The sequence below is a fragment of the Nitrospira sp. genome (assembly GCA_024998565.1).
Classification (GTDB): domain Bacteria; phylum Nitrospirota; class Nitrospiria; order Nitrospirales; family Nitrospiraceae; genus Nitrospira_A.
Genome location: JACOEM010000011.1, coordinates 1 through 57,671 on the forward strand (window position 1 = coordinate 1; position 57,671 = coordinate 57,671).

Below are 57,671 nucleotides of genomic sequence, written 5' to 3' on the forward strand. Positions count from 1 at the left end.
AAGGGTCGCGACCACCGAAGCCGCCGCCAGCTCTCCCCAAGGCATGGTGAATTCTCCCTGGAAGAGCGCGATGCCCACGGGCAATGTCTGTTGCTCCGGTTGAGTGAGAATGAGCAGCGCAAAGAAAAATTCATTCCAGGCATAGATCAGGATCAGAATCGCGGCGGTGAAGATCCCCGGCGTCGCTAGCGGCAACGTGATCCGGAACAAAGTACCCCAAGGACCACATCCGTCAACGCGTGCGGCATCTTCGAGCTCGGGCGGCAATTCTTTGAAGAAGCTGGCGAGAATCCAGATCGCCAACGGCAGGGTGAGGGCCACATAGGGCAACACGACGCCCCACCGGTGGTTGAGACCGCCGATTGTGTCGAGCAGTCGCCAGACGGGCCCGGCGATGGCCATTTGGGGAAACATCGACACGCAGAGCAACAGGGCCAGAATCCCTTGTTTCCCGGGGATGGTCAGCCGGGCCAGCGCGTAGGCTGCCGGGATGGCGAGCAAAAGGGCGAGCAGCGTGGTGGACCCGGCCACGACGACGCTATTCAGCACGTAGTCGAAGAGATGATGGTCGAAGATGGCAGCGCGATAGAATCCCAGGTTGCCTGATGGCCACCAGGCGGGAGGCGCAGCTTCGATCTCACCTTGCGACTTGAACGATGTGAGGACAAACCAGAGGAACGGTAGCAGACTCAGTCCCACCGTAGCGATGATGCCCAGCGCGAGGAGGAGACGTCGATTCATGGTTGCCTGCGCTCCAGGAGACTCGACCCGATGGCGCGCAGGTACGTCAACGACAGCGCCAGGATCATCAGGAACACGGCCACGGAGACGGCAGAGCCATATCCGATCCGGCCTTCCGTGAACAGGGTTTGGTAACCATAGAACTGGAGCACCTGCGTGGCGTCGCCCGGCCCGCCTTGTGTCATCACGAACACGAGATCGAAGACACGAAACGCATCCATGGTGCGAAACAGTAGCGCGAGCAACAGCGCGGGTTTTAGCAGCGGAAGGGTGATGTGCCAAAACCGTTGCCAGGCGGTAGCGCCGTCGACACGGGCGGCGTCGTAGAGATCGTCTGGAATCACCTGGAGGCCGGCCAGGATCAGCAACGCGGCGAAAGAGGATGTCTTCCAGACGTCCGCCAGTACGACGATGCCGAACGCCATGCCCGGATAGGCCAGCCAGGGGATATAGTCGGTGACCTGTTCGCCGAACAACAGTAAGTTGGCGAACCCGTATTGGTCATTGAAGATATAGCGCCACAGTTGCGACGCGACGACCGTCGGAATGGCCCAGGGAATCAGGATCGCGGCCCGCACGAGACCACGCCCGCGAAACCGCTCATGAATCACCAGCGCAATGATCAGTCCGCAGGCCAACTCGAGTATCGTGGAGAGGCCCACAAAGGCAAGGGTGACGACTAGTGCCTGTTGCGCCACCGGATCACGAAGCAGCGCCACATAATTGTCCAGCCCGACGAACGGACTGCCGAGCTGCGGCAGCCCGATGAAAATATTGTGCAGGCTGAGCCAGAGCGAATCCAACACGGGGTACAGTGCGAAGACCATTGTTACGAGCAGCGCCGGTGCCACCATCGTCCAGGCCGCCAGGCTGTCGCGATTTCGCAGGATTGAGGCGGTGCGGATCATGGCGCAGCCCTCGTGAGGGCGAGTAGCCGATCGATGTGAGCGTCGGTCACGGCCGCTTCCTGAGCAAGGTCGAGGTCGTCGATGGCAAGGGCACGGCTGAAATAACGCTGTAGTAAATGCGAGATCGCGGGGTACAGGGGGGAACGCGGGCGAGCCGTCGCGGAGCGGAGGACGGTGAAGTGGTTCCGGAGTTGCGGCGCTGCTGTCAGCAGGTCGGGATCGGCAAACAGCGCCTGACGGGAGGGGGCGATGCCGGCCTCCTGTGCGAACTTCTTTTGTATGGCCTGGCTGGAAAGAAACCCGATGAGCGCCCAGGCTTCGTTCGGATGCTGTGAGTAGGCGCTGATGCCGTAGAGCCAGCCGCCGAGTGCCGCGGCCGTGCGTCCCGGAGTGAATCCGGGAAGAGGCATCACGGCGACCTGTCCGGCGATGGTCGATCGAGTCCGGTTGTTGGCCAGTTCCCAGGCGTAAGGCCAGTTGCGGTGAAAGACTGCATGGCCTTGAAGAAAGACGGAGAGGGATTCCGGTTCTTGATAGGTCAACGCCGCGCGTGATGCAAGCCGGCCGATCACCCGGTCACGAACGAACTGCACGGCGGCCATCGCTTCAGGTTTAGCCAGAGTGGAATGTGTTCCATCCGACGTCAGCAGGCTCCCGCCGTGGCCGTCGATGAACTCCAGCAGGTTACAGACGAGGCCTTCGTACTGTTTGAATTGCGCCGTGTACCCGCGCAGGGTCGGGTTCGTCGATCGTTCCCCGGCGACGATGACGTCCGCCTGTCTGGCAACCTCCTCCCATGTCGCCGGGGGAGCGAAGCCGTACTTGGTCAGCAAGTCCGATCGATAGTAGAGCAGCCCGGCATCGATGCGACTCGGAACGCCGTAAAAATGGTCGGCATATCGGCCGACTTCAATAGTGGCGGGGAGAAATTCCTTGCGCATGGCCGGAGTAAATCGCTCGTCGAGCCGACGGGCCCAACCGGCTTCCCCAAACTCCGGCACCCAGATCACATCCATGAAAAAGACGTCGACCGTGGCGTCGCGATTTTTCAGCTTTTGCGTCAGGAGATCGTGATAGGCGGTCGAGCTGTGCGGGGCCAGTTCGCGCACGACCGAAATATGAGGATGGGTTTTGGTGAACTCGGCGAGGGCCTCGTCCCACACGCGCGGGTGATCGGGTTTCCAGGAGACGAATCGGAGCGTGATGGAGGCCGTCTGTCCCTTGGGCGGCGTGGCAGGTCCGGCGGCGATCGAATCGTTGAGTGGTGGACCGAAGAGAATCAACCAGAGAAGGAGTAGCGCCGCACGGCGTTGACGTTGATGACTGGCACGCAACAGATGGCGTGGTACGGACTGAAGACATGAGTCTGTGAAAAAGGCGCGCACAATGCGACGCATGACAACTCTAGCTTATACACAGTCCATCCGGTCTGTGCAAAGGTGCAGGGCTTCAGCTGTAGTGGCGATGCGGCGGCTTAGCTTTCGCGGGACCTGTCCGGAGGCCGCTCAGCGCCCGGGGCCGAACTGCAGACACAGGACAGGTCGGGTCCGGCCTGGCGTCTTGACTGACTGAAATCTTATCCCTGAGATCACCGGCCGGAACCTGAGCGTCAGGTAGTTGGCCTCCGGCACCTGGTGCACATTCTCTACCCTTCCTGCAGTCTCAACCCTACACCGGCTGCCGAAGCCGCGGTGGAGATACACATAAATTACTATGAGATAGCACGATTTCTTTACGCACGTCTGTTTGGCATGATCACTGCTCTTAATGAGTCCGGCTGGGACGGTGGTTCATGTCACGAGACGCCCGGTGAGCCGCTTTGCGATTGTCGAAAATGGTATTCCCTTAAGTCGCACGTGGGAGGTCATATGAAACGAGGTCTGCGCCAGTGGTGTTCTTTGCCTGTGGGTGTCCTACCTCGAATGCTGGTGACTCTTGCCGTGATGCTGATCGGAAGTGGGATGCTGCTTTCCGAAGCCCAGGCCCTACAAGCCAGTCCGACTAGTTTGACCTTTCAGGCCGTACAGGGTGGTCCCAATCCACCCAGTAAGACGGTGAAGGTCTATAAAAGCAGTAGTCGAAAGGTCAGTTGGAGCGGGAAGGACAATGCCGGTTGGCTGAGTCTTTCACCTACGTCCGGTACTCTGGGAAGTTCCACGCTGCTGACGGTGTCCGTCAATATCAGCGGGCTGGCGGCCGGGACCTATTCCGGAACGGTGACGATCACGACCAGCAGGGGAAGCACCGTGGCGATACCCGTGACGCTCAAGCTCTCAGCTGCGACTTCTTCAACCACCACCGGGACGACGGCCGTTCTGGCGTGGAATGCCAATGCCGAAAGCGACCTAGCCGGATATAAGGTCTATTCCGGGACGTCTTCCGGCCGGTATGGGGCACCGGTTGACGTGGGGAAGTCCACGTCCTATCAGTTTTCGAACCTGAAACTCGGCACCACCTATTACTTTGCCGTGACGGCGTACGATGTGAACGGGAATGAGAGCTTGCGTTCCAGTGAAGTGAGCAAGAGTATTTATTGACGGGAGCATCAGCCGGAGGATGACCCGGCATTTCAGGCCAAGCCTAACGCGGCGTTGCGGTCTTGGCCTTTGCCATCATCTTGCAGTAGGTACAGATTTCCGCGGTGGTCGGTTGGCCGCAAGTCGTGCAGGGATGGAGTGTGCGTTGATCCTTTTCCGCCATGGATTCCGTGGCGGGCCCCGGCTTGGTCTGCTTCTCGAGAAACCCCCAGTAAAATCGTTGTTTCGTGCCGGGTGATTCCGTCTCCAGCCGGTTGAGGACCTCTTTATAGAGGATCATCTTGGATCCCTTGGCCATCGGACATTCTTCGACGATGTAATCGATGCGATTGACGACTGCGTAAGCGGCGATTTCCCGTTCGGAAAGACGGCAAAGCGGTTTGACCTTCTTGGCGAATCCTTCGACCGATGCCGGCAAGGTGGGGCTTTGCTTGTCCAGATATTCATCCTGCCAGTGCAACACGTTGCCTAAGAGGCGAGCAGCCTCGTCATCCAGATTGTGGCCTGTGGCCATCACGTCGTAGTCCTGTTCCACCGCGGCGCGATTGAACTGATACCGCTTGATGGTCCCGCACGTCGAACAGGTCGGGCGATGAAGAATGGTGGCCAATTCACGAATGCCGGCGCCGGCTTCCTGCTCGACGACATGCACGATCAGGTTTGCTCCGTGGGCAGCGGCCACGTTGTCCGCGTAGTGCCGCACTTTCCGATGCGATTCTTCAGAGTAGCTGCCGATGCCGAGATTCACATATAGCGCATCGGCGCGGTAGCCGAGCTTGAGGAGGATGTGCCACAGCGCAAGACTGTCTTTGCCGCCGGAGACGGCCACGAGGATGCGATCCTCGGGCGTGAACATCTTGAACGATTTGATCGCGCGCGCGACCTGCTCGTGCACGAAAGTCGTGAAGCAGCCCTTGCAGAAGGCGGCATTGTGTCGCGGGAGGCTGATGACGGCTTTAGTCTTGCACTTGCCGCAGTTCATAACGGTTCCACAATCGTGAAGGGTGAGAGGAGATTCGCACCGTTCAGCCGCCGGAGATCACCGGACGGATTTCAATCTGGTCGGCGTCGGCAAGCATTTCATCTTCCGTGACGAGTTCATCGCCTCGGATGACGAGGTGCGCCTCAATGACCAAGTTGAGTTCGCGCAGCACCTCTTTGGTGCGTTTGGGCCCTTTGATTTCAACTTGGCGTTGCGGGTGGCTGAGGTGAACAAGCATGCGCGATGATACGGCTGAGTTGTGCGCGATTGCAATGCGTATGGGCCGCCGAGGTTCCGAAGGAGCTGGCGCGGGAGGGCGAGTCCGGATGAAAGGAAGGTCGCGCACCGTAGGAGCCACGGTGGTACCAACCTTCCCGCAGGAGCCGTGATGAGCCGCTGTTGGCTACTTGATGCCCGCGATGATCTGATAAATCAGCAGGCCGACCACGCTGAGGAAGAGGAGGGCGGACCCGATTGCGAGACGCTTATATTTTTGATTCTGGAGATCCAGTTCGCTGAACGTTTCGTCTTTCCATTCGAGGTGTTGCACTTTCACGATACCCTCCTACCTTCTTGGTGGTCGCGGCCTCCCCATCCCGTTACATGTGGATGAATGTCTGAATGTGGTGCGAGTGGGCGTTCGCCTTCCGGCGTTCCCCAATGTCCTGAACCGATTACGTGGATTTTATACTGTGTCGTACCTGCAGATGGCAAGAGAAGGTACTGGACAAAATTCACGTACCGACGGAGATTTGTCCAAGACCTGTTGTACAGCATCGCTGCTTCAGGGAGGGATGAGCCTATGATCGTGCGGGAATGGTGCGCCCGCACGATGGCCGAGGGGGGGAGGACGTGTCGGCGCCCTTAGATCTCGGCGTCTCGCAGCGCCTTCGCCGCTTCTTCCGGAGCAACGGGGTTAATGTAAAACCCGGTGCCCCATTCAAATCCGGCCACCTGGGTGAGTTTCGGGATGATCTCGATGTGCCAGTGATAGAAGTCTCCGGTTTTTTCGTGCAGCGGCGAGCTGTGTAGGATGAAGTTGTAGGCCGGTCGAGCCAGCACGGTATCCATGCGCCGTAGCGCTTCGCCCAGGATAGGCGCCAAGAATTCGAACTGAGCACGTTGGCATTCTTCGAAATATCCGGCGTGACGCTTGGGAAGGATCCACATTTCAAACGGAAAACGGGGCGCGTAGGGGGTCAGGCAGACAAACTCCGGGTTCTCCAGCACCACGCGGGTGCCTTCCGACGATTCCTGCCGCAGGATGTCGCAATAGATGCAGCGTTCCTTCTGCTGGAAATGCTGCCGGCATCCGTCGATTTCTTCGAGGACGCTGGTGGGTACGACCGGCAAGGCGATGAGCTGAGAGTGGCTATGCTCCAACGTGGCGCCTGCCGTGGCGCCCTGATTTTTAAAGATCAGAATATATCGCAGCCTCAGATCCTTCTTGAGGTCGAGAATCCGGTCGCGATAGGCCCAGAGCACATCCTCCACCCGGTTTGCCGGCAGGTCGGAGAGGTGTTCCTTGTGATTGGGGGTTTCGATGATGACTTCATGGGCGCCGATCCCGTTCATGCGGTCGTAGAGGCCGAGGCCTTCGCGTCCCATGTCGCCTTCGACATGCAGCGCGGGAAACTTATTGGGGATGACTCGCACGGTCCAATTCGGGCTGTCCGGTTCCGAGGCATGGGGCCGATAGGCGAGGATCTCTTTCGGCGTCAGACGTTCCTGGCCCGGGCAAAACGGACACATGGACGCAGAGGGAAGCGGCGCCGACGGCATAGACACGTCCTGGGGGCGTCCACCCCGTTCGGTTGAAATGATGACCCAGCGGCCGACGATCGGGTCTCTTCTCAGTTCAGGCATCTCGACTCCTCTAGTTGTCAATGGTCACTGCGCAATGCTCGATGTCCAATGACGGGGCGGATGGTGACGACCTCATTGAGCAGGGAGCCTTGAGCATTGTTGTTCAGACGCGCCACATCGTGGCTTCAAAGTCGTCTCCCGGCCGGTTGAAGGTGGCCGGGCTGTGGTGAGGATACCGCGCGATTTCCATCCCATGTTCCGACACCGTCAGGGTCAACCGTAGTTCTGTGTCGATCTCGATGCCCAGTTCTTTGAACGGTATGCCCAGTTCCAGAATTTTTCGCCGGCAGATCGTGCGGTAGGAGCCCCTGTCGCGATAGAGGCCGGACTCGTCCGCCCGGGAGAGCAGAAAGGTGTCCGCGCCTTCGGCCGTGAGGGCAAACGACAACTTATATTGCTGGATGCCCGAGCCGATGAATAGGTCTGCGGTGCAGTGCTCCTGGCGCGTTTGAGTTCGTTCATCGAGATCCAGCCGGAGGTAGAGATGTTCGCGGTCGAACCCGAAGAAAATGGAGGTGAAGAGTCCTTCGGACTTCCACATGGCTCCCAGCGGGGGCGTCGGATTGATAGTGCCGGCCCCGCGCCATTCGAAAAAATTGGAGACCATGCCGTCGAGGGTCGGGGTGATGAGCGCCAGCGGGAGTTGCACCAGGTCCAGGCCTTGCGGCGTGCGGGCCTCGACCAGGGGCTGATTCAAGATGTCGGGCGGCGTCACCCCGGCATAGGTCCAGACGTTGCGCAGGTGCGTGCGGAACAGGCGGTCGAACTCCTGTTTATAGTCGGTATCGAAGTCGTCGCCGTACCACCAGAACCAGTCGCTGCCTTCGGCGGCATAGAGTTCGTCCCAGGCCGCGCGGGCTTTGTCCGGCGCCAACGAGGGCGTGAGGTCCACGAGACGGGCCCGCGTGTGCTGCAGGAGGTCCCAGCCGCGATTGTCTTCCTGGTGGCCGATCCAGATTTTAAAGTCCTGGTTGATCCAGGAGCCGGAATGTAACTGCTCGAGGCGTTGAGGGGGTGGAACCGACTCCAACGCGTGGCTCACGGTGTTCAATTGCACGCGAATGCCATGGCCGATATGCAGTCCGTCCTGTTCGAAGGCACGAAACAGCAGGGAGAGGAAGCGCTCGCCGCCGTCGTGATAATGCTCCCAGGGATTCTCGCCGTCGAGAATCACGGCCAGGAGCCCGTTCTCCAGCGGAATGTCGTATGCAAGCCCGCGGATTCGCCGGAGTACATCGTCGGCGGCCGACTCCGGGGTCGTCTTGTGATAGACGAAACCGAAGGCATCGGAAATATCCCGGTCGCGGAACACCATGGTGAGTGGCTGCTCCGCGGTGCCGACTGCGTAGGGCTGATAGAGATGATAATGACGATTCCAGGCCTGGTCGGCCATCTGGAGCGACCGGTAGAGGATACCTTCGTCCGTCGCCAGCCAGCGAATCCCGGCTTTGCTCAGGATGGGCAACAACTCAGGACAGACTGATCCTTCGGACGGCCAGAGCCCGGCCGGTGCACGGCCGAACGTGTGCGTATGGTACTCGATCGCCCGTCGCACCTGGGCGTCGGCGTCGGCCGGAGCATGGAATCGAGCGGGCAGCGGCAGGTCCGGCCTGGCGCGGCGAGTGAATTCCGAGTCGATCACAAGCGGAAGAATCGGGTGGAAAAACGGCGTGGTAGTCAACTCGATCTGTCCACGCTCCTGGAGCGCCTTATACATCGGAACAATCTGCCTGATTGCGGTCTGTTGCAGCGCCAGCACTTCCTGCTTGTCTTCTTCCGTGAAGCCCCGATTCTTCGCGCGCAACTCCGCCAGACGTGGAAAGCGCTGCAGGCTGCCGTAGCCGAACCAGGCGAGATTGTGCCAGACCTGAAGGTCCAGAAATTCCTGCGTCGAAAACTGCCTGGCCAGACGATCGAGGTCTTGCCCCTGGACGTCGACACCACGTTTCACCAGCAGTTCCTGATAACGGGGGAAGGGGCGCACCATGGTGGCCCAATTGGCGGAAAAGAAATGGCGGATCAGGAAGGCTTTTTCAGTCGGGGTCAGCTCGGCCGCCTGGCGTTGTGCATATTCCAGAAAGAGATCGCGGACGCGGCCTGTGGAGAACTCCTCCAGTTGCAGCAGCAGCGACGGCGTGAAGTTAAAGGTCGAGCGAGCCTCCGGAAATCGCTCCAGCAGGAAGGCCATGTCGAAGTAGGCCTTGGTGGCGTGCAGACGCACCCAGGGCATACTCGCGGACCCCGTGAGCGGGTCCGTGTAATACGGCTGGTGCATATGCCAGAGGAAACAGAGTTGAATGGTTTTCATCGGGAAGTTTCTTGCAGACTCCGGGGCAGTATGTCATAGGGGTAGGAGTGTTGCAATGAAAGGGCCGGATTGAGGTGGGCCTGTTTTCTTTCCGCCCGGGTGAGTGCGATCATGCGGTATGGGACCGGCGGTGGTGCGAAACGGGGAGCCAGGCAGAATGGAATCGAATCAGATGGTTTCGAGCGAGATACGTACAGCGCCGCTGGTATCGTCTTTTTCGATCCTGCGGTATTGGGGACCGGTCTGTTTGTATGCCGGACTCATTTTCTTCGGGTCTTCTGTTTCCAATCCACCGGAATCCGTTTCGTCGCTAATGGAAAAGATCTCCGACAAGATCTTGCATCTCTGCGAATACGGAGTTTTTGGGGCCTTGGCCTATCGGGCCTGTCGGCACGGAGCGGGTGCTTGGGTGGCCCGACATGCCGGCATCGTAGCGGTGGTCGGTTGTGCGCTCTACGGCCTGAGCGATGAGATCCATCAATTGTTCGTGCCCCTTCGTCAGGGAGATCCGTTGGATCTGGTGGCCGATTCCGTGGGTGCCACGCTCGGGGCCTGGACCTGGCGTCTCACAGAGCGGCGCGCTGTTCAGTCATCCCTGTAGCCTCGGCGCGTTTCGCCCGATCCTCTCCCATCGATTCTTGCCGCGTTGTTTCTCCGATCCTCGCTCCTTTCTCTGCGTGATGACGGTGCAGATGGTCCGCTGAGCCTGCCTTGCGTTTCCAGCTTCTACCAGGCGTAGGCCTCGGGGGCGGCGCCGCCCGGGCCGGGGAAGATTGTGTCCAATGTCTTGAGGTGTTCCGGAGTCAGCGTCAGCTCCAACGCCGCGAGTGCGGATGTCAGCTGTTCCTTGGTGCGAGGCCCGATGATGGGGGCCGTCACGGCCGGTTGATGAAGCAGCCAGGCGAGGGCGACGGCGGCCGGCGTGGCATTCACGGTCCTGCAGAACTGTTCATAGGCTTCCAGTTTTGTGCGATGGGTCTCGATATCTTTCCGGACGTCTTCGTCTGCCCGCCGTCCGGTTGTGTGCGTGCTCAGCGCCCCTCCCAGCAGACCTCGCGCCAGGGGACTCCAGGGAATGATGCCGATCCCATAAGCCTGACAGGCCGGGATGACCTCCAGTTCGACGGTTCGCTCCAGGAGGTTGTAGAGACTTTGTTCCGAGATGAGCCCGAGAAAGTGGCGTGACTTCGCCATCTCTTGCGCCTGCGCGATGTGCCAGCCGGCGAAATTGCTGCTGCCGACGTACAGCACCTTCCCTTCGCGGCAGAGTTGTTCCATCGCCTGCCAGATTTCCTCCCAGGGGCATTCACGATCGATGTGATGCATCTGGTAGAGGTCGAGATGGTCTGTCTGTAGACGCCGGAGACTCTCTTCGCACGCGCGTTTGATATGCAAGGCAGACAGGCGCGACTGGTTGGGCCAGTCGCCCATGCGGCCATAGACCTTCGTGGCCAGCACAATTTTCTCTCGTCGCCCGCCGCCTTGGGCGAGCCAACGGCCGACAATCTGCTCCGTCACCCCTTCGCCGACTTTCCAGCCATAGACGTTGGCGCTGTCGAAAAAGTTGATGCCCCGTTCGAGTGCCTGGTCCATGATCGCAAAACTGTCGGTTTCGGAGGTCTGCGGGCCGAAGTTCATGGTGCCGAGACAGAGGCGGCTGACCCGCAGGCCCGAGCGCCCGAGATGAACGTAGTGCATGTGCGTCTCCTTGGGGTAGAGCAGATAGGATACCGGCTCGTGGTGAGGGCTGGCAACCAATCGGCAGACGAGGGTGTATGCAGCAGGTGACTTTCTGCTGGCAGTTCAGCAAGGTTTGGCTATAATGCCGATCGTATGACAACGACAAATCCAGCCGCTCCCGCGGCACCGCTTGCCCCGCCGGATCCTGCACGAATTGCCAAGACAGTTGCGACCAAGCTGCCGTTTCGCGACGATGTGACGGGGTTGACCCCGCTCGCCGGTGACGCATCGAATCGCCGATACTTCCGGATCGCCTTGAAGGGGACGCCCTCGGCATTGATCCTCATGCAGTTGGCCGATCCGGAGGGTTTCAAAAAGTCTGAAGAAGCCGTCAGCGGCGCGTCCGCTCAGATTGCGGAACTGCCCTTTACCAACGTGCTCACGCATCTGCAGCGCACCGGTGTCACCGTCCCGCAGTTGCACTATTACGATCGCGAGGCCGGCTTCCTGTACTTGGAGGATTTCGGGGATCTGACGCTGGCCGAAGCCTGCCGCGATGCGGATCGTGCCCGCTTGGTTTCGCTCTACCGTCAGGCGATCGATCAATTGGTGCGGCTCCAAGTGAAGGGGACGCAACCGCCCGCCCCCGGCTGTATCGCCTTTCACCGGCAATTCGATGTGCCGCTGTTGATGTGGGAGTTCGACCACTTCCTCGAATATGGGATTGTCGCGCGGTTAGGGCAGCCTATGAAACCGGCCGACGACAAGGCGGTCCGCGCCGAGTTTCAACGTATCGCCGAATTGCTGGCCGGGCAGCCGCAGGTCTTCGTCCATCGCGATTACCATTCACGCAATCTCATGGTCGACGGATCGCGCATCGGGATCATCGATTTTCAGGATGCCCTCATGGGCCCGGCGACCTACGATCTGGCCTCGTTGCTGAAAGATGCGTACATCGAGCTGGAGGATGCGGTGGTGGACGGGTTGGTCGATCATTTCCTCAATGGCCTTGTCGCCCACGGGCAAGGGTGGGCGGATCGCGCGGCGTTTCGCCGCCTGTTCGACTTGACCAGTATCCAACGCAACCTCAAGGCCGCCGGCCGGTTTGTCTACATCGACCGGGTCAAACACAACCCGAAATTTCTCGCCGACATCCCTCGCGTTCTAGGCTACGTGAAACGGAATTTGTCCAAATACCCGGAGTTGGCCACATTACGTCAGCACTTGGCGCCCTACGTTCCTGAACTGCAATAAGCAGTAAAACGAGAAACGACAAACGTGAAACGGGCCGTGAGAGAAGAATTCTGCACGATCATGTCTCTTTCACGTTTTACTTTTCACGGTTCACCTTTCACGCTTCATCTTTCACGGTTCACCTTTCACGTGTGCTGCACATGAACGCCATGATCCTCGCTGCAGGCCTCGGTACTCGCCTGAGGCCCCTCACCGACGTGACGCCGAAACCGCTCCTTCCGGTGGCCGGCACGCCGATGATCGTCTGGAATCTGCTCCTCCTGAAGCGTCATGGCATTCGCGAGGTGGTGATCAATCTCCATCATTTGGGCGCAATGATTCAGCAGGCGCTGGGTGACGGCTCGGCGTTCGGGATGCGACTCCTCTATTCGCATGAGCCGGTGATTCTCGGCACCGGCGGCGGGATCAAGCAGGCGGAGCCGCACTTTCACGGTGAGCCCGTGTTGATTCTCAACGGCGACACGCTGTTCGAGCTGGATCTCGGCGCATTGATCGCGTTTCATGTGGCGCAGCAGGCTGCGGCGACCCTGGTGCTGCGACAGGACCCCGAAGCCGCGCGGTGGGGGTTGGTCGAGGTGACGGACCGGGGTGAAGTGGTGCGGATCACCGGGCGCGGCCGTACGGAGACGCTACCAACGACCGGTCGCATGTTCGCCGGCATCCATATTCTGCATCCGCGTCTTTTGCGTGAGGTACCGGTGGGGAAAGAATCCTCGATCATCGACGCCTATGTGCGCGGCATTCAAGAAGGGGAACGGATCGTCGGGTACGACTTCAGCGGCTATTGGAGCGATGTCGGCACGCCTGAACGGTATGCGCAAGCAGAACGGGATGCGGCAGCCGGGTTGCTGAATCTCACCTCCAGAACGTCCGATGGTGTGTCTCACGGGACACCCGTGAAGCGTGAAAAATAACACGTGAAACGTATTTCGTTGGGGGCGAGAGTGTGTGGACCGCGGCGGTAGGAGGAGATCTGTACGGTAGGCTCCAAGTCCCACAGCTATCGTCTCTATTTTCGGACGCGAGACGAAGGACCGCTTCTTCCGTGTAGCCGGAGGCTCAAAAAGGCCGTTCAGCAAGGCCGCAGCAATGCGAGGAGGCGAGGCGTACCCTTGCGGTACGTTGAGCTTCGGAGGTTCACGACGCGAAAAATAAAGCGCGTCACGTTTGTGAACGCCGCCGAGACGGTGAGGCGGCAGTGTCTTGCGAGAACGAAGCTGACGGTCGTGTTGCCCATCCTGCCTGGTTACTCGTCTGGAGTGGACTTTCGCTGCTTAATCAGTCGCGCAAGGTAGGTTCGCTGCAGGTCTAGAAACTCCGCTGCTTTTGTCTGATTCCCCGCCGCTTTTTCCAATGCCCGCTCAATGATATAGGCACTGTGCGCTTCCATGGACTCATGGTACGTGAGGTTCAGGTAGGGAAGACCGTGCTCTGAACTTCCCTTTCCGGCTGCGTCGTCGGGAGATAGGGCCAGAAATTCAGGTTCGATGACGTCGCTGGGACTGAGCACTACGGCGCGTGAGAGGACGTTATCGAGTTCGCGGATGTTGCCGGGCCAGGGATAATGGGTCAGCGCGGCGCGCGCCGCCGGGCTCAGCGAGACTCCGGGACGTTTGGCTTCATAGGCATGGCGCTTGAGGAAGAACTCGGCCAGCCGCACGATATCTTCGCTCCGTTCCCGTAACGGCGGGAGCGTAAAGCTGACGACGTTGAGCCGGAAAAAGAGATCTTCCCGGAACTGCCCCGCCTTGACGGCCTGCTTGAGATCCTTGTTGGTCGCTGCGACGAAGCGAATGTTGACGGAGACCGAGCGTGTGCCGCCGACCCGTTGAAATTCCTTGTCTTGCAGCACGCGCAGGAGCTTGGCCTGCAGCGGCAACGGCATGTCCCCGATTTCGTCGAGAAACACCGTTCCGCCCTCGGCCATTTCGAGCTTGCCCTTTTGAAGCCGGTCGGCGCCGGTGAAGGCGCCGCGCTCGTGACCGAACAGTTCGTTTTCGAGCAGCGTTTCCGTGAGCGCCACACAATTGATGACGACCATGGGCATGCTCTGGCGCGGACTCCATTGATGGATGGAGCGCGCGAAGAGTTCCTTGCCGGTGCCGCTTTCCCCGAGGAGGAGAATGCTGGCGTCCGAGTTGGCGGCGCGACGCGCGGATTCGATGATGGTCTGGATCTTCGGGCTGTCGCCGACGATGGTGGCATACCGGTTCTGCACGTCCGATTGAAGGGCGGCCACCTGCCGCTTCAGGGAGTCCCGCTCCAGCGCTTTTTGAATCACGATCAGGAGATGGTCTTTTTCGAGCGGCTTCGTCAAGAAGTCGTAGGCCCCATGGCGCATGGCTTCCACGGCGTCGGGAATGGTGCCGGCGGCGGTCATGACGATGACGGGGATGTCCTCGGACTGCTTGTTCTGGGCCATGCGTTTGAGCACGTCCATGCCCTTGAGGCGGGGCAGATAGAGGTCCAGCAGCACCAGGTTCGGGGATTCCTGCTCGATGAGCTCGATGCCGCGCAGGCCGTCGGAGGCCGTCAGCGTCTTATAGCCGCCCGCGTCCAGACGATCCTGCAACATCGTGACGATGTCCTGGTCGTCGTCGACTATGAGAACCTTGGCCTTCATCGGTATCGCGACTTGCTAGCGGCGATCAGCCATTCGCACTTCGCAGTTACCCTTCCATCACATTCATGACCAAACCGGTGAGCGGCTTGGGGAAGAAGTAGGTCGACTTGTGCGGCATCCGCTCGCCCGCCGAGGCTACGGCCTTCACTTCGGCGACCTTGGTCGGGTTCAGCAGTAAGGCGGCGGTGCCGGTCCCCTGGCGCACCCAATTCAGCGCCTCGTGATCGTCTTTCGAATACAGCATCGCTTCCTGCTCCTGCTGGGTGGGACAGAGCGTAGTGACCACATGCTGTTGCAACAGGGACACATCGAGCCGGTCGCGCGGGGAGGCGGAGGCCGACGGGCGTTGGGCTTCTCGCAAGGTCAACAGGTAGTACTGCGGATCGTTCTTCAGCGCCAGCCCGAACATCGGCACGGACTGCCCGCGGCTGCGCAGGGTTTCGATAAATTGCCCCCGCACCTGGGCCTCATTGCCGGCCTGAAAGGGCAGTGTCGTGACTTCGAAGACGGGATCGAGCATGCGCAACAAATCTTTCGGGGCCGGGACGCCGGTTGTGAGCACACGGTGCGTCGGCAACACGGTCAGGCCCTTGTCCTCAAGGCTGGCGAACAGCATGAGGACATTGTCGTAAGGCTGGGGGCCAGACGGGGCATCGGCTTGCTGGCGTCGCGCGCGGCGATAATTGAGCGCCGTTTCATAGCGATGATGGCCGTCGGCGATGAAGAGCTGTTTCGTGTGCATGATCTCGACGACCTTGGCGAGCACCGCCGGATCAGTCACGCTCCACAGCCGCTGGCGGAACCCCACGTCGTCCTGAAAGTCGATGCGTGGTTTGTCGGAGGCGATGGACCGCTCGATCAACGTAAGCACGTCGTTCTGCGGATCCGAATAGAGCGAAATGATCGCACTGAAGTTTGCGCGGCAGGCTTCGAGCAAATTGAGCCGGTCGGTCTTGGCTGCGGCGCGTGTATTCTCGTGCGGGTAGATCTTGCCGGACCCGAACTCTTCCAACTCCACGGTGGAGAGAAAACCTTTGAAGACCTTCGTCGGGGTGCCGGGGGCTGAATAAGGCGGCTGGTATTCGATGGTGTGGTAGTAGATGGCCGGCTTGTCGTCCCGACGCAAGGCGCCGGACTTGAGCCACTCCTTAAGGGCGCCCGCGGCGCGGAGGTACTTGTTGTTGCCGGTAGTATCGCCAGGCTGTTCATAGCCGAGTTCCAGGCGGATGACGTTGTTCGGATGGCGATCATGCAAGGTCTTCTGCAACGATGCGTCGATAATGTCATAGGGAGGTGCCACCACCTGGCGGACGTCGCCGACGGTCGCAGGATTGTAAAGTGTACCGTGAAAGGGAATGACGTGTGCCATGCGGGTTCCTATCCTTTTCTCTCGTGGGTGCGGTGTGGTCCTGTTCGCCCGGCGGTGAGCCGGGTGTGTCGCTGAACGAGTACGCGCTGTCAGCAGAGCGTGGGCGTTGTGAAGCCGGGCGGCGGCAACTCAGCGGTCGCGAGTCACCATGTAATCGGCGGCGATGGCCAGGGCGCGCTTGGCGGTGTTGTCGTGGAACAGGTCGAGATCGCGTTTGGCTGCGGCGACGAACGCGTGTGCCCGCTCCATGGCGTAGGCGATGGACCCATACTCCTGCATCAAGCCGACGATACGGCGGAGTTCCTCGTCCGTGAGGGTGCGAGTCTCCATGCGATCCTTGATCAGCTGCCGATCCGGCTCTGAGCAGTGCTGCAGGAGGTGCAGCAGCGGCAGGGTCGCTTTGCCTTGCCGCAGGTCCTGCCCGAGTGTTTTGCCCAGGTGTTCACCGTTGGCGGTATAGTCCAGCGTATCGTCCGCCAGTTGGAATGCAATGCCCAGCCGCTGCCCGAACCGGAACAGCGCTTCTTGTAACTCTTCCGTGGCGCCACCGACGATCGCGCCGATTTTACAGGATGCCGCAATCAGTCCGGCGGTCTTATGTTCGATGATGCGGAGATATTCCGACTCCGGCATCAGCGGATTGCCGTTGTAATACAGCTGCAGCACCTCGCCTTCGGCCATTTTACGGCAGGCTTCCGAGAGCGCCTCGTTGATGCCTTGATTGCGGAAATCGACGATCTGACAGATCGCGCGCGAATAGAGATAGTCGCCCACGAGAATACTGATTTGGTTGCCCCAGACTTTGCTCGCGGTCCGGCGGCCCCGGCGCAGGTCGGCGTCATCGACGACGTCGTCGTGCAGCAGGGTGGCGGTATGGATGAATTCGACCAGGCTCCCGAGGGCTTGATGGTCCTGGCCGGCGTATCCGCAGAGATGGGCGCTGAGGAGCACGAAGAGGGGACGGACGCGTTTGCCGCCGCTGTTCAGGATATGGGCGGCGACGGTGTTGACGAGGGCGACGCTGGAGTCGAGATTTTTCCGGATCTGTTCTTCGACCCCCTCCAGTTCTTCGCGATACACGTCCCACACATCGGCCATGCTGTGGAGCGTGAGGGTGGTCGGTCCGTTCGACATGGAGCGGATAGTAGGGCAGGAAACTCCACTAAGTCAAGCTCCTGCCGATGCGTTTCTCGCGTCGATCGCGTGGTCGTTCTCTTGACAGTTTCCAGCCCCATCCAGTAAGGTGACTCCTCGCTGAATTCCCCGAACGAATGGTAGCAGTCACCGTGGTCGTGCGACAGCTTCAACGTCCCCGAGAGGGGAGTCTGTTCTCCAGGTAATTGCCTTCCAGCTTGACGAGAAAAACGTGTCATGAATGTACCAGGGCTTCCTCCCAAACAAGGGTTATATGATCCTCAGCACGAAAAAGATGCGTGCGGGGTCGGGTTTGTCGTCGATATCAAGGGCCAGCGCACACATCAGATCGTGCAGCAGGGCCTGCAGGTCTTGGAGAGCCTGACTCATCGAGGGGCGCAAGGGTGCGATCCCTGCACCGGCGACGGCGCAGGCATTCTCCTTCAAGTGCCGCATGAGTTTTTTAAGCGCGCGGCAAAAGACTGCGGGATCAAGCTGCCCGGAGCAGGTGAATATGGCGTGGGCATGGTGTTTCTGCCGCCCGATGCCGATGCCCGTGCGCAGTGCGAGACGGTGTTCAACCGCGTCATCAAGGATGCCAACGCCAAGCTCCTCGGCTGGCGCGACGTGCCGGTCAAGAGCGACGCGATCGGCGAGCTGGCCCGCACGACCGAACCGTTCATGCGGCAGGTGTTCATTGCGCGCGGGATTTTCACCGACGACGAATTCGAGCGACGCCTGTATGTGATCCGGAAGTGCGCGGAGCGGGCGGTGCGGGAATCCGCCATCGAAGGGCGTGAGTACTTCTATATCCCCAGTCTGTCCAGCAGCACCATCGTGTATAAGGGCCTGTTACTGCCGCATCAGATTCCCCAGTACTATCAAGACCTGACCGACAGCAGCGTGACGAGCGGCCTGGCCCTCGTGCACTCGCGCTTCAGCACGAATACCTTCCCGACCTGGCCGCTGGCCCATCCCTATCGCTACATTTGCCACAACGGTGAAATCAACACGTTGAAGGGCAACGTGAATTGGATGCGCGCTCGACAGGGGCGGCTGAACACTGAACTGTTCGGCGAGGACCTGCAGAAACTGTTTCCCATCGTGTACGAGAACCAGAGCGATTCGGCCTGTTTGGACAACGCGCTCGAATTTCTGGTGCTCGGCGGGCGGTCGCTGCCGCACGCGATGATGATGTTGATTCCCGAACCCTGGGTCGCCAATCCGCAGATGGACCTGGATCGCCGTGGATTCTACGAGTACCACGCCGCCATGCAGGAACCCTGGGACGGACCGGCTGCCGTGTGTTTCACCGACGGCAAGCTGATCGGCGCCACGCTGGATCGAAATGGGCTCCGTCCCTGTCGTTATCAGGTGACTACCGACGGTCTGGTGGTGCTGGCGTCCGAAGCGGGCGTGCTTCCGATGGACCCGCAGCGGATTCGGCAGAAGGGCCGTTTGATGCCGGGACGGATGTTCCTCGTGGACACCGTGCAAGGCCGCATTATCGACGACGAAGAAGTCAAAGCCGATATCGTGCGTCGCAAGCCCTATCGCTCCTGGGTGGCTCAGTATCGGATTTCGCTCGATGAGTTGCCGGATCCGATCAACGTGCCGCAGCCGGATCATGCCACGATCCGGCAGCGCCAGCAGGCGTTCGGCTACACCGTCGAAGAACTGAAGATGGTCATCACCCCGATGGTGGTGGAGGGGCAGGAGGCGATCTCGTCGATGGGCACGGACACGCCGCTGGCGGTGTTGTCGGATCGGCCGCAACTGCTGTTCAAATACTTCAAGCAACTCTTTGCGCAGGTCACGAATCCGCCGATCGATCCGATCCGCGAAGAGCTCGTGATGTCGCTCACGACCAGCATCGGGCCCAAGCCTAATCTGATGGATGAACATCCGGAATCCTGCCGGCGCATCCGGGTGAAGCAGCCGATCCTGACGAACGCCGATCTGCAGAAGATCCGCGAGATTAACGACCCCAATTTTAAGAGCAAGACGCTGAAGATGTTGTTCCGCGTCGCCGAAGGCCCGGAAGGGTTAGGCGCGGCGGTTGACGATCTCTGCCGCCAGGCCTCGCAGGCGATTCGCGAGGGGTACAAATTCCTCATCCTCAGCGATCGCGGGGTCAATGCGGACTACGCGCCGATTCCGAGTCTGCTCGGTGTGGCGGCGGTGCACCATCACCTGGTGCGGGAATGCACGAGGACCGAAGTGGGCCTGACGGTGGAAACCGGCGAGCCGCGCGATGTCCATCACTTCGCTTGCCTGATCGGTTTCGGAGCCGGGACGGTGAATCCCTACCTGGTGTTCGAGTCGCTGGTGGACTTGGAGCGTGACGGCTATTTCCCCGAAGGGCTCGACGCGCCGACGGCGGAAGGCAAGTTCATCAAAGCCATTAACAAAGGCTTGCTCAAGATCTTCTCGAAGATGGGCATCTCCACGGTCCAATCCTATTGTGGCGCGCAGATTTTCGAAGCGATCGGACTCAATCACGAATTGATCGACCGCTATTTCACCGGCACGCCGTCGCGGATCGAAGGCATCAGCATCCGGGAGATCGGTGAAGAGACGTTGCGACGGCATCGCGTGGCCTACGAGCCGGCCCCGATCCGGCAGTTGGATTTCGGCGGCGAGATTCACTATCGCATCCAGGGCGAGCACCATAATTGGAATCCGGACACCATCTATAAGTTGCAGCATGCGACCAGGAACAACGATCCGAAGACGTTCGCCGAGTTTTCGCAGCTGGTGAACGATGAAAGCAGGCGCCGGTCGAACCTGCGCGGCTTGCTAGAGTTCAAGTTCCAGCCTGAGGCGATTCCGCTCGATGAGGTGGAGCCGGCGAAGGACATCGTGAAGCGATTCACGACCGGTGCCATGTCGTTCGGGTCGATCAGCAAAGAAGCCCATGAGACGCTGGCCATCGCGATGAACCGGCTGGGCGCGAAGAGCAACACCGGCGAAGGCGGCGAAGATCCCGAACGGTTCACGCCGCTGCCGAACGGCGATTCCAGAAACAGCTACATCAAGCAGGTGGCGTCGGCGCGGTTCGGAGTCACGAGCCACTACCTCGTGAATGCCAAGGAACTGCAAATCAAGATGGCGCAGGGAGCCAAGCCGGGTGAAGGCGGACAGCTGCCCGGTCATAAGGTCGATGAGAACATCGCGCGTCTGCGGTATTCAACGCCGGGCGTGCAGCTCATTTCTCCGCCGCCGCACCATGACATTTACTCCATCGAAGACCTGGCGCAGCTGATCTTCGACTTGAAGAATGCCAACTCCGAGGCCGCCGTCTCGGTCAAGCTGGTGTCCGAAGTCGGAGTCGGCACAGTAGCCGCCGGCGTAGCGAAGGCCCATGCGGACAAGGTCCTGATCAGCGGCGACTCCGGCGGAACCGGGGCTTCTCCGCTCTCGTCCATCAAGTATGCTGGGGTACCCTGGGAGCTGGGATTGGCGGAAACGCATCAGACGCTGGTCCTCAACGACCTGCGCGGCCGGATCCGGGTCGAAACCGACGGCCAGATGAAGACCGGACGCGATGTTGCCATCGCCGCGCTCCTGGGCGCCGAAGAGTATGGGTTTGCGACGGCCCCGCTCATCATCGAAGGCTGCATCATGATGCGGAAGTGCCACCTCAATACCTGCCCAGTCGGCATTGCGACCCAGGATCCGGTGTTGCGTAAAAAGTTCACCGGCCAGCCGGAGCATGTCGTTAATTTCTTCTTCTTCATCGCCGAAGAGTTGCGGCAGATCATGGCCAAGCTGGGATTCCGGACCATCAATGAAATGGTCGGCCGCGTGGACAAACTGAAGATTCACAAGGCCGTCGAACATTGGAAGGCCAAGGGCTTGGATCTGACGCCGCTGCTCAAGATGCCGGAAGTCGGTCCAGAGGTGTCTCGCTATTGCGTACAGAAGCAGGATCACGGCATTGCGGACATTTTGGATCGGAAGCTTATCGAGCAGTGCCGACCGGCGATCGATCGCGGCGAAAAGGTCATGCTCGAACTGCCGATCAGGAATTTGAATCGCACGGTCGGGACGATGCTCTCCAGTCAGATCGCAAAGAAATACGGGTTGGAAGGGTTGCCTGCCGACACGATCACGATCAAGTTTAATGGATCAGCCGGCCAATCGTTCGGAGCGTTTCTCTCGCGCGGCATCACGCTGGTGCTGGAAGGTGAGTCGAACGATTACATCGGCAAGGGCCTCTCGGGTGGCAAGATTATCGTCTTCCCGCCGAAGAACGCGATTTACACGCCGGAAGAAACGATACTCGTCGGCAATACCTCGCTGTACGGTGGAACGCAGGGCGAAGCCTATTTCTACGGCATGGCCGGGGAACGGTTCGCGGTCCGAAACAGCGGCGTGCGGGCCGTCGTCGAAGGCACCGGCGACCATGGCTGCGAATACATGACCGGCGGAGTGGTGGCGGTATTGGGCCGCACGGGCAGGAATTTCGCCGCGGGTATGTCCGGCGGCGTGGCGTTTGTGCTGAACGAACTGGATAAATTCCAGTCGCGCTGCAACCTGGGCATGGTGGAGTTGGAGCAGGTCACGAGCGACGACGATAAGAAGTTGCTGCACGACATGATCACCTCCCACTTCATGTATACCGGCAGCCGGAATGCTAAGCGTATCCTGGATGGTTGGGATGCGATTCTGCCGAAGTTCGTGAAGGTGATGCCGATCGACTACAAACGTGTGCTGGCCGAACGGAAAGCGGCGGCGGCTAAAGTAGCCAAGTAATACAAGCGAGAGACGAATACGCGATGGGTGATCCAAAAGGCTTTCTAAAATACGCGCGTGAGGGACCGAAGCGGAAACCGGTCGAGTTGCGTGTGCTCGATTGGAAGGAAATGTACGAGCCGATCGCCGAGGACAAGCTCAAGGTCCAGGGCGCCCGTTGCATGGATTGCGGTGTGCCGTTTTGTCAGGGCAATACCGGTTGTCCGGTCGTGAACCTGATCCCTGAGTGGAACGATCTCGTCTACCGCGGGCGCTGGAAAGATGCGCTCAAAGCCCTGCACACCACGAATAACTTTCCTGAGTTCACCGGTCGGCTCTGCCCCGCACCCTGCGAAGGGGCCTGCGTATTGGGGATCAACAGCGATCCCGTGTCGATCCGTGTGCTCGAATGGAACATCATCGACCGTGGCTTCAACGAAGGCCTGGTCGAACCGGCCATGCCGGTCAGAAAAACGGGCAAGACCATCGCGATCATCGGATCGGGACCCGCCGGTCTGGCGGCTGCGCAGCAACTGGCGCGGGCGGGACACACGGTGACGGTGTTCGAGAAATCCGATCGCATCGGCGGGTTGCTGCGCTACGGGATTCCCGATTTCAAAATGGAAAAGTGGGTGATCGACCGGCGGCTCGAGCAGATGAAGGCCGAAGGGGTGGAGTTCAAGACCGGCGTCACCGTGGGGAAAGATATCACCGGTGAGCAGTTGCGCCAGCAGTTCGATGCCGTCGGGTTGACCATGGGTGCCGAGATGGCGCGTGACCTGCCGGTCCCCGGTCGGGAACTCAAGGGCATCCATTTCGCCATGGAGTATCTGACCCAACAAAATAAGCGAACGGCGGGCATTTCCGTCTCCGAGGAACCGATCACCGCCAAAGGCAAACGGGTCATTATCATCGGTGGTGGCGATACCGGGTCCGATTGTCTGGGAACCGCGCATCGCCAGGGTTGCAGCGAAGCGCACCAGTTTGAAGTGTTACCGGAGCCGCCCCCGTCGCGGTCGAGTTCCACCCCCTGGCCGCTCTGGCCCATGCAACTTCGCACGTCGCATGCGCACGAAGAAGGTTGCGACCGCCAGTGGAGCGTCTCCACGACCAAGTTTACCGGCCACAACGGCCACGTTACCAAGCTGCATGCCAATCGGGTCAAGTTCGAAGGCGGCAAGTTCGTCCCGATGCCGAATACCGACTTTGAATTGGATGCGGACCTCGTGTTGCTCGCCATGGGCTTCACGGGCCCGGTCAGAAACGGTTTCCTCGACAGCCTCGGCGTCACCTACGATGCGCGCGGTTGCGTCACCGTGGACGACAACTTCATGACCAACCTCGACGGCGTCTTTGCCGGCGGCGACACCAAGCGCGGCGCCTCCCTCATCGTCTGGGCCATCGCCGAAGGGCGCAAGATGGCAGCAGGCGTCGATAAGTATCTGCAAGCCAACAAGTCAGCAAGAACTGGCCGCTGAAAAAACCTCCCAGCGTCGTTCTCGCTTCGCTCAAACCCTCAACGTACCGAAACGGTACGCCTCGGATTCTCGCTCGCTGCGGCCTCGCTGGATAGGCTCTTTGAGCGGCCTGGGCTGCCTAGGCATACTTCGCCGGTACCCTCGCCAGAGCCCTCGTCTAACCTATATTTCAAATTGACGCTTAGCAAAGCCGCTCGACATGAACAGCCAGTCGTCCGATCGGACTAATACGACCAAATCCTGCTCGTGGCGACACTTTCTGCTACGTCGGTTCAACGGCTTGCATGGCTGGAAGAGGCGCTTCATCGGGCGTACGCAAGTGGTGCGTTGAGTACTAGATCACCGATTGCCAAAAGTGATTGGGCTGCGGTATACCCGCTATCCCTCTGATTGTCAGGGCCGTTGCGAAGGGCGCAGGATGGCGGCAGGCGTGGAGAGGTATTTGCGAGCGAACAAGTCCGCGAAAGCAGGCCTACGTGAAATCCTCCCAGCTTTGCAGCCTAGCTGAGGTCTGGTCTATGCGTTTCCCTTCAGGTAGACCCGCCGATCTCAACAACGTAGAATGCCCACGTCTCTTACGACCATTTCTCAGTTGTCAGGTTCCCGAATGGCTGAAACCACATTGCCGCCCTCTTCAGCCAAAAATAATGTTGTCGCACCCTTAGTCCAATCGGATATATCTGTGCCAGCATCTACGGAATCCGTCGGTGCAATCGTGGAGGTTCCACCATTCCATGAGTTTGCCGACATCATTAAACCGTTCACTCCTGACGCGCTAGCCAATGGATTCTCCACGCTCGTTGGTGCACTTATTGGTGCCATGCTTGCATACATGTTGCAACGGCGGTTTCAGCGCTCCTTGGAGCATAAGAATGCGCTTACAGCAGGTCACAGGCTAATGTTTGCATTGCTTCAGCAAATCAATACTATCGTTCTCATTCAGCGTGATTATGTGGAAACTGAGCTGAACAATCCTGGACGATTTCTTTCAATTCCGGCAACGCCTCAATTTGATACCACAAAGAATGTTCTAGATCTCCCCGAGTTGGCTTTTCTTCTGCAAAAGCAGGATGGGCGAGTCTTACTCTATGAGTTTTATATCGCACAGCAAAACTATATTGAGGCGCTGAACCAGTGGAATCTTCGTTCTGCCTTGCACCTTGAAAAAGTACAACCGGCTCTAGCCTCTGCTGGTATCTCGAGTGGGGCAACAATAACTAGGGAACAGTTGATGACAACATTGGGAGATCACTTGTTTGGCCATATTTTGAATTCGACCGACAACTGCATTGAGTCGCTACGTCGTGCGTTTGACCTGCTCTCAAAAGTTAAGGTCCGAGTTCGGACATACTTGGTTCGCCGATTCAAGACCGATGATTTTGCCGATTTTGACTATCCTGATACTTATGGATTAACAGATAGACGCGGGTGAAGGCCGCTGTTCTCCGAGGTCTGATTTTTTTATTCGAAGCGACTTCCTGCGTCCAGTCCCCATCAACACCGACTTCCTCTCTGCTTGCTTCTCTTGAAATGTGTGTGTATTATTTTGAAAATTGTACACATCTTCCGCGGAGGTTCTATGCGCACCAACATCGTGATCGACAATGGCTTGATGCAGCGCGCAATGAAGGCGACCGGGCTCTCCACTAAGAAAGCCGTGGTGGAGGAGGGCCTTCGGTTGTTGATAAAGGTGAAGGGCCAGGAAGGTATTCGCCGTTTACGTGGAAAAGTTGAGTGGGAAGGAAATCTCGGTGCGATGCGGGAAGGTCGGATTAAGGCTGCTTCATGATAATTGTCGATACGACGGTATGGGTCGATTACCTGCGAGGAACACGCACTTCCCATGCTGACTGGCTGGACTCTCAGCTGGCGAGCGAACGCCTTGGTCTGACCGATTTGATCCTATGCGAAGTATTGCAAGGTATCACCAATACCAAGCAGTTTGAGGCGGTGCAGGAGGAGTTGCTGAAGTTAGCCGTTTTCGAGACAGGGACGGTCGCAATCGCTGTCGAGGCGGCGCTGAACTACCGGCGGCTCCGTGCTGCCGGGCGAACAGTTCGGAAGACAATCGATTCCCTCATTGCGACATTTTGCCTGATGGAGGGGTACAGCCTGCTCCACAATGATCGTGATTATGATCCGTTCGAAGATGTGCTCGGATTGAAAGTCATTCATCCCTAAGAAGGACAATTCTCTTATGTCTGATCAACAGTATCCCCGCAGTCCAAAAGTCCTCCTCGGTGGCATTGCCCATCTGGGGCGGTTTATCGACAAGGTTCGCTTGCGGCATGCAGGCAAGATTCAGGACTACAATTACATCACGGTCGGGTTCGATAAGTATCTGATCGATTTTCTGCAGATCGATCCGAAGGCTTTCGAGCAGCAGGTGCTGGCCGGTGAGAGTGATGAGAAGTTGTTGGGTTGGGTGAGGGCCAACGGCCGCAAGCATTCCGACGAAGAAATTGTGCAATGGTCGAAGGGGCTTCTGGCCGGGGGCCCGAAGGATGACGCGGCGAAGCAGCGGTATCAGGGGCGTCTGCAGGACATCGCCACGAAGCGTGGTGTGCCGGTGGCGGCGCTGCCTTCCGCAACCACCTGGGTCGATGCGATCGAGCTGGACGAAGGACGGATGTAAGATTGCGGCCGGGGTGTGCGGCGAGTCGCTATCGCACCTCGGTCCATCCGGTGGATTGCGACTTGAAGATGACGGTGCGGGATGAGGTCCGGACGACCATGCCGTTCTGACTGCCGTCGACCGACAGGACGCGTTCTTCCGGCGTCCAGGCGATATTGAAGAAGCCGCCGGTGTAGGTCGAAAATCCCAGCGCGCGTTCGTTGGTGATGGCGACGGCCACGTGCCCGTGCCCTCGTAGCTGGACGACCTTCTCGTTTGGCCCCAGCGACAGCGTCGTCCAGTGCCCCCGCGTTTCTTGAAATCCATACACCTGTTGATTGCTGTGCGCGAGAATCAGAAACGGCAGTAGTTGATGCCGCCCGATCCGCTCTTCGACTCCGAGCGACACCTCCCTCCACTGCCGAAGGCCGGCAGAAAATCCTAACAATCTGGTCGAGGTCTGGACGAAGCCGGTATGGCCCTTCGCACTGGATGTAATGACGGACTCGCCAGGTTCAAGCGATTCTTCGACGCCGCCACCCGCGGCCGACCAGGCAATGACCTTATCGGCGGTAGGCGTGACGGTCACTTGCCCACCTCCGCCCCGGCTCTGCGAGAGAGTAGGCATCAGCAGCAAGCCGGCGATGGAGACCATGATCATGGCCGGTATGAGAGCGATCAATCGACGCATGGATGTTCTCCCTGCGTCCCAACCTACCACAGCATTCCCCGCAAGCGAAGGTTGAAGTGTTCAGTCCTGTCGCGTTGTGTCAGATCTATACAGTGATGGTAGGTTGCTTCATGGTGCGGTCATGGTAGAAATGGTCGTCCCTATCGGCAGAAAAGAGGCGATCAAGTCGGCAGAAAAGAGGCGATCAAGTCGGCAGAAAAGAGGCGATCAAGTGAGATCCCGGTGGGTCATACTCTCATGGTCCCTGGCGCTTGGCGCTGGACTGCCGCTACTCGGTGTCTGGTGGGCTGGTAGGCCCGTCGCGTCTTATCTCGAATTTCCACCGACGACGCAGTTTGTTGCCCACGAGCCCTTTTCCTGGCCGATCTTCACGGTGCTGGCAGCAGTGATCATCGGGATACTTGCCCCGTTTTGGTCGTACGTTTTGCGGACGCAGCGACCTGGCTTGCCGGCAACGGCCGATCCGAGTCACGTTTCACGTGTTACGTTTCACGAGCGCCGCGCGTCCCTGGGCCGCTTTCCCTGGTGGGGCTGGCTCGCGTTGTTCTGGACTCTGGGCATCTGGTGCCTGGCCTGGACCCGATTCGAGTGGATGCACTCACTTCAGCCCCACACCTTCGCCCCGCTCTGGTTGGGCTACATCGTGCTGGTGAATGCGCTGACGTATCGTCGCACCGGCCGTTGCATGCTGCTGCATCGTCCGCGCTATTTCCTGTCGCTCTTTCCGCTCAGCGCCGCCTTCTGGTGGTTCTTCGAATATCTGAATCGCTTCGTTCAGAACTGGCACTACGTCGGTGGAGGAGAGTTGACCGAATGGGAGTATCTGGTGCGCGCGACGCTGCCCTTCTCGACGGTGCTGCCTGCGGTGCTTGGTACGGCAGAATGCTTGACCGCTTCACCTCGATGCTCTGCGGCGCTGGATCGGTTTGTGACGCTCGAATTCAAGAATCGTATGAGCTGGGGATGGGGGCTCTTGATCGGTTCGGCCGTCGGCCTCTTTGGTATCGGTCTATGGCCGGACTATCTCTTCTCGCTGGTGTGGGTGGCGCCGCTGTTGCTGATCACGTCGCTGCAATTGATTCGTGATGAGCCGACGATATTCAGCGAGACCGCGCATGGCGATTGGCAGACGCTCTGGGTGGCGGCGCCTGCGGCGCTGATCTGCGGCTGGTTCTGGGAGATGTGGAACTTTTATAGCCTAGCCCGATGGGAATATGCGGTGCCGTTCGTACACCGGTTCAAACTGTTCGAGATGCCGCTGCTCGGGTATGCCGGCTACCTTCCGTTCGGGCTGGAATGTCTGGCTGTGGCGGACTTGTGCTTGTCGAGAAAGTTTTCGGGAGGCGTGGCTTATTACCGTGTGGTTGAAGGGGGCACCGATTTTGCGCAGCGAAAGCCGACGGTGGCGGAGCGCTGATCGGCCGGCGCGCCGCTGCGGGTGGCGGTCCTGAGCATGATCGGACGACTTTTCCAGGACCCGCCGCGCAGGCTCTTGTAGCGGCCGCTGGTCGGTCCGGGCGGATTTCGTTCCGGCATGTAGGCGTAATAATCGAAGCCGAACCAGTCGTTGACCCATTCGGCGACATTCCCCGCCATGTGGTGAACGCCATAGTAACTTTTCCCCGCCTCGCCGCTGCTCACGGGCGCCAGGATCGGGATCTCATGCACGTGATGTTGCCCGAACATGGCCAGTGTGCTGTCGGGGAGGGTGTCTCCCCAGGGGAAGCGATTTCCGTCCGGCCCGCGCGCGGCTTTCTCCCATTCCGCTTCGGTCGGCAGGCGTTTGCCCAATGAGCGGCAGAGGCTATCGGCTTCTTTCCAGGTCACGTAGAGCGCCGGCCACTGGGCCAGCGTCTCATCGGTGACGGAGTGCACTGTGATCACGTGCCAGATGAGATGTTGGAGATCTTTCGACGGGTGGAGCTTGTGGGCGAATAGATACGATAAGTATTCCCCGAGACTGATTTCGTCGCGGTCGATTTCGTAGGCGTCCATCCAGACGCGGTGTTGCGGGAGTTCCGTATCGTCGAACTGTGTGCCCATCCCATAGGGATCGTCATCCACGCGGACGCTGCCCAGCAGAAACGGTCCTTCGGGAATGAGAATCGTCGGCGAACCGGCCGTGAGTTTGGCGATGGACGTCAGGTGTTTGGCCAGTTCGGCGGAGGGCGGCGGACTGGGGGCACGATTGGCAGCCGGGAAACTCGGGGTGGACCAGGCTGAGGCAAGGAGCAGGATGGCAAGGCCTACGCAGCGTGGAATGGAGGCCATTCCCGATAGGGCGAAACGGGCAGACATTACAATTTACTCGGCGAGGCGACGGCTTTTCCGATTTCGGCAATGAGCCGGCGTTCGATCTCTGCGGTTTCCTCCGCATCCACCGCCAGGATGCGACCGCCCTGCGCCAGGCGCTCAAAGTCGGCTTTCACGCTCAGGCGGGTGACGTTGGACGGCATGGCTTGGAGCGACACCACATACTGATTGCGCGAGCCTGAGGTTTCCAGCGAGGTCGGGGTGGTGACCTTGCGTTCGGTGACGTAGATCGTTTTCTGGTCGGTCTTGACGCTGACTTTCACGCGATAGCCGTTACGCGCCAAGGCCTCCTCGGCGGCTTTTCCGACTGCGGAGAGCGGGCGCGGGATGTCCTCGATTTGCGCCCCCTTCTCTTCGACGCGGATATTGTCCGTGGCCTGGGCCGCCTTTGCGGCCGTTCGCTGAATTTCTCCCGACAGTTTTTTCGACTCGGCCAGTTGGGAGTCGAGTTTCGTCCCGAGCGCCTTAGCTTCCGCCTGCAGTGCCTTCGCTTCGGCTTGAGCATGCTCCGCCTGCTTCTTGGCGTCCCGCAATTCCTGGTTCAGCAGATCGATCTGCTGCTGCATGACCTTGTTGCCGTCCTGCAGTGAATTCAAGACCGATTCCTGCTTTGCCAGTTGCTTGCGAAGGTTTTCGTTTTCCTGGCGAAAGGGCGACTCATCGGGTGCGCATCCGACACACCACGATAGTACTGCGAGGCCGAAGAGAGGTGCGAGCGATCGCTGGGGAGGCTTGATCATAGTTTGGGTAAGACCCTCAGACCAATACCAGAGTTTGGCCCCCCTTGTCCATCTTCATTCATGTTCCCGCCGGTTTGACCCGTCACGAAACAAGCGGCTATTCTGTGGTCATGGCGTTCTGGTGCAAGGTGATTGTAGTGGTCGGTCTGGCGCTGCTGCGGCCTGAGGCGGCGATCGTTTTTTCCGCCGCCGCACCGGAGGCGGAGCAGCCGCAGCCTGTACCGGCTGAGGAGTATCCGTTCTATGACCTTGCCGTCGAGGAGAAGTTCCTGACCTCTCGCACCAGGCTGGTCATTATCGAACGGATGACGGCGATCCGCCTGCATCCGGAGGAGCCGCAGTTGCCGACGGCGGCCTGGTTTGCCGAGCAGGAATTTTTTGACGGTCGTCTGCCCAAGGATCTCATTCGGGATTTCGTGGCCAAGGCACAGCGACCCGCTCGATTGGATGCCCGCTTTGCCTTCGGTGTGCGTTACCGGTTCGTTTCCGGCGAGGGCGTACCGGACACGGAAGCTGCGGTGCCGGTTCTTCCCGTTGCCTGGCGGGTTGAGGGGGAGGGTGACGGGGATGCGCTCGAAATCCTCGACCGGCTGGCCTTCTCTCGTGTGGGACTGACGTTGCGGGGCGACCAGGCCCTGCTCTATGTCGCGAATCAGCGGCCTAATGCGACCGGTGCCGGATTCCTGTTCTGGTTCGTGCGCCGACAGGGGCGTTGGGAGATTTACGATACCGAAGTGCTGTGGGTTGCGCAGCCGGACCAGAATCCTTCCGGCCGCCGATAGCAGGAGCTGGTGGGTCGTGGTGCTCGTGTGGTTCATTGAGGAGTGTGCATGATTCGCAAGACCTTTTCCGTTCCACCGCTCGGTTGTAACTGCTCGATCATCGGAGATCCGATCACCAAACAAGCGATTGTGGTCGATCCGGGCGGGGCGCCGGAGCGCATTCTGCAGGAAGTCCGCGCGATGGGATTGACGGTGGTGAGCATTGTGCACACGCATGCGCATTTTGATCACTTTCTCGCATCTGGGGCGATGAAGCAGGCAACCGGCGCCGCGCTCTGCCTGCATCCCGATGATCTTCCTCTCTGGGACATCCTGGAGATGCAGTGCCGCATGTTCGGGGTGCCTTATGTCCCGGCGCCACCGCCGGATTATTGGTTGAAGGATGAAGAGCGGTTGGCGGTCGGCGAGTTGGAAGGGATCGCGTTGCACACGCCCGGGCATACGCCCGGGTCCATGTGTTTTCACTTTCCTGCTGCGAAGGTGGTGCTGGCCGGGGACACCTTGTTTCGCGGATCCATCGGCCGCACCGATCTCTGGGGCGGAGATTTCAATGCCATCGAACAGTCGATCCGGGAACGATTGTACACACTCGACGAACAGACCGCCGTGGTGACCGGGCACGGGCCCGAGACGGAAATTGGTAGGGAGCGAGAGACCAATTCCTTTGTGCGAGCCTAGCAGGACGCGGAAAAAGTCCACCAGCGGCGTTCTCGCTTCGTTCAGAGGCTCACCGTACGGCGCAGAGTACGATTCACCTCTTCGCTCGCTGCGGCCTTGCTGGACGGCCTTTTTGCGCATCCTGCTGGCGATTCTGACGCTGCCATGGCATGCGAGCTGTCCGGGATGTATTAGGCAAGAATTGACTTTTCCACAGTGTGGTAGCAGCGGGGGCTCATAGCAGCTCCCATGTGAACCACAGGAGGGAACCATGAGCGCGATAACACGGTGCTGGTTGGTGTTTCCACTCCTCTCACTGGTGCTGGCGCTGCCCGTTTCCGATCCCAAAGCCGGTGCCGGCGAGGCCGGCGGTTCTCCCACTGTGACCATCAGCGATGTGCGTGTCCGGCTCTCCGACCATGGCCCCGTGGTCCTGCTTTCGGCGGACGGAAAGAGTATCCCCATCTTTGTCGATCACACGGTGGCCGCCTCCATTCAAGCGGCGTTGACCGGTGAGAAATTGCCCCGCCCGCTTTCCCACGACCTGATGCATACCATTCTCGAGTCGCTCGGCGGTCGTGTGGTCCGGACCGTGATTACGCTCAAGGCAGGAACGTATTACGGAAGTTTAACCGTGGCGTTTCAGGGACAGGAAAAGGTCTTCGACAGCCGGTCCTCAGACTCCATTGCTTTGGCGATTCACTTTCAGGCGCCCATTCTCGTGGGACGAGACATGTTGGATGCGGTCGGCACGTCGATAGGGGAGCCCAAGCCGGAAGCCTTGTAGTGTCGCGAACCCTGCCTGTCCGCTTTGCATCGTTCCCCCTGCGCTTCGCAGGACCCTTTCTGCCAAGAATCAGGCAGTGCTGGTGTTTTAGCGGGTTCTGGCCTATCGTGACGGGTGATGCGACGCAGCCCGTTGCTCAACGGGCACGGAGGCCGAATTCACGATGAAGAATCAACGCAAGCATGAACGTGTTCACGTTCAGTTTCGCAGTCATTTTTCGATGAAGGGGAAGATGCTGGCCGGGGACGGGGATCTGACCGATCTGTCTCCAGGCGGCTGTCGAATTCTCAGCCCGGTGCAGGTGCTGGTCGGCGCCGAGGTGGAGCTGTGCATTTTCCCGGGGGACAGCGCCAACCCCATTCTCATCGATGGAGCCACCGTGCGCTGGTGTCGGCCGAACGAATTCGGTCTCTCGTTTACGAAGATCCGAGTGCCTGTGCAGCGCCAACTGACCGATGTCTGGCGCAAACTCGCCAAACCAGCCTAGTCCCGTTGTACTCTAAGAACCAGTCCCGCAGCTGTTGCGTCGGCGCAACTAGCAGGCTGCGGAACAACTCATTTTTTTGCATAATACGTCGCGATCAACTCACGTGCCGTGTCGGCGGTAGAATCACCGCAGGATGCGCAAAAAGGCCGTCCAGCAAGGCCGCAGCGAGCGAAGAGGCGAATCGTACTCGTGCTGTACGGTGAGCTTCTGAGGTTCACGACGCGCTGAATAAAGCGCGTCACGTTTGTGAACGCCGCCGAGACGGTGAGGCGGCAGTGTCTTGCGAGAACGCCGCTGGCGGACTTTTTCCGCATCCTGCTAGATCTTCATGGCGTCGCGCACTTCGGCCATGGTCTGCGATGAGACGGCCGTGGCGCGGCGGCGCCCGTCTTCGGCGATCTCGTCCAGGCGCGACGGATGCTGGGTGAGGGTGGCGCGGGCGTCCCACATCGGCGCCAGGCGCTCCACCACGCGATCGGCCACCAGCTTTTTGCAATCGATGCAACCGATCGCCGCCTTGCGACAGTCTTGATTGATCTGCTCGATCACCGGGAGCGGGGAGAAAATCTTGTGAAAATCGTAGACGGGGCAGATATCCGGGTTGCCGGGGTCGTGGCGTCGCACCCGCGCCGGATCGGTGATCATAGTCTTGATCTTTTGCCGGACGACGGGCTCCTGATCGGAGAGGTTGATGGCGTTGCCGTAGCTCTTGCTCATCTTGCGCCCGTCTGTGCCCAGGACCTTCGCAAACTTGGTGAGGTGCTCCTGCGGGTCGGGAAACACCGGGCGATAGAGACTGTTGAAACGGCGTGCGAGTTCGCGCGTGAGTTCGAGGTGCGGTAACTGGTCTTTGCCCACCGGCACGAAATCGGGTTTGTAGAGCAGGATATCCGCGGCCTGCAGAACCGGGTAGCCCAGAAATCCGTAGGTGCTCAGGTCGCGCTCCTTGATCTCTTCCTGTTTCTCCTTGTAGGTCGGGTTCCGTTCCAGCCAGGAGACCGGAATGATCATGGAAAACAACAGATGGAGAATGGCATGGTCCGGCACCTGGGACTGGACGAAAACGGTGGCGCGCTTCGGGTCGATCCCGGCTGCCAGCCAATCGATCAGCAGTTCCCGCACATATTCTTTGATGCGGCTGGTGTCGGCGTAGTTGGAGGATAAGGCATGCCAGTCCGCCACGAAGAAGAAGCACTCGTACTGCTCCTGCAGCGCGTTCCAGTTCTCCAACGCGCCCAACCAATTGCCAAGATGGAGCAGGCCGCTCGGCTGCATCCCGCTGAGTACCCGCTTCTGACCCGTCGTCATACCATCACTCCTGTGTTCTCGCAGAATGCTGAAAACGCCCGCCGGCCTCGTTCTTGCCCTGTCTCGGCTCTTCGCTCGCGGCGGCCTTGCCGGACGGTCCTTATGAGCATTCTGAGTCGCTGATCGATCTCGCCGGAAATTTCAACGGTTCGATTTTCTTACCACCGGCGCCGCATCCGTCAGTCCAGCGGGACGAACTTTCCCTGCTTGACTTGAATCAGAAAGACCCGGCGATTGAGTGTGCCGTCGGGATTGAACCCGCTGGGGCCGCTCAGAGTCGGCAGGTCATGTTGCATCATCAAAAAGTCGCGTACGGCCTCTCCGGAGGTCGCACCTCGCCGGATGGCTTCCACGGCCAATCGCGCGGCGTCATAGCCCTGAGCGGCGAAGAGCGAGGGCGTGGCTTGAAATCGCTTGCGATACCGTTCCACAAATTCCTGTACCACCGGACTGCTGCTCTCGGCGAAAAATCCGTCGGCAAAGACGCCTCCCTCGACGGTTCGATCGGCGACCCGCGCGAAATCAGGAGTGTTCCATCCGTTGGCCCCAAGCAACGGAACCGCGATGTCAAAAAACGCCAATTGGGCTGCCAGCAGCCCTACATCCAGCGAACGTCCCGGGATGAAGACCGCGTCGAACCCCGGTGAGTAGAGCAGGCGCTTGCCTTTCTTGCCTCCCTGTCTGATCCCGGTTTTGGCCGGATCGTTGTCGACTTGCACTTCCACGCCGTATTTCTTCAGATCCTCGGCTTTGAGCTTGCCGATCACGGCGCGAAAGTCGCTGTCGCCTTCCTTGTAGGGCTCGCTCACGATCAGTTCTCCGTCCTGTTGCCGGATTTCTTGCGCGAACAAGCGGGCCAGGTCGCGGCCGTAGGCGGTATCGGGATAGAGAATGGCGACGCGTTTGAACTGTTGCTCCTTGACCGCGTAGTCCGCCACACGTTTGGCCTGATGTCCGTACGTGAGTGCCGTGCTGAAGACGTAGTTGCCGAACCGTCGCAGGTTCGGGGCGGTGGCGCTGGGCGTGATCAGCGGAATACGTGTCCGTTCGGCCATTTCAGCCATCACGGGCAGGTTCTTGGACAGGAGCGGGCCGATCACGGCGAGCGGACGATCGTCGGACAATACGCCGGAGAGTTCATCCAGAAAGGCCGTCCGGTCGGATTCCGTATCCTTCACGATCAGGCCGATGGACGGACTTTCACCGCCGTCCTTCGGTCGTTCCAGCGCGAGTTGAATCCCGTTCAAGACTTCGGTGCCGAACGGTGCCAGTTTTCCGGACATGGGAAAAATGGCGGCAATGGAGTAGGGATGTGATTTGAACTTTGTCCGCACCACCGCCTGGAGGTCGGCCGCTTTTGCGGCATAGGGATGGTTGGGGAAGCGGCTCAGGAAGAGGCGCAAATCCCGTTCGACCAGATGATCTTCTCCGGCGGCGGTATGGAGCTCGATGAGCTTGATGGATGCCAGATCTCCCGGAAATGATTTCGGGTAGGCCTCTCGGACGCGCACGAGCGCCGGGGCGTCGAGTTGCTCATTGACGAGTTGCCGGATCTGGCCTTCGGTGTCGTGAGCCTGGTCGCCGGCATCCAGCGGAATCTCATCCAGCCAGGCTTGAATGGCTCGGAGGTAATCTTTCTTCTGTGCCTGGAAGTCGCCGGTGAGCCGCAGCGCATCGCGCTTGATGGCGGGATCGGCGGAGAGGCTGCGTACCTCGGAGAGCAGCGGGAGCGCCAGGTCGAGATTGCCCGCGCGCGCGTGAGTTTTAGCGAGCAGCAGTTTGGCTCGATCGGCCAGGTCCGAGCTGGGAAATTCGCCGAGCAGCTGGTTGACGTAGCGGACGGTTTCCGCATGTTCCTTCATGCCGAACATGGCGGCAGCCATCAACAAATAGGCGTCGTCGAGGAGGTCCGGCACAGGGCCGCTTTCGATGAAGCGTCGCAGCATGACCGCTGCGGCTTCCGGTTGTTCCGAGTCGATCAGACGTTTGGCCTGGTCGAGGGCGGACTGGCCGGCGGCAGTTGGTGGTTTCGATTGTTCTGTGCGGGGCGGTGCTGGATTCTTTTTGGCCGGGGCTGCCTCACCGAGCGTGACGAGGCCCGCGAGGAACGCCACCGCGAGGGCGACGCTGCACGCGCGGAGATGCGGGGCGCGGGGTACTGATCGAGGAACCATTGACTCCTGTGCATGGCGAACGCTCTCGCCGCAAGTGAGGCTACTATAGGAAACAGGTGCGGGGGTGTCAAGGTAACTTGAGGACGATGCGTTGTGTTCGGAGAAAGGCTTGGCTATAGTCGGCGCAGCCTGTTCCTCGTCGCATCCAGCGAGGGTATTTGCCATGAGCCGTGAGTCGGAAGACCTGTCTGCGCCGGTCCCGGAGCGACTCCCGTTGGGGCCGTTCATCGAGCGCTACTGGGATCATGTGCGGATCGCGCGGGGCTTGTCGCGCAATACGTTGCTGGCATATCAGCGGGACGTCGCGAGCTTTCAACACTACCTTCGCGATCAGCAGGTCTCTGATGTGCGCGCGATGTCGCCTCCGCTGCTGGCCGGATTTCTCGATCATCTGCATCAGTCGGGCCTTGCGTCGTCGTCCCGTGCGCGCGCGCTTGCCGCAGTCAGAAGTCTCTTCCGCTTTCTGAAGCAGGAGGGGATGATTGCCGCCAACCCGACCGTGAGTGTGCGCAGCGCCTCGCGCGCCCGACGGTTACCGAAAACGCTCAGTCCCGAGGAGGTGACGCGTCTTCTCGATGTGCCGCCCCGTCCGTTGCCGGAAGATCAGCGTGATCGCGCGATGGTGGAGGTGCTTTATGCCGCCGGAGTACGTGTGTCGGAATTGATTTCGCTGCGGGTGGACCAGTGCAATCTGGATGTCGGCTATATCGGCATTACCGGCAAGGGCGATAAGCAACGTATCGTGCCGATTGGGCGGCCGGCGATTGAGGCCTTACAGGGTTATCTGCTCGCTGCGCGACCGGCGTTGCTGAAACAGCGGTCGTCACGATTTGTGTTCGTGAGCCGTCGCGGCACGCCGCTCACGAGGCAGGCGTTCTGGAAATTGCTCCGCGCGCGTGCGCATCGGGCCGGCATCAAGAGGATTCCTTCACCGCATATGCTGCGACATTCCTTCGCCACGCACTTGTTGCAACGGGGCGCTGACTTGCGATCCGTGCAGGCGATGTTGGGTCATGCCGACATCGCGACGACGCAAATTTATACGCATGTGGACTCGTCACAGTTGAAAAAAGTCCACACTGCGTGTTTCCCGCGCAACAGATCGCGCCGGTGAGTGTCGGCTTTCGCGGCGTGCGTGATTGGGAATCTCGCGAGAGAAATTTTGGCATTGCGAGAATCCTGCAAGAATAATGCAGCATTCCTGGTTGACACTGCTTTGTGGAGTTGATAGCATCCCGAAAATCTGCCGAGAGCGAGAAAAATCGGGCGGATAGCTCAATTGGGAGAGCGCTGCCCTTACAAGGCAGAGGTCACAGGTTCGATCCCTGTTCCGCCTACCAATGAAGAAATACAGGGAATTGCGCGTAAGGCATTGCCTTATCCATTAGTAGTGATGTACAAGAGTACACTCTACCGTATTTAGACTGTTTGATTCTGAAGATCTGAACTCTTCTTCCGCCATCTTGGGTTGCGTGGGGCCGTCGTTCAGCCTGGTTAGGACGCCAGATTGTCAATCTGGAAGTCGCGGGTTCAAATCCCGTCGGCCCCGCCATTCCCCCAGCTTTTGGTACAATCCATGCTACCGTTTTCATGCGACGCCATGTGAAGGGAAAGGTCTAGGCTCATGTTCCAATCAGGCGTAATGGGGTTGGTGGGCTCGCTGGGGGCGGTCTCGAAAATCGTTCTCCTGCTGCTCTTTGTCGCGTCGATTCTTTCCTGGGGCGTGATTTTCTACAAATGGCGGACTTTTAAAGCGGCGGATCGCGAGGATCAGCGGTTTTTCAGCGCGTTCACGAAGATCCGCGACCTCGATGAATTGTATCGCCAATCGAAGCGAGCCGACGGCAGCCCGAGCGCGCGTGTGTTTCAGGGCATTATGGATCGCGTGCTGACGGTGTCCGGAGATGGCACAGTGAGTGCGTCTCAATCGGCCGGTGCCTCGAAGGAGCCGGTGGCTGCGATCGATCATCAGTACATGGACAAGACCGTGGCCTATCTGGTGCAGAACCAGGTCTCGCATTTGGAATCGTATCTGCCCGTGCTGGCCACGACGGGGAACATTACCCCCTTCATCGGATTGTTGGGGACGGTCTTAGGCATCATCGACTCGTTTCGTGAGATCGGGACTCAGGGGACTGCGAGCATCGCGGCTGTAGCGCCCGGCGTGTCCGAAGCGTTGGTGGCGACGGCGGCGGGATTGTTTACCGCTATTCCTGCCGTGATCTTCTACAACTATTATCTGACCCGCATTCGCAAGACCGTCTTCCGGATCGAATCGTTCACGGTGGAGGCCATGCGTTCATTGCAGACTCGGATGAAGCAGGCCGCGGTTGGGGGGCAGTTGTGACGTCGGAGACCAGGCACCGGCGGTTCATGGCGGAGATCAACGTGATCCCGTTGGTGGACGTGGTGTTGGTGCTGCTCGTGATTTTCATGGTCACCGCCCCGATGTTGTATCGCGGGATGGATATCAACCTTCCCAAGTCCGCCAGCAATACGATTAAGCCTGAAGCCAGAGCGGTTTTGTCCATTGAGCGCGATCAGCGTTTGTATTTGGATAAGGATGCGGTGAGTGTCGTGCAACTCGAGCGGAAACTGCGGGCCTTGAAAGATCAAAGCCCCGATGTTTCGCTCTATCTCCGCGCCGATCGGGACGTGCCGTACGGCATCGTGGTGCAGGTAATGGACAGTGTGAAGAAAGCCGGGATAGAGAAGCTTGGTATGGTGACGGAGCCTACAGGTGCCGAACGCGTGAGTGAGTCGGTCGCGACCCCCGCGCAGCCACGCAAAAGATAGCGGCGCCGCGACTCGCGCGCCACACGGTCGTATCGCAAGTCATGACGTTCCAAGCCCTGCCAAGACATACCGCGCTCTTTCTGATCGGGGAGATGGGGGAAGCCGGAAGCGGCCGTCTTCGCAAGACGGTTGTGGTGTCCCTAGTACTCCACCTGTGCCTCCTGTCCGTAATTATGGGTGCCAAGTTCTTTAAGAAAACAGAACGTCCCTTGTCGGCGGTGGAAGTCTCGTTGGTCACCTTGCCGCCCGTGGAAGCGAAGCCCGAACCAAAAGTTGAAAAAGTCGAGAAGGCGGTTCCGCATTCCACTCCCAAACCGGTTCAGTCTGCTCCGATTCCCGTGCCTCCTAGGCCGGTGCAGACCCCAACACCGCCTCCGATTCCGCCTCCGGTCCAGGCCGCCCCGGTAGCCAAGCCCGCGCCGCCAGCTCCGGCACCGGCTCCTGCGCCTCGGTTGCAGGCTCCTGTGCTGGCGGCGCCACAGCCGGTTCCGCAGGCTGCGAAGTCGCCTTCTTCCGCCCCTGTGACCAATCGGGCGGATGTGCTTCGGGATGTGATGAAAGATATCGAGTTGCCGCCGAACGCGCCGCAGTACGGCGATCTGGCCCCGATGAAACCGGCAGAGGTGAAAAAGTCTGCTCAGCCGAAAGTGGGTGGACCTGAGCGATCTGACCTGGATGCGATGCTGAAGAAATTGAACGTGCCTGAGATGGCCGCCGCCCAGACCGCGCCTCCGCAGGAGCCTCCCAAGCCAGCTGTGCCTCCCACGAAGCGCGCTTCTCTCTCTGAGGAGATGAATAACGACCTCGATCGCGAACTGCAGGATTTGAAGAAACTGCCATCCCTTCCGCCGGTCAAAGCGACTGAGCCGGTGCGGGAGGTGAAGCCGATGTTCCGTGAACCGCAGCCGGTCGCCAGTGCTCCGCCAGTGACCGCGAGTGTCCCCCGCAGCAAGCCTGAAACTCGGTTGCGCGTGGCAGGGATGCCGGGATCGAATCAATACCTGGCCCGTGTGCAGGCACGAATCAGCGGTTTCTGGACGGCGCCGCCGGTCGATCTTTCAGGAAAGGCTCTGACCGTCACCATACGGTTCCGTTTGGAGCGCGATGGCCGGGTGGGGTCGGTCATCATCGAACAGTCGTCCGGCAACGATTATTATGATATGGCTGCGCAACGGGCCGTGCAGAGCGCGATTCCGTTGCCGCCCTTTCCGCCGGATCTGACGGATTCCTACTTTGATGCCCACTTTACTTTTGCCGTAGGCGAGGCTGCAGGATGAATCGTGTGATCATTGGTCTTATGATTGCCCTCTGTGTCGTGGTGGGAGCCGGTCTCTTCGGGATTCTGGATTCCCGCGCGACCGATGTGTTTCTGGAGGCGACCCGGCCGGACTTTCAAAAGATTCCCATTGGAGTATTCGGTTTTCAGAACGGCGGCGGTCCTGAATGGCTCGGGGGCCGGATCGAGGAAGTGCTGAAGGCGGACCTTCAGCGGTCTCTGGTCTTTTCGTTGGTGGATCTACCTGCCATCGGAGTGAAGGCTCGCGAAGTGTCGACCACCGACAAGGCGATCTTTAAGCAGGCGGCAGAGAACGGCGTCTCTGTGCTGGTCTGGGGGAAGTCGGGCCAGAAGAACGGCAGCAAAGAGAGTGAGCTGCTGATGGACGGCTTCGTCTACGACAGCGGCAGCGATGAAGTCGTCGGTGGAAAACGTTATGTGGGCTCGACCTCGGTCGTGCGGCTGATGGCGCACCGGTTTGCCGATGAATTGGTGTTTCGGTATACCGGCGAGCCGGGCATCGCCAGGACCAAAATTGTGTATGTCGCGGAGCATGGGAATGCCCGTGAGTTGTTCGTGATGGACTACGACGGATATGAGCCTAAGCAGATTACGGCGGATGGTTTTCTGAATCTGATGCCGCGCTGGTCGCCGGATCGACGGTTCATTGTGTTCACAGCCTATCGGAGCCGGAATACCCAGGACATCGATATCCTGGAACTGGCGACCGGCAAACGGTGGACGCTGGTCTCAATGGCGGGTCTGAACATTACGCCTGCCTTGTCACCCGACGGGAATTTTCTGGCGTTTGCCAGCAGTCAGGACGGCAATTCCGAAATTTATAAACTTGATACGCGTACCAAGACCCCGCAGCGGCTGACAGTGAATCAAGGGGGCGATCTCTCGCCGACCTGGTCGCCCACCGGCCGCGAGATTGCGTTTACCTCGGACCGCGGAGGCGCTCCTCAGGTCTTCATCATGAGCGCAGATGGGTCCAACGTTCGTCGCCTGACCTATGAAGGCGACTACAATGCCGCTCCGGCCTGGTCGCCGCGCGGCAACTGGATTGCGTATGTCTGCCGGACCGCCCAGCGGTTGTATAAGATCTGTACCGTGTCCCCGGACGGACAGAAGCGGGTTCAGGTCACGACGGGGCCCGGGATCGATGACTCGCCGTCCTGGTCTCCCGACGGCCGGCATATCACGTTCAGTTCGACCGTCGACGGCAAAAGCCACATCTATATGGTGGATACGGACGGGAAAGGGTTGGAACGCATCACATTCGGTGGTACGCACAATAGTTCGCCGTCCTGGTCCCCGGCGCTGTAAGTACGATCATTTAGGCCATGCAGAGTTTGTATAGATTAACCATTCACCAGTCATGAGGAGTCACGATATGAGGATACCGGTAGCGACAATGGGCCTGACACTGACAGTCGGGATGCTGTTGGTCATGCAGGGTGGGTGCTCGAAGAAGTCTATTCAGTCGGGTGGTGACGCGCAGTCAACGGAGCGTGGTATGGCCAAGTCGGGCGGGCCTGCTCCGGCTCCACTCGCGTCAACCGGGGGGATGGATGCTCCCAGTGCGACATTCCCGGACTTGTCTCTCTCCAGCAAGCCGGATGATTTGGAGACCGGCGGATTGCGTGGGTTCGATTCGGTGTCGGGAGGAAAAGCCCCGTCCGAAGAACGCCTGGGTGGCGGGGGCACGATGTTGGCCAAGGTCGAGCCGTCGGAGAGCACCGCTCGTCAGATCGAGGACATTCGCCGCGAACAAGCCAAGGAACAGGCGGCATCCGCGGAAGCCGGATTGCGCGACGTGTTCTTTGGTTATGACAGCTGGACCATCACCGAAGAGGGGCGGCAATCCTTGACGCAGGATGCGCAGTGGATCAAAGCGAATGCGGGTGCACTCGTGAAGATCGAAGGTCATTGCGACGAGCGCGGCACGCTGGCCTACAATCTGGTGTTGGGCGAAAAGCGCGCCAAAGCCGTGCGGAACTATCTGGTCGAGCTCGGTGTGGGTGCCAACCGGTTGGCGGTGGTGTCCTACGGCAAGGAACGACCATTCTGCAACGAGCGGAGCGAAAGCTGCTATCAGCAGAACCGCCGCGGCCACGTGGTCGTCCGGTCGAAATAACTGTTCCGATCAGGGATGATGTGACATGATTCTCCGGAGCAACGCCGGGTAAGGGAGACCTGTCATGGACAGTGGATGGCCATATCGAAGTGAAATGGTAACGCACTCCTCACGCGGGCGCCTCGGAGCGGTCGGCAGCCATACTGCGCCGGCCCGACTCGGTGTGCTTGTGCTGGTTGCGTCTGGGTTGGCCTTGTTGTCGGGATGTGTGGCACAGCAGGCCGACCTGAAGCAGACGGAGCGTGAACTCCAGCGCCGAATCAAGCAACAGACGGAGGAGCAGGCTCAGACCAGGGCCCGGCAAAACCAGGAAATCGTATCCTTGCGCGAGCAGGACATCCCTTCCTTGCGCGGCGATGTCGATAAGGCCATACACCGAACCCAGAGCCTGGAAGCGCGGCAGGATGATTTGCTGGCTAAGCTGGCCTCCCAGGATTCGAAGGTCAACCAACGACTTGGCGAAAGCGAGAAACGCTCCGCTGAAGAAAGCAAGCGACTGGGTTGGGTCGAGAAGCAGCTGGTCGATCAGGATGCTTTGCTCAAAGGGGAGCGGGACCGGAACCGGGCGGAATTTGCAGCGGTGACGGCTCGGTTAGATCAAGTCACCGCTCACATGGACGCCATTCAGAAGAATGTTCTGGATGCCATGCAGAAGACCACGACGGTGCTTGCGCAAAAAGTCGATTCCCGTCTGGATGATCAGCAGAAGGTCTTGCACGGTCTCGAAACGCGGTCGCAAAACGTGGCGCAGCTCGATTCGCAGAACAAGGTGTTGGCGGACCAGGTCTCCAAGCTCAACCAGGCATTAGTGGACTTCAAGCAGGCATTGGGTAACTTAGGAGAACGTGTCGTTCAGCAGGACCAGGCCGTCAAGCATCTGGCTGCGTCGCTGGAGCAGGACACTGTGGCGTTGAATAAGCGGACGGATGCATTGGCGGGGAAAATCGAGGCGGACAACAAGGTGACGGCGGAACACTTGAACGAAGTGAACCGGAGCGTGGCCTCGGTGGCGAAGGCGTTGGAAAATGCCGGCGGTAAATTCGTGTCCCGCGAAGATGACCATGAGCGCCGTATCGATGAGACGACGCGCGAACTGGGTCATGTGCAGGCGCAAATCCAGACCCTGGACAAGAACCTGGAGAATCAACACGCGTTCTTGAAGCAGGTCGAGCAGCATCTGTCGGCTTTGCGCGTCAGCGCGTCGCAGCGGGCCGAGCAGGCGCCGGCCGTCGCGGAAGTGGCGCCGCTTGCACAGTCGCAGGCCATGCCGCCGCCGGAAGCCGTCTCGCCGCCAACGTCGTCTCCTGTCCCGTCAAGCGGGTCGATGTCTCGCTCGGAAAATCGTAGCGCGGCCCTGATGGCGGATCGTGAGTCGTATGAGCGGACGTTGACCCGGTTTAAAGACGGCGATTTGGACGGGGCGCGCCAGGGTTTCGCGGAATTTCTCCTGCAACATCCTCACTCGGACCTGGCTCCCAATGCGCGGTTCTGGCTGGGCGAGTCCTATTACGGGAAGAAAGATTTCTCGCGCGCCATCGATGCGTATGATCAAGTGCAGTTGAACCATCCCGCCAGCGAAAAAGTGCCGGCTGCCCTCTTGAAGAAGGGCTATGCCTATCTGGCGCTCAAAGATCGAAAGAAAGCCGCCTCGGCGCTCAAGCAGGTCATCGACCTGTATCCGAAATCTCCGGAAGCCAATAAGGCGATGGACAAACTGAATCAACTAAAGGAGTTGCACTAACGATGAAGCTCCGATTCGTGGAGGCATTGCAGGTGGGGGCGGGCCTGACCTGCGGACTGGTGTTGGCAGGGTGTGCGAAACACGCCGATTTCCTGGAGATCCGTGATCAGGTCTCGATCATCGCCCGGACCCAGGATCAGGAACAGAAGCGGTTTGAGGCGATGCAGCGCCGACTGGAGTCGCTCGAACGCGTTCGGGAGCCGGAAGGCGGGAAGCTGCGGCTCGACGATGCGTTGACCCGACTTCAGAAGCTTGAGGGCCGTCTGGCTAAGATTGAGGAAACCCAACTGGCCCAAGCGGCCTCCATTCGGTCGGATCTCGCGCTCGCCGAAGTCAGTCGTCAGGCGCGTGTCTCGAAGCCGTCGGGGCCCATTGAGCCGGCGACCATCATGCCCGGCGTGCCGTCGATTACGCCGACCTCGGCCTTCAATCTCGCCTATAACGACTATCTCAACGGCAAGTTCGATCTTGCCGTGGGCGGATTTCAGCGGTTCATCAAGGATTTTCCCTCGACCTCGCTGACCCCGAACGCGCATTATTGGCTCGGTGAATCGTACTACGGCCAGAAGGATTATATTCGGGCGATGCAGTCGTTCGAACACGTCGTGAACGAGTATGCGGGCAATGAGAAGGTTCCGGCCGCGCTCTTCAAGTTGGGCTTGTCGGCCGCCGAAACCGGCGATACCGCAAAATCGCGCAAATATCTGAAGCGGGTCATCGAGGAATATTCGACGTCGGATGAAGCCAAGCTCGCGAAGACGAAGATGGCCGAAATTCGATGACCTTGGGCCTGCTGCACGGTCCTCTCTCCATCCGCTCATCCTCGGTTCGAATCTCAGGGAGCGTTTCTTCCCATGGACATAGCGAGTAGTGTGGGAAAGATTCAGGTTCTGCCAAGCGATGTCATCGGCCGCATTGCGGCAGGGGAGGTGGTCGAGCGTCCGGCTGCGGTCGTCAAAGAGCTGGTCGAAAACAGTCTGGATGCCGGCAGCAGCACGATCACCGTCGAGGTCAAGGACGGGGGCCTCGGACTGATCCGTGTCACTGACGACGGCGAGGGGATGTCCCGCCGCGATGCCTCTCTCGCGTTTGAGCGTCACGCCACCAGTAAATTGCAATCGGATCAGCAGCTCGGCGCCATTCGCACCATGGGCTTTCGCGGCGAGGCCTTGCCCAGCATCGCAGCCGTATCGAAAGTCAGGCTCACGACGTTGTCCCGCCAGGAGCAGGTGGGCACGCAGCTCTGGCTCACGGCGGGGACCATCACGCGAGTCGAGGATGCCGCGGCAATTCCTGGGACATCCATCGAGGTCTCGGAGCTCTTCTACAATACGCCCGCCCGCAGGAAGTTTCTCAAATCGACCACGACAGAGTTTTCCCATATCAGCCATGTGGTGCAGCAGGCCGCGTTAGCGTCGCCGCAGGTACACGTGCGGTTGATTCATAACGGCTATGAGGTCTTCGCGCTGCCGGCCGTGTCTTCGCCCCGCGATCGTGTGCTGCAGGTGTATCGCGCTGCATTCGGTGATCGGGCGCTGGCCGTCGATGTTCAGCAGAACGGCCTGTCCCTGAAGGGCTTCATCATCGATCCGGTGCGGGCGCGCGCCGGGCGCACGCCGCAGGAACTCTTCGTCAATCGCCGGCCCATCAAAAACAGCACCGTGCAACATGCGGTCGTGGATGGCTACAGTGCGTTTCTCGCAAAGGGGCATGCTCCGCTGTTCGTGCTGTTTCTTGATGTCGAGCCCCAGCGGGTCGATGTCAACGTGCATCCGACCAAACGAGAGGTCCGGTTCGCCGATAATGAACAGATTCATCAGTTGGTTCGTTCTGCCGTGCGCCAGACACTTGGCCGCGCTCAGATTGAATCGTCGATGGCGGGGGCCGCTCACGCCTACCCGGATGGGAACGGAGTATCGAATGCCATGCCTCCCGTCGTGGGAACCGGTGTCGAGCCGGTAGCCCGGTCGTATTCATCATTCGCACGCGTGAATGTGCCTCTTCCGCCGACACCCTCAGCTGAGAGCCAAACCTCATTTGTCGAGGAGGGCGGCACTCCCTATCAAGCGGGCGAGGCCGTGGATATTGTTCCACTCGGCCAGATGCACCGCACGTATGTGATTGCGCAGGTGGGCGATGAACTCCGGGTGATCGATCAACATACGGCCCACGAGCGGGTCTTATTTGAGCGACTGTTGCGAGCCTGGCATGGCAAGAGCTTGCCGTCCCAGCCGCTGCTGTTGCCGGAACCGTTGGAGTTGCCCGTTCAACAGGCTCTCATCCTTCAGCGGCATCTGGCGGAACTGGAACGACTCGGGCTGCTCATCGAACCATTCGGGCCCTCCTCCTTCTTAATCCGCAGTCTGCCGGTGATGTTGGGCCATCCTGACCTGGCCGCGCTGGTTCAAGATCTGATTGACGATCTTGAGCAGTGGGATTCGATTTCCTCGCTGGAAACGAAGGTGAAGCCCATTCTTGCATCACTGGCTTGCCACGGGGCTGTTCGGGCGGGCCGGGCGATGGCGCTTCCCGAGATCAGGCAACTGGCGCAGGATTGGGTGGCCGAGGGGTCGATCATGACCTGTCCGCACGGCCGCCGTGTGGCCTTCCGTCTCTCGGGCGATGAACTGGCTCGCTTGTTCGATCGCGCATAGGAAAAGGGAGTCCGGGGATGGTGCGACTGTCGGAATCACAGCGAGCGTCGCGGCCCCTGGTGCTGCTGGTCGGTCCGACTGCGGTGGGAAAGAGCGAAATCGGCCTTCGGTTGGCGCATGCGCTGGATACGGAGTTGCTGACGGCGGATTCGCGCCAGGTCTATCGCGGGATGGACATTGCGACCGACAAGCCGCCGCCGGAGCAGCGGCAGGGCGTGCCGCACCGCCTTATCGATCTGGTCGATCCCGACGAGCCGTTTAACGCCGGACAGTATCGCCGGCTGGCAATGCAGGAGATTGATCGACTGTATGGCGCCGGCCGGTTGCCGTTGATCGTTGGCGGCACAGGACTGTACGTGCGGACGCTGATTCATGGATTGTGTGAGGCTCCGCGCGCAGATCAGGCCTATCGAGAATCGTTGGTGCAGGAGGCCCGCACGCAGGGCGGTTATTTCCTGCACCGTGAATTGACCCGTGTCGATCCCGAATCGGCCGCGCGGCTCCATCCTCACGACGAAGTCAAAATCGTGCGGGCGCTCGAAGTGCATCATCTGTCGGGCCAGCGTCTGTCGGATGTGCAGCGGCAACATCGTTTTTCCGAGCAAGAGTTTTCGGTGTTGCTCATCGGGCTGAATCGGGATCGTGCGCAGCTGTATCGCCGAATCGACGCGCGAGTCGAGTCGATGTTTGCGCGAGGCGTGGTGGAGGAAACCGAACGGCTGCTGGCCGACGGGTATGGGCGGGAGTTGGGTGCGATGAAGGGGCTGGGGTATCAGCAGGTTGCCGGCTATCTGGCCGGGGAATACGACCGGGCTGAGGCGCTCCGCCTGTTGAAACGCGATACCAGACATTTCGCCAAGCGTCAGTTGACATGGTTCCGGAAGGAACCCGGATTACGCTGGTGTGAGCTCACTGAGCAGGATCGTTCTGGGGATGTGGCCGGGCGTCTGCTGGAGATGGTTCATTCATTCGTACAGGATCTAGCACCTCGACGGCCGGAGGGACTGCCGTACCCGTCGCTTACCATGGAACAGGAATCGACCGCATGACTGAATCAAAGAAGGCCGGGCAGGCCGCAATCGGGATTATCGGCGGCAGTGGGTTGTACGACATTGAAGGATTGGAGCGGGTTCGGGAGGTGCGCGTTCGAACGCCATTCGGCGCGCCGTCCGATGCCATTCGGGTCGGCGTATTGGGTGGCATCCGGGTGGCGTTTCTCTCACGCCATGGGCGGGGGCACCGGCTTAGTCCCAGCAGCATCAACTATCGCGCCAATATCTATGCGTTGAAATCGCTCGGGGTGACGCAGGTGATTTCGGTCAGCGCCGTCGGCAGCATGAAAGAATCCATCCGTCCCGGCGACGTCGTGCTGCCGGATCAGTTCATTGATCTGACGAAGCGCAGAGTCTCGACGTTTTTCGATGAGGGCATTGTGGCGCATGTCGGATTCGGGGAGCCGGTCTGTTCGTCGGTGGCGGATGTGTTGGAGCAGGCAGGGCGATCCGTGGGGGCGCGACTTCAACGCGGTGGAACCTACGTATGTATGGAAGGCCCTCAGTTTTCTACCAAGGCGGAGTCCCGGTTGTATCGCCAGTGGGGGGTGGATGTCATCGGGATGACCAATATGCCGGAAGCCAAACTTGCCCGTGAAGCGGAGCTTTGTTACGCGACCGTTGCGCTGGCGACGGACTACGACTGCTGGCATGACACCGAAGAGGCGGTTACCGTCGAAGCTATTCTGGCCACGCTGCATAAGAATGTTGCGCTGGCGAAACAATTATTGAAGGCGGCAGTGCCCAAACTGGCGCCGGACCGGGCTTGCGCCTGTCATCAGGCGCTTCAGACCGCCATTGTCACTGCGCCGGATGGCATCTCCGCCACGGCGAAGCGACGGCTCAACTTATTGATTGCTCCCTCTGTGCGGACGCGGAAAGGAAAACGGTGAGGCATGGGTAAATTATTAGTCGTGGGATCGGTGGCGCTGGATACCGTCAAAACGCCGTTCGGTGAGGTCACCGAAGTACTCGGGGGATCGGCGACGTATTTTTCGACGGCCGCGAGTTACTTCACCTCAGTCGATTTGATCGCGGTTGTCGGGGAGGATTTCCCGGAGCAACACGTGGCGTTTCTCAAAAGCCGAAAGATCGATTTAACCGGCCTGGAACGGCGGCCGGGTGCCACGTTCCGCTGGAAGGGGGCCTATTCGCACCAACTGAACGAAGCGCAGACGCTCGATACCCGCTTGAATGTGTTCGAGACGTTTCGCCCCAAGATTCCCGCGCAGTACAGTTCGCCCGATGTGCTCTTTCTGGGCAACATCGATCCGAATTTGCAGCTGGATGTCTTGCAGCAGGTGAAACGTCCTGCGCTGGTCGCCTGCGACACGATGAACTTCTGGATCAACGGCAAGCGTGACGCACTCTGGAACGTGCTGCAGCACATCGACATTCTCATCATCAACGACGGCGAGGCTCGGGCCCTGGGAGAGGATACGAATCTCGTCAAGGTCGCCAAGAAGATTCTCGCCCGGGGCCCCAAGCACCTGATCGTCAAGCGCGGTGAATATGGCGTCCTGATGTTTAACGACAAGCAAGTCTTCGGGGCTCCGGCCTTCCCGCTGGACGACGTGAGAGATCCGACCGGTGCGGGCGATACGTTCGCCGGAGGATTTCTCGGTTACCTGGCCGCGACAGGAAACCGGTCTCCCGAGGCGATGCGGCAAGCCATCATTTTCGGCAGCGTCATGGCCTCGTTTACAGTAGAAGCCTTTAGCCTTGACCGATTGAGGATCCTGGATTACAAAGAGATTGAGGCGCGTTTCAAAGAATTCAAGCGTCTCACTCACTTTGAGGACATTGAGGCATGACGACAACTCGCCGAGAGCAGGCTCGCGCCGCGCACACCGCTTCTGTTGGCGCGGGGGCACGCTGGGTGGTATTGCTCCTGGGCTTGTGTGTGTTGAGCGGGTGCGCCAACGAAGAGAACCTGCGCAAGTCGAAAGGGTTCTATCAGGAAGGGGTCGCCCGGCTGAGTTCCGACCAACAGCAGGCCTATGTGTCCTTTCAGAAGGCGGTGAAGCTCAATCCCGACAATAAGGAAGCGCACTACGGCTTGGGACATATCTATTCGTCGCAGGGTCGATTCAAGCTCGCCGAGGAATCGTTCCGTGAGGCGATTCGTATCGACGGGGACTATGCCGAGGCAAACACCTACCTCGGGCAGGTGCTCGCCAATCAGGATCGATGGAAAGAAGCCATCGCGGCGTATCGACAGGCGCTCAGCAATCCGCTCTATCCGACACCGGATCTGGCCCGCTTCCACCTGGGAAAAGCCTTGATGCACGAAGGCGATCTACAGGGAGCGATGGAGGTGTTGGAGGACGCGACGACCGTCACGCCGCCGAACGTCCCTCCCGCCATGCTTCAATTGGAGTTGGCGCGCGTGTATCACAAACTCGGATTCGATGTGCGGGCGCGTGAGGCTCTCGCAAAGGTCTCAAACTTGGACAAGGGCGGAGAACAGGCAGCCGCGGCGCAGGAACTGCTCGGTCAGCTCAAACCATAGGCGGATATCATGGAATCAGTGGGTGAATTTTTTCGGCAGGTGCGTGAGACGAAAGGCCTGACGGTCGATGAGGTGGCCTCGAAGACCAGGATTCGCACGGATTTCGTGAAAGCGCTCGAAGAAGGAAATTTCGCCAAGTTGCCCGACCAAGTCTTCGCGCGCGGCTTTGTGCGCTCCTATGCGCGATCGTTGGGGCTCGACGAAGAAGATGCCATCCATCGGTTTGTGCAGTCCGCCGGTGCATTCTATGAAAAGCAGGGCGAGCGGGAGCGGTTGAGGCAGCGGCAGGTCGAAGAGGAACGGCGCCGGAAAGCCAATCGCAAAGCGGTGGGCATTGCGATCGCTGTCGCCATTGCAACGCTGGTGTTTCTGCTGAGCCGGGAACAGTCTTCGACATTGGTGCGGCGTTCCGGATCGGACCAGCCGCCGACGAGTAAGAAGAGCGCGCCTTTTGCTAAGGATACCCGCGAGGCGCCGCGTCAGGGTTTGGAGCTTCCGCCTCCCATCGTGCCGCCGGCGGTGAAACCCGCTGAACCCGTGGCCGTTCCCTCAAAACCCGCGCAGGAAAAGGTGGCTGCCGCTGTGCCGCCTCCTCCCGCTCCTCCGGTCAAGCCGGCGCCGGTTCAGCCTGAGCAGGTGGCCGCGCAACCCTCCTTCTCCGGATCCGACGGTCCCCTGGCAGGGCTGTCTGTTGATGGACCCGCCGGGCCCGATGGTCCGCTCGTGCTGGATCTTGATGCCACTGAGTTGAGTTGGGTGGTCGTGCAGGTCGATTCCGGTAGTCCTCAGGAGGCATTGCTCCGTCCTGGTCAAAAGGCTCAATGGAAGGCGCAAGACCAGTTTACGGTGACGCTCGGCAATGCCGGCGGCGTCCGCGCGGAGCTCAACGGTAAGCCGCAAAAGCCATTTGGCCCGAGCGGGAAGGTTGTGCGCGACGTCGTCCTCAAACGTTCAGGTTTGTGATCGGGTCGTGTTCTGGTGCCTGCGGCCGGCTTGAGCGTTCCTGTGCACTCCCCTGCGGTTCCTTCTCCACACAGCAGTGTTGCCGGTCGACTCCTCCGGTTCCCTTCGCGCATACGAATGGGGCGCGCAGGGATCTCTGGGGCGCAAAGGTGTCACGGTTGGATGGTGGCACGTACGAGCCCCTGTCCTGAGAGTTCAGAATAGCCACAATTTCAGCCTCTTTCCCCACTTCTCATCCTGGCACGCCCCTTGAGTTCCACGTAGGTCGGCATAGGCGAAGAGCGGGCAAGGAGGTTTCCAGTTCCCTTGACAAGACAGAAAACGCGTTGCTATAGTTCGCCTGTTTTGTCGTCCTTGTCATAGGCTTTTTTCATGCTGCCCAGGATAAGCGGGTCGTTGTTCACGCGGTGGGTTCAACACAAAGGAGGAGTTCTGATGGGGTATTTTTCTAAGTTAGTTGGAGTCTGTGCGGCCGTCACCTTGTTGTCTGTGGCGGTGGTGGGAGCCGAGGAAAAGGATCCGTTGAAGCCCCGTGTTGCGCCGGATCAAATGGCGGATGCGAAGGCGATGAAGAACCCGGTTGCCTCAACCCCGGAAAGCATTGCCAAGGGCAAGGCACTGTATGAGGGCAAAGGCACCTGCTTCAATTGCCATGGGAAAGAAGGAAAGGGCGACGGCCCTGCCGGCGCGATCCTCAACCCGAGCCCGCGTAACTTCACCAACTGCAAGTTCCACAAGAAGCGGAAAGACGGCGAGCTGTTCTGGGTGATCAAGAATGGCAGCGCAGGCACCGGTATGGTGTCCTTGATCCCTGCGGCCATCAATGAAGAAGAAGCGTGGATGATCATCAACTACGAGCGCAGCTTCTGCAAGGGTGGAGAAGAGTAGTTTCGAGTTTCGGCCGATCGGCTGAACAAAAGGGGGCGTCGAGGGTATCCTCGACGCCCCCTTTGCTTTTATGCGGCATGTGTTGGCATCCAGATCCGGGAGGGGAACGTACGCGGGACGGATGGTGTCCGTCCCGCCGGGGTTGCGGCTGTACGTGTTGTAATTCGGGCGACGCCGTCGTCAGAAACCGGATGGTTGTTCAGGGTTTGTCGGTCGCGGGTATCGTCGGTGGTCGTGTAAGTACCACGTCCATTCCCTTGCCGGGGGCTCGTAGTGCAGGGAACACTTGCGGTTGTTGTTCCTGCTTGAAGGTATTGCGAGCTGCCGCCGGGACCTTTCGGTTGACGTAATCCGTGACCTCGCCGATCGTCACCTCCCCGTTCCGGTTGAGATCCGCTTCGCCGCGAAGGCCTCGCAAGAGGTAATAGGTGAACAAACCATGGCGCAAGGTGTCGGACTCCAGGCTCTTTCCGAATCCCGTGGCGCCGGTCAGGTGCATCACCTTGCCGCTCGTGCCCATCCATTTTGGTGCCGCGACCTTTGCTCGTCCCTCACCGCCGCTTCTGAGAACGGTCCCGTCGAATATGAACAGGACTTGCTTCGCCTTCAATCGTTCCAGTGCCGCCTCCAGATCTTTCAGCGGATACAGACGGGAGGTTGATCCCAGGGAGCCGTCGTAGGGAATCAGAAAGGTGTCACCGGTCGGCGAGACGACGGCCTGCCCGGCGAAGTACACCGTGACGAGGGAGTCCTGTGTGAGTTTTGACGGAAGCCAATCGAGCAACGCTTCCTCGATATCCGGGCGTAAGGCACTCCAGTCTTGCAATAACCGCACATTATTCTTGGGCAACCCGCCCAGCGCCTGTACATAGGTTGCGACCATTTCGGCATCCAGGGCGGCGTATTTGCGTGCGCCGATCTGCGACTCGCGATAGCTGCTGATGCCGACCGACAACAGATAGTCGCCGGATCGCTGTCCCGCCGTCGTCGGAGCGGGAACTTGATCTACATCGTCGGTCGTGATGCCGTTCGGCCGTACCGAGGCGAGCAGTGTCTGAGGTGCGGGAACCGGTTGTCCGGTTCCGCTTACCAGGGAGACCTGAAATTCCGCCTGCTGCGGGCTCAGCGATTGCGGCAGGGTGGCGATGAACTCGAGGGACTTGGAGCCGCCTGTCTCGATGGTGCCCGTGGATAATTTCGTCGCCGGGAATTGTGCGATCAACGCCGATGGGCCGGCGAGCTGAACGGTCATGGGCTGTACCGCCTGGGAGCCGGTGTTGACGATGTCGATTCGTACGCGGATCCGTTCGCCGCCTTCGAGAAGTAAGTTGCTGTTTTCATCGAGAAGCGTGGCTTTAAATGACAGGGAGGATGCCATCGTGGTGGTTGCGTTGGCAGGGACGACACCAGCCGGTTTCTGGGCCGCATCGGTAGGCACGACGGAAGCGGGTGGGGCCGAAGCCGATGCCGTATGCGTGGGGTCAAGCAATACACGTGCTTCCTGCATGAACTGCGTGGCCAGCACGGTGGACGCGTCCTGAAGCAGGGGATCAACGATGTAGTCACAGCGTTGCTGGGTGAGCTCGAGCTGCAGCCGCTCCTTGCGTGTGGATTGCAAGGGCCGCTCGGCTATCGGCGCGCCGGCTGCATCGAAGAACTCTGCGAGAGCGTCCAGGCTGAGTTCGGCGGGGGCACGGTCATACAACGCATCGGGTTGAATCTTGAATCGAGGGTCCAGCATGCGTATCCGTACCGTCACGTCAGGCTTTCCCGCGCCGTCATGACTGCCGGGCAGCACCACGGTGCGAAACGTCTGATGGGCGGCTTGTATCAGCATGTCTTCTACGGTCGGGCCGATGGAGAACGGGTGGAGTCGGCCGCAGCCGTCGATATATTCGGTCTTGGCGGAGGACAGCGACGGATCAACGTCCATGTGAACCGTGAGGGGGACCGGCGGGCCGAGATCCGGCAGCGTCTGCCGGGAAAAGCGGGATTTGATACTTTCGCAGCCTGCGGAAGCCAGCACAGGGATTAAGAGCATTCCAAGAATGAGTGCGCGGTGCGTCTTCAAGCCGAGGCCTCCTCTACGCCGGATTTTGAAGCAGGAACGGTACAGGAAAGGAGGGGGCATTGCAACCGAATGCCGGTGCGGCTTGCGACGCGTACAGGCCTCGTTTATTCTACCGCCGCTTGTGTGTCGGATCATGACCGGAAGGGACGCGGATTCATCGTGTTGGTGTTGGGCCTTTCCAATATGAGAGATGCGGCGGCGGCGCTCGTTTCTGACGGTCGCATTGTGGCGGCGGCGGAAGAGGAGCGTTTCGTTCGCCGGAAGCACGTGACGGCGATGCCGGTGCAGGCGATGCGGTATTGCCTGCATGAGGCTGGAGTCGCACTTCGCGATGTCGAAGCCATTGCCGTTCCTTGGAAATATTGGCAGGTCGGGCGGCGCGCGGGGCTCGCCCTGACGGCGATGATACGGTCCCCGCAACTGTTTCGAGTGAAAGGGACTCGCTCATTGGAGCGAGTCAGCCGGGAGTGGCTGGAACTGTTCCGATTGCGAGAGGAACTGACGAGGCGCGTGGATGCGGGCGCTATCCAACCGGTCTTTCTCGATCACCATGTGTGCCATGCCGCCAGTTCGTTCCTGGTGTCGCCCTTTGAGCGGTCGGCGATTCTCGTGGTGGATGGCGCGTCTGAAGCCGATACCACCCTGATGGCGACAGGTGAGGGGAGTCGGATCACCGTGCTGGATCGCACCCCGCTTCCCCATTCGCTCGGGCAGTTCTATGCGGCGATGACGGCCTTTCTCGGGTTTCGCCCCGACCAAGACGAATACATTGTGATGGGCCTGGCGTCCTCCGGGGAGCCGACGTTTGCTCCCGCCTTGCGTCAGAACATTGTGCGACTACTGTCCCGAGGTCGATTTGAAGTGAATGTCCGACTGCTTGATTTTCATCTCGCCAGGGCCGGCTTCTTTGTGGAGGGATTCGTTCGCCTGTTCGGCGCGCCGCGGCGTTCGACGGATGAAATCACCCAACGGCACCGCGATCTGGCTGCCAGTGCCCAGGTGGTTCTGGAGGAAACGTTGTTGCATCTCGGCCGCCACTTGCGCGCTCTCACACGGGCTGAGTCGCTTTGTCTGGCAGGCGGGGTTGCCTATAACTGTGTGGCCAATGGGCGGCTGCGCGCCGAACTTGGGTTTAAGGAGGTCTATGTGCCGCCGGCCGCAGGCGATTCGGGTGCGGCGCTGGGGGCGGCCTTGTGGTGGACGGCGAGGCGTGAAGGAGAAGCGGGAAGGTGTCGCTTGCCCGATGCGTATCTGGGGCCGCAATTCGATGAAGCTGCTTGTCGGGCAGCGCTGTCGCAAGCAGGCCTGGTGGCCGAGTCCCTGACGGATGCTCAGCTCTACGAGCGGGTTGCCGCCGAGCTGACACGGGGGCGTCTCGTTTTCTGGTATCAAGGCCGGATGGAGTGGGGGCCCCGCGCGCTGGGGAATCGCAGCCTCCTGGCAGATCCGCGGCGGGAAGACATGCGGGAATTGATCAACAGCAAAGTAAAATGCCGGGAGGCGTTTCGACCCTTCGCCCCCTCGGTGCTGGCTGATCGGGCGCAGGAATTTTTTGAGCTGCCGGCTCCGTCGCCCTACATGCAGTTCACCGTGCGGGTGAGGGCCTCGGCGAAAGGACTCCTTCCGGCCGTCACGCATGTCGACGGAACGGCCCGGGTTCAGACGGTGACGCGTGAAGCCAATCAGCGGTTTTATGATCTCCTGGCAACGTTCGGGCGACTCACGGGTGTCCCGGTGTTGCTGAATACCTCGTTCAATGTGCAGGAGCCGATCGTCTGTACGCCCGACGATGCGGTGGGCTGCTTCCAGCGGACTCAGGTGGAGTGGTTGGTCCTCGGCAATCTGCTGGTGGGCAGGTCATCTCCACCCGCCATCCCGAATCATGCCTGCTGAACCGGTTCGTTTTTCAGATCCTTCCCCTCATCGCCTGATGGTTCTTGTGCTCGATTGTCTTCTGGCCGGCTTCATTCTGAACCTCACGCTGCAGCCGCTGGTGGAACCGGATCTGGGATGGCATCTGCGCGCCGGGCTGGATTTGATCGCCCAGGGTTGGCGGTTGCCGGAGACCGATCCCTACTCCCACACCATGCCGGATTGGCATTGGGTCGAGCATGCCTGGTTGACCGATGGCCTGCTGGGGGTGATCTACCGTGTGATGGACCCGTTGAGTGGTCTGGCTCTGATCCTGTTCTTTAGTGGCGTGACGGCGCTCGCCTGGTGGGTGGCAGCATCGCAGGCCAGAGTGCATCGGACGTATCGCTTGGTGGCCATGGTGGCGAGCCTTTGGGTGGCATTACCCTTTCTGGGCGCACGCACGCAACTGGTCAGTCTGCTCGGCGTTGCGATTCTGTTGTGGGGATGGCGTCACGTTCAGGATGGACGGCGGGCATGGGTCTGGGGACTGTCCCCGTTGTTCCTGCTTTGGGCGAACCTGCATGGCGGGTTTACGGCGGGACTGTTTCTGTCCGGTGTGTTGTTGTGTCTCTCGTTCATGTTGAAGCTAGGCGCCGCATGGCCGGCGGTCGCGGCCTCGCTCGATGAGCCGGTGCTCAATTGGGACGATCTTCGCCGCTGTGCGATCGCGCTGGGCATTGCGGTGGCGGTCACCTTCCTGAATCCCTATGGATGGCGTCTCTACCAGGAGATTTATGAGTCCCTGACCGATCGGTTCATGATCGAGACGTTACGGGAATGGCAACCGGTGTCCTTCCAGGGGTGGGCTGGAAAGGCCTACGGGATGTATCTGACCGGGCTGGCGTGCTTGATGGCCGGATGGTATCGCCGAGTAGAACCGGTTCGATGGGCCGTGCTGCTGCTCATGTTGGGGTTGTCGCTGCGGCATTGGCGGAACGTCACCCTGTTCCTGATCGTGAGCCTCCCGCTGGTGGCGGAGTTGCTCGCACTTGCGGTGGCCTCGTGCGTTCGGTGGGTGCCGATTCTGAAGACGCAGGCTGCGACGGCTCTACTCCTGTTGACCATGGGGACGGCCGGTGCCCTCTATGCGTTGGGAAGCGAACATCTGGAGCATGTCTGGGTATCGGGGAAGTCGCCCGACGTGTATCTGGAACAGACGGAATATCCGATTGAAGCGGTGCGATGGATCCGGAGCCATCGGCAGGAAGCGGGAACCAGGCTTTATAACGATTACGGGTACGGCGGGTTTCTGCTCTGGCAACTTCCCGGCGAGAAAATATTCATTGATGGTCGTATGCCGGCCTGGCGGATCGGCGACCGGCGCATTCTTCAGGATTATGCGGACCTGAATCGCGAGGACGCACCGCGTTTGGCGGTGTTGGATCGGTATGCAGTCGATTGGGGGCTGATTCAGCGGGGCAGCGCGCTCGCGCTGTCCTTGGAGGCGCATCATGCCTGGAGGACGATCTATACTGATGCCAAGGTGGTGATCGT

The 57,671-nt window shown here is 59.8% G+C and carries 50 protein-coding genes and 2 tRNA genes (1 of these 52 running past the window's edge); 34 read left to right on the forward strand and 18 right to left on the reverse strand.

Going from position 1 to position 57,671, the window contains the following annotated elements; genetic code table 11:
- From H8K11_16095 to H8K11_16105, 3 genes are all read right to left on the reverse strand, one after another.
- On the reverse strand, window positions 1-741 hold a 741-nt coding region (locus tag H8K11_16095), incomplete at its 3' end, for a carbohydrate ABC transporter permease (GenBank protein MCS6265273.1).
- Complete coding sequence (locus tag H8K11_16100; GenBank protein ID MCS6265274.1) at window positions 738-1,649, reverse strand: sugar ABC transporter permease; 912 nt, start codon at window positions 1,647-1,649, stop codon at window positions 738-740. The genes H8K11_16095 and H8K11_16100, both read right to left, overlap by 4 nt.
- Complete coding sequence (locus tag H8K11_16105) at window positions 1,646-3,034, reverse strand: ABC transporter substrate-binding protein (protein MCS6265275.1); 1,389 nt, start codon at window positions 3,032-3,034, stop codon at window positions 1,646-1,648. Before H8K11_16105 ends, H8K11_16100 begins: the two co-directional genes overlap by 4 nt.
- Window positions 3,035-3,571: 537 nt before the next feature.
- Here H8K11_16105 and H8K11_16110 point away from each other — a divergent pair.
- Window positions 3,572-4,186 (forward strand): fibronectin type III domain-containing protein, encoded by a 615-nt coding sequence (locus H8K11_16110; GenBank protein MCS6265276.1) that lies wholly within the window; start codon window positions 3,572-3,574, stop codon window positions 4,184-4,186.
- A gap of 43 nt (window positions 4,187-4,229) precedes the next feature.
- On the opposite strand, the gene H8K11_16115 is transcribed toward H8K11_16110, so the two are convergent.
- The 5 genes from H8K11_16115 to H8K11_16135 all read right to left on the reverse strand — a co-directional run bounded on the left by H8K11_16115 (window position 4,230) and on the right by H8K11_16135 (window position 9,342).
- Window positions 4,230-5,168: an adenine nucleotide alpha hydrolase family protein gene (locus H8K11_16115; GenBank protein MCS6265277.1), complete on the reverse strand. Its 939-nt coding sequence runs from the start codon at window positions 5,166-5,168 to the stop codon at window positions 4,230-4,232.
- 43 nt (window positions 5,169-5,211) lie between these two features.
- On the reverse strand, window positions 5,212-5,406 hold the full coding sequence (locus tag H8K11_16120) for a thiamine biosynthesis protein ThiS (GenBank protein ID MCS6265278.1): 195 nt from the start codon (window positions 5,404-5,406) through the stop codon (window positions 5,212-5,214).
- A 165-nt stretch (window positions 5,407-5,571) separates the two neighbouring features.
- Window positions 5,572-5,724, reverse strand: a complete 153-nt coding sequence (locus H8K11_16125) for a hypothetical protein (protein ID MCS6265279.1) — start codon at window positions 5,722-5,724, stop codon at window positions 5,572-5,574.
- Between the two features lie 308 nt (window positions 5,725-6,032).
- Window positions 6,033-7,034, reverse strand: a complete 1,002-nt coding sequence (gene galT, locus H8K11_16130; protein ID MCS6265280.1) for a galactose-1-phosphate uridylyltransferase — start codon at window positions 7,032-7,034, stop codon at window positions 6,033-6,035.
- Window positions 7,035-7,137: 103 nt separating this feature from the next.
- A complete protein-coding gene (locus tag H8K11_16135) occupies window positions 7,138-9,342 on the reverse strand; it encodes a glycoside hydrolase (protein MCS6265281.1) in 2,205 nt (734 codons plus the stop codon).
- 172 nt (window positions 9,343-9,514) lie between these two features.
- Here H8K11_16135 and H8K11_16140 point away from each other — a divergent pair, with 172 nt between their 5' ends.
- A complete protein-coding gene (locus H8K11_16140; protein MCS6265282.1) occupies window positions 9,515-9,943 on the forward strand; it encodes a VanZ family protein in 429 nt (142 codons plus the stop codon).
- A 125-nt stretch (window positions 9,944-10,068) separates the two neighbouring features.
- Here H8K11_16140 and H8K11_16145 read toward each other — a convergent pair whose 3' ends face one another.
- The gene (locus tag H8K11_16145; protein MCS6265283.1) at window positions 10,069-11,040 is read right to left on the reverse strand and encodes an aldo/keto reductase; all 972 of its coding nucleotides are present in this window, start codon (window positions 11,038-11,040) and stop codon (window positions 10,069-10,071) included.
- 135 nt (window positions 11,041-11,175) lie between these two features.
- On the opposite strand from H8K11_16145, the gene H8K11_16150 reads away from it, so the two are divergent.
- Window positions 11,176-12,276 (forward strand): phosphotransferase, encoded by a 1,101-nt coding sequence (locus tag H8K11_16150; GenBank protein ID MCS6265284.1) that lies wholly within the window; start codon window positions 11,176-11,178, stop codon window positions 12,274-12,276.
- 140 nt (window positions 12,277-12,416) lie between these two features.
- Window positions 12,417-13,190, forward strand: a complete 774-nt coding sequence (locus H8K11_16155; protein ID MCS6265285.1) for an NDP-sugar synthase — start codon at window positions 12,417-12,419, stop codon at window positions 13,188-13,190.
- Window positions 13,191-13,522: 332 nt separating this feature from the next.
- Here the strand turns inward: H8K11_16155 and H8K11_16160 are convergent, their stop codons facing one another.
- From H8K11_16160 to H8K11_16170, 3 genes are all read right to left on the reverse strand, one after another.
- Window positions 13,523-14,899 (reverse strand): sigma-54-dependent Fis family transcriptional regulator, encoded by a 1,377-nt coding sequence (locus H8K11_16160; GenBank protein ID MCS6265286.1) that lies wholly within the window; start codon window positions 14,897-14,899, stop codon window positions 13,523-13,525.
- A 46-nt stretch (window positions 14,900-14,945) separates the two neighbouring features.
- Window positions 14,946-16,268 (reverse strand): DUF1015 domain-containing protein, encoded by a 1,323-nt coding sequence (locus tag H8K11_16165; protein ID MCS6265287.1) that lies wholly within the window; start codon window positions 16,266-16,268, stop codon window positions 14,946-14,948.
- Window positions 16,269-16,397: 129 nt separating this feature from the next.
- Window positions 16,398-17,402, reverse strand: coding sequence for a polyprenyl synthetase family protein (locus H8K11_16170; GenBank protein ID MCS6265288.1), 1,005 nt, complete (start codon window positions 17,400-17,402; stop codon window positions 16,398-16,400).
- Window positions 17,403-17,639: 237 nt separating this feature from the next.
- On the opposite strand from H8K11_16170, the gene gltB reads away from it, so the two are divergent.
- The 6 genes from gltB (at window position 17,640) to H8K11_16200 (ending at window position 26,252) form a co-directional block, all read left to right on the forward strand.
- The gene (gltB, locus tag H8K11_16175; GenBank protein MCS6265289.1) at window positions 17,640-22,160 is read left to right on the forward strand and encodes a glutamate synthase large subunit; all 4,521 of its coding nucleotides are present in this window, start codon (window positions 17,640-17,642) and stop codon (window positions 22,158-22,160) included.
- Window positions 22,161-22,183: 23 nt separating this feature from the next.
- A complete protein-coding gene (locus H8K11_16180) occupies window positions 22,184-23,617 on the forward strand; it encodes a glutamate synthase subunit beta (GenBank protein MCS6265290.1) in 1,434 nt (477 codons plus the stop codon).
- Window positions 23,618-24,224: 607 nt separating this feature from the next.
- The gene (locus tag H8K11_16185; protein ID MCS6265291.1) at window positions 24,225-25,049 is read left to right on the forward strand and encodes a hypothetical protein; all 825 of its coding nucleotides are present in this window, start codon (window positions 24,225-24,227) and stop codon (window positions 25,047-25,049) included.
- 147 nt (window positions 25,050-25,196) lie between these two features.
- Window positions 25,197-25,406 carry a type II toxin-antitoxin system VapB family antitoxin gene (locus tag H8K11_16190; GenBank protein ID MCS6265292.1) on the forward strand — a complete coding sequence of 70 codons (210 nt, stop codon included), beginning with the start codon at window positions 25,197-25,199 and terminating at the stop codon, window positions 25,404-25,406.
- Window positions 25,403-25,798 carry a PIN domain nuclease gene (locus H8K11_16195; GenBank protein MCS6265293.1) on the forward strand — a complete coding sequence of 132 codons (396 nt, stop codon included), beginning with the start codon at window positions 25,403-25,405 and terminating at the stop codon, window positions 25,796-25,798. The genes H8K11_16190 and H8K11_16195 overlap by 4 nt, the downstream gene beginning before the upstream one ends.
- Window positions 25,799-25,814: 16 nt before the next feature.
- Window positions 25,815-26,252, forward strand: coding sequence for a DUF5069 domain-containing protein (locus tag H8K11_16200; protein ID MCS6265294.1), 438 nt, complete (start codon window positions 25,815-25,817; stop codon window positions 26,250-26,252).
- Between the two features lie 28 nt (window positions 26,253-26,280).
- On the opposite strand, the gene H8K11_16205 is transcribed toward H8K11_16200, so the two are convergent.
- Window positions 26,281-26,922, reverse strand: a complete 642-nt coding sequence (locus H8K11_16205) for a hypothetical protein (protein MCS6265295.1) — start codon at window positions 26,920-26,922, stop codon at window positions 26,281-26,283.
- A gap of 211 nt (window positions 26,923-27,133) precedes the next feature.
- Here H8K11_16205 and H8K11_16210 point away from each other — a divergent pair, with 211 nt between their 5' ends.
- Window positions 27,134-28,339 (forward strand): hypothetical protein, encoded by a 1,206-nt coding sequence (locus tag H8K11_16210; protein MCS6265296.1) that lies wholly within the window; start codon window positions 27,134-27,136, stop codon window positions 28,337-28,339.
- On the opposite strand, the gene H8K11_16215 is transcribed toward H8K11_16210, so the two are convergent.
- The gene (locus H8K11_16215; GenBank protein MCS6265297.1) at window positions 28,276-29,220 is read right to left on the reverse strand and encodes an SUMF1/EgtB/PvdO family nonheme iron enzyme; all 945 of its coding nucleotides are present in this window, start codon (window positions 29,218-29,220) and stop codon (window positions 28,276-28,278) included. The two genes, H8K11_16210 and H8K11_16215, sit on opposite strands and share 64 nt — an antisense overlap.
- On the reverse strand, window positions 29,220-29,831 hold the full coding sequence (locus H8K11_16220; GenBank protein MCS6265298.1) for a hypothetical protein: 612 nt from the start codon (window positions 29,829-29,831) through the stop codon (window positions 29,220-29,222). Before H8K11_16220 ends, H8K11_16215 begins: the two co-directional genes overlap by 1 nt.
- 254 nt (window positions 29,832-30,085) lie before the next feature.
- Here H8K11_16220 and H8K11_16225 point away from each other — a divergent pair, with 254 nt between their 5' ends.
- The 4 genes from H8K11_16225 to H8K11_16240 all read left to right on the forward strand — a co-directional run bounded on the left by H8K11_16225 (window position 30,086) and on the right by H8K11_16240 (window position 32,688).
- Complete coding sequence (locus tag H8K11_16225; GenBank protein ID MCS6265299.1) at window positions 30,086-30,757, forward strand: hypothetical protein; 672 nt, start codon at window positions 30,086-30,088, stop codon at window positions 30,755-30,757.
- A 48-nt stretch (window positions 30,758-30,805) separates the two neighbouring features.
- On the forward strand, window positions 30,806-31,435 hold the full coding sequence (locus tag H8K11_16230) for an MBL fold metallo-hydrolase (protein ID MCS6265300.1): 630 nt from the start codon (window positions 30,806-30,808) through the stop codon (window positions 31,433-31,435).
- Between the two features lie 250 nt (window positions 31,436-31,685).
- Window positions 31,686-32,201, forward strand: coding sequence for a bifunctional nuclease family protein (locus H8K11_16235; GenBank protein MCS6265301.1), 516 nt, complete (start codon window positions 31,686-31,688; stop codon window positions 32,199-32,201).
- 163 nt (window positions 32,202-32,364) lie between these two features.
- The gene (locus tag H8K11_16240) at window positions 32,365-32,688 is read left to right on the forward strand and encodes a PilZ domain-containing protein (protein ID MCS6265302.1); all 324 of its coding nucleotides are present in this window, start codon (window positions 32,365-32,367) and stop codon (window positions 32,686-32,688) included.
- Window positions 32,689-33,006: 318 nt separating this feature from the next.
- Here the strand turns inward: H8K11_16240 and trpS are convergent, their stop codons facing one another.
- The gene (trpS, locus tag H8K11_16245) at window positions 33,007-33,996 is read right to left on the reverse strand and encodes a tryptophan--tRNA ligase (GenBank protein ID MCS6265303.1); all 990 of its coding nucleotides are present in this window, start codon (window positions 33,994-33,996) and stop codon (window positions 33,007-33,009) included.
- Between the two features lie 179 nt (window positions 33,997-34,175).
- Complete coding sequence (locus H8K11_16250) at window positions 34,176-36,170, reverse strand: penicillin-binding protein activator (GenBank protein MCS6265304.1); 1,995 nt, start codon at window positions 36,168-36,170, stop codon at window positions 34,176-34,178.
- Window positions 36,171-36,333: 163 nt separating this feature from the next.
- Here H8K11_16250 and xerD point away from each other — a divergent pair, with 163 nt between their 5' ends.
- The 17 genes from xerD (at window position 36,334) to H8K11_16335 (ending at window position 52,192) form a co-directional block, all read left to right on the forward strand.
- A complete protein-coding gene (gene xerD / locus H8K11_16255) occupies window positions 36,334-37,284 on the forward strand; it encodes a site-specific tyrosine recombinase XerD (protein ID MCS6265305.1) in 951 nt (316 codons plus the stop codon).
- 150 nt (window positions 37,285-37,434) lie between these two features.
- Window positions 37,435-37,510 (forward strand) — tRNA-Val (locus H8K11_16260).
- A 134-nt stretch (window positions 37,511-37,644) separates the two neighbouring features.
- A tRNA-Asp gene (locus tag H8K11_16265) sits at window positions 37,645-37,722 on the forward strand.
- 324 nt (window positions 37,723-38,046) lie between these two features.
- Entirely contained in the window at window positions 38,047-38,517 is a 471-nt protein-coding gene (locus tag H8K11_16270) for a MotA/TolQ/ExbB proton channel family protein (GenBank protein MCS6265306.1), read from the forward strand.
- 26 nt (window positions 38,518-38,543) lie between these two features.
- Window positions 38,544-38,966: a biopolymer transporter ExbD gene (locus H8K11_16275; protein ID MCS6265307.1), complete on the forward strand. Its 423-nt coding sequence runs from the start codon at window positions 38,544-38,546 to the stop codon at window positions 38,964-38,966.
- A gap of 41 nt (window positions 38,967-39,007) precedes the next feature.
- The gene (locus H8K11_16280) at window positions 39,008-40,243 is read left to right on the forward strand and encodes a TonB family protein (protein ID MCS6265308.1); all 1,236 of its coding nucleotides are present in this window, start codon (window positions 39,008-39,010) and stop codon (window positions 40,241-40,243) included.
- Between the two features lie 5 nt (window positions 40,244-40,248).
- On the forward strand, window positions 40,249-41,571 hold the full coding sequence (gene tolB / locus H8K11_16285) for a Tol-Pal system beta propeller repeat protein TolB (GenBank protein MCS6265309.1): 1,323 nt from the start codon (window positions 40,249-40,251) through the stop codon (window positions 41,569-41,571).
- A 67-nt stretch (window positions 41,572-41,638) separates the two neighbouring features.
- Window positions 41,639-42,382 carry an OmpA family protein gene (locus tag H8K11_16290; protein MCS6265310.1) on the forward strand — a complete coding sequence of 248 codons (744 nt, stop codon included), beginning with the start codon at window positions 41,639-41,641 and terminating at the stop codon, window positions 42,380-42,382.
- Window positions 42,383-42,446: 64 nt separating this feature from the next.
- A complete protein-coding gene (ybgF, locus tag H8K11_16295) occupies window positions 42,447-44,123 on the forward strand; it encodes a tol-pal system protein YbgF (GenBank protein ID MCS6265311.1) in 1,677 nt (558 codons plus the stop codon).
- A gap of 2 nt (window positions 44,124-44,125) precedes the next feature.
- Window positions 44,126-44,905, forward strand: coding sequence for a tol-pal system protein YbgF (gene ybgF, locus H8K11_16300; protein ID MCS6265312.1), 780 nt, complete (start codon window positions 44,126-44,128; stop codon window positions 44,903-44,905).
- A 72-nt stretch (window positions 44,906-44,977) separates the two neighbouring features.
- On the forward strand, window positions 44,978-46,777 hold the full coding sequence (gene mutL / locus H8K11_16305; GenBank protein MCS6265313.1) for a DNA mismatch repair endonuclease MutL: 1,800 nt from the start codon (window positions 44,978-44,980) through the stop codon (window positions 46,775-46,777).
- A 17-nt stretch (window positions 46,778-46,794) separates the two neighbouring features.
- Entirely contained in the window at window positions 46,795-47,826 is a 1,032-nt protein-coding gene (miaA, locus tag H8K11_16310) for a tRNA (adenosine(37)-N6)-dimethylallyltransferase MiaA (protein MCS6265314.1), read from the forward strand.
- Window positions 47,823-48,722, forward strand: a complete 900-nt coding sequence (gene mtnP / locus H8K11_16315; protein MCS6265315.1) for an S-methyl-5'-thioadenosine phosphorylase — start codon at window positions 47,823-47,825, stop codon at window positions 48,720-48,722. The genes miaA and mtnP overlap by 4 nt, the downstream gene beginning before the upstream one ends.
- A 3-nt stretch (window positions 48,723-48,725) precedes the next feature.
- Window positions 48,726-49,643 (forward strand): sugar kinase, encoded by a 918-nt coding sequence (locus H8K11_16320; protein ID MCS6265316.1) that lies wholly within the window; start codon window positions 48,726-48,728, stop codon window positions 49,641-49,643.
- Window positions 49,640-50,341 carry a tetratricopeptide repeat protein gene (locus H8K11_16325; protein MCS6265317.1) on the forward strand — a complete coding sequence of 234 codons (702 nt, stop codon included), beginning with the start codon at window positions 49,640-49,642 and terminating at the stop codon, window positions 50,339-50,341. Before H8K11_16320 ends, H8K11_16325 begins: the two co-directional genes overlap by 4 nt.
- 9 nt (window positions 50,342-50,350) lie before the next feature.
- The gene (locus H8K11_16330) at window positions 50,351-51,304 is read left to right on the forward strand and encodes a helix-turn-helix domain-containing protein (protein MCS6265318.1); all 954 of its coding nucleotides are present in this window, start codon (window positions 50,351-50,353) and stop codon (window positions 51,302-51,304) included.
- Window positions 51,305-51,739: 435 nt separating this feature from the next.
- A complete protein-coding gene (locus H8K11_16335) occupies window positions 51,740-52,192 on the forward strand; it encodes a c-type cytochrome (protein MCS6265319.1) in 453 nt (150 codons plus the stop codon).
- Window positions 52,193-52,391: 199 nt separating this feature from the next.
- On the opposite strand, the gene H8K11_16340 is transcribed toward H8K11_16335, so the two are convergent.
- The gene (locus tag H8K11_16340) at window positions 52,392-54,263 is read right to left on the reverse strand and encodes a hypothetical protein (protein MCS6265320.1); all 1,872 of its coding nucleotides are present in this window, start codon (window positions 54,261-54,263) and stop codon (window positions 52,392-52,394) included.
- Between the two features lie 159 nt (window positions 54,264-54,422).
- Here H8K11_16340 and H8K11_16345 point away from each other — a divergent pair, with 159 nt between their 5' ends.
- Both H8K11_16345 and H8K11_16350 read left to right on the forward strand, forming a co-directional pair.
- Window positions 54,423-56,156, forward strand: a complete 1,734-nt coding sequence (locus H8K11_16345; GenBank protein ID MCS6265321.1) for a carbamoyltransferase — start codon at window positions 54,423-54,425, stop codon at window positions 56,154-56,156.
- Between the two features lie 46 nt (window positions 56,157-56,202).
- On the forward strand, window positions 56,203-57,671 hold the 5' portion of the coding sequence (locus H8K11_16350; protein MCS6265322.1) for a hypothetical protein. 16 nt of this gene lie beyond the right edge of the window; only the first 1,469 of its 1,485 coding nucleotides appear in the window; its start codon is at window positions 56,203-56,205; its stop codon lies beyond the right edge, outside the window.

What these genes read in the sequence shown, in the direction of transcription:
- H8K11_16205 (MCS6265295.1), bottom strand. Translation starts at nt 26,922, where the DNA reads ATGCGTCGATTGATCGCTCTCATACCGGCCATGATCATGGTCTCCATC.
- H8K11_16180 (MCS6265290.1), top strand. Translation starts at nt 22,184, where the DNA reads ATGGGTGATCCAAAAGGCTTTCTAAAATACGCGCGTGAGGGACCGAAG.
- H8K11_16120 (MCS6265278.1), bottom strand. Translation starts at nt 5,406, where the DNA reads ATGCTTGTTCACCTCAGCCACCCGCAACGCCAAGTTGAAATCAAAGGG.
- H8K11_16150 (MCS6265284.1), top strand. Translation starts at nt 11,176, where the DNA reads ATGACAACGACAAATCCAGCCGCTCCCGCGGCACCGCTTGCCCCGCCG.
- H8K11_16185 (MCS6265291.1), top strand. Translation starts at nt 24,225, where the DNA reads ATGGCTGAAACCACATTGCCGCCCTCTTCAGCCAAAAATAATGTTGTC.
- H8K11_16170 (MCS6265288.1), bottom strand. Translation starts at nt 17,402, where the DNA reads ATGTCGAACGGACCGACCACCCTCACGCTCCACAGCATGGCCGATGTG.
- H8K11_16325 (MCS6265317.1), top strand. Translation starts at nt 49,640, where the DNA reads ATGACGACAACTCGCCGAGAGCAGGCTCGCGCCGCGCACACCGCTTCT.
- ybgF (MCS6265311.1), top strand. Translation starts at nt 42,447, where the DNA reads ATGGACAGTGGATGGCCATATCGAAGTGAAATGGTAACGCACTCCTCA.
- H8K11_16250 (MCS6265304.1), bottom strand. Translation starts at nt 36,170, where the DNA reads ATGGTTCCTCGATCAGTACCCCGCGCCCCGCATCTCCGCGCGTGCAGC.
- H8K11_16115 (MCS6265277.1), bottom strand. Translation starts at nt 5,168, where the DNA reads ATGAACTGCGGCAAGTGCAAGACTAAAGCCGTCATCAGCCTCCCGCGA.
- H8K11_16240 (MCS6265302.1), top strand. Translation starts at nt 32,365, where the DNA reads ATGAAGAATCAACGCAAGCATGAACGTGTTCACGTTCAGTTTCGCAGT.
- H8K11_16165 (MCS6265287.1), bottom strand. Translation starts at nt 16,268, where the DNA reads ATGGCACACGTCATTCCCTTTCACGGTACACTTTACAATCCTGCGACC.
- H8K11_16160 (MCS6265286.1), bottom strand. Translation starts at nt 14,899, where the DNA reads ATGAAGGCCAAGGTTCTCATAGTCGACGACGACCAGGACATCGTCACG.
- H8K11_16155 (MCS6265285.1), top strand. Translation starts at nt 12,417, where the DNA reads ATGAACGCCATGATCCTCGCTGCAGGCCTCGGTACTCGCCTGAGGCCC.
- mutL (MCS6265313.1), top strand. Translation starts at nt 44,978, where the DNA reads ATGGACATAGCGAGTAGTGTGGGAAAGATTCAGGTTCTGCCAAGCGAT.
- ybgF (MCS6265312.1), top strand. Translation starts at nt 44,126, where the DNA reads ATGAAGCTCCGATTCGTGGAGGCATTGCAGGTGGGGGCGGGCCTGACC.
- galT (MCS6265280.1), bottom strand. Translation starts at nt 7,034, where the DNA reads ATGCCTGAACTGAGAAGAGACCCGATCGTCGGCCGCTGGGTCATCATT.
- H8K11_16225 (MCS6265299.1), top strand. Translation starts at nt 30,086, where the DNA reads ATGGCGTTCTGGTGCAAGGTGATTGTAGTGGTCGGTCTGGCGCTGCTG.
- H8K11_16215 (MCS6265297.1), bottom strand. Translation starts at nt 29,220, where the DNA reads ATGTCTGCCCGTTTCGCCCTATCGGGAATGGCCTCCATTCCACGCTGC.
- H8K11_16320 (MCS6265316.1), top strand. Translation starts at nt 48,726, where the DNA reads ATGGGTAAATTATTAGTCGTGGGATCGGTGGCGCTGGATACCGTCAAA.
- trpS (MCS6265303.1), bottom strand. Translation starts at nt 33,996, where the DNA reads ATGACGACGGGTCAGAAGCGGGTACTCAGCGGGATGCAGCCGAGCGGC.
- xerD (MCS6265305.1), top strand. Translation starts at nt 36,334, where the DNA reads ATGAGCCGTGAGTCGGAAGACCTGTCTGCGCCGGTCCCGGAGCGACTC.
- H8K11_16270 (MCS6265306.1), top strand. Translation starts at nt 38,047, where the DNA reads ATGGATCGCGTGCTGACGGTGTCCGGAGATGGCACAGTGAGTGCGTCT.
- mtnP (MCS6265315.1), top strand. Translation starts at nt 47,823, where the DNA reads ATGACTGAATCAAAGAAGGCCGGGCAGGCCGCAATCGGGATTATCGGC.
- H8K11_16200 (MCS6265294.1), top strand. Translation starts at nt 25,815, where the DNA reads ATGTCTGATCAACAGTATCCCCGCAGTCCAAAAGTCCTCCTCGGTGGC.
- miaA (MCS6265314.1), top strand. Translation starts at nt 46,795, where the DNA reads ATGGTGCGACTGTCGGAATCACAGCGAGCGTCGCGGCCCCTGGTGCTG.
- H8K11_16290 (MCS6265310.1), top strand. Translation starts at nt 41,639, where the DNA reads ATGAGGATACCGGTAGCGACAATGGGCCTGACACTGACAGTCGGGATG.
- H8K11_16145 (MCS6265283.1), bottom strand. Translation starts at nt 11,040, where the DNA reads ATGCACTACGTTCATCTCGGGCGCTCGGGCCTGCGGGTCAGCCGCCTC.
- H8K11_16235 (MCS6265301.1), top strand. Translation starts at nt 31,686, where the DNA reads ATGAGCGCGATAACACGGTGCTGGTTGGTGTTTCCACTCCTCTCACTG.
- H8K11_16100 (MCS6265274.1), bottom strand. Translation starts at nt 1,649, where the DNA reads ATGATCCGCACCGCCTCAATCCTGCGAAATCGCGACAGCCTGGCGGCC.
- H8K11_16190 (MCS6265292.1), top strand. Translation starts at nt 25,197, where the DNA reads ATGCGCACCAACATCGTGATCGACAATGGCTTGATGCAGCGCGCAATG.
- H8K11_16135 (MCS6265281.1), bottom strand. Translation starts at nt 9,342, where the DNA reads ATGAAAACCATTCAACTCTGTTTCCTCTGGCATATGCACCAGCCGTAT.
- H8K11_16195 (MCS6265293.1), top strand. Translation starts at nt 25,403, where the DNA reads ATGATAATTGTCGATACGACGGTATGGGTCGATTACCTGCGAGGAACA.
- H8K11_16110 (MCS6265276.1), top strand. Translation starts at nt 3,572, where the DNA reads ATGCTGGTGACTCTTGCCGTGATGCTGATCGGAAGTGGGATGCTGCTT.
- gltB (MCS6265289.1), top strand. Translation starts at nt 17,640, where the DNA reads ATGAATGTACCAGGGCTTCCTCCCAAACAAGGGTTATATGATCCTCAG.
- H8K11_16140 (MCS6265282.1), top strand. Translation starts at nt 9,515, where the DNA reads ATGGTTTCGAGCGAGATACGTACAGCGCCGCTGGTATCGTCTTTTTCG.
- H8K11_16335 (MCS6265319.1), top strand. Translation starts at nt 51,740, where the DNA reads ATGGGGTATTTTTCTAAGTTAGTTGGAGTCTGTGCGGCCGTCACCTTG.
- H8K11_16230 (MCS6265300.1), top strand. Translation starts at nt 30,806, where the DNA reads ATGATTCGCAAGACCTTTTCCGTTCCACCGCTCGGTTGTAACTGCTCG.
- H8K11_16280 (MCS6265308.1), top strand. Translation starts at nt 39,008, where the DNA reads ATGACGTTCCAAGCCCTGCCAAGACATACCGCGCTCTTTCTGATCGGG.
- H8K11_16330 (MCS6265318.1), top strand. Translation starts at nt 50,351, where the DNA reads ATGGAATCAGTGGGTGAATTTTTTCGGCAGGTGCGTGAGACGAAAGGC.
- H8K11_16275 (MCS6265307.1), top strand. Translation starts at nt 38,544, where the DNA reads ATGGCGGAGATCAACGTGATCCCGTTGGTGGACGTGGTGTTGGTGCTG.